At 61.5% G+C, this 55,337-nt stretch carries 58 protein-coding genes; 18 read left to right on the top strand and 40 right to left on the bottom strand.

Translation table 11 applies throughout. The annotated features are described in order from the left end of the window. Nucleotides 1-97: 97 nt before the first annotated feature. From NKI97_RS07210 to NKI97_RS07190, 5 genes are all read left to right on the top strand, one after another. Nucleotides 98-817: a FadR/GntR family transcriptional regulator gene (locus tag NKI97_RS07210; protein WP_352833282.1), complete on the top strand. Its 720-nt coding sequence runs from the start codon at nt 98-100 to the stop codon at nt 815-817. A gap of 14 nt (nt 818-831) precedes the next feature. Beyond that, nucleotides 832-2,037 carry a mandelate racemase/muconate lactonizing enzyme family protein gene (locus NKI97_RS07205; protein WP_352746547.1) on the top strand — a complete coding sequence of 402 codons (1,206 nt, stop codon included), beginning with the start codon at nt 832-834 and terminating at the stop codon, nt 2,035-2,037. Between the two features lie 39 nt (nt 2,038-2,076). Beyond that, entirely contained in the window at nt 2,077-3,060 is a 984-nt protein-coding gene (locus NKI97_RS07200) for a sugar ABC transporter substrate-binding protein (RefSeq protein ID WP_502895713.1), read from the top strand. A 202-nt stretch (nt 3,061-3,262) separates the two neighbouring features. Beyond that, a complete protein-coding gene (locus NKI97_RS07195; RefSeq protein WP_352833443.1) occupies nt 3,263-4,243 on the top strand; it encodes an ABC transporter permease in 981 nt (326 codons plus the stop codon). Nucleotides 4,244-4,245: 2 nt separating this feature from the next. Next, nucleotides 4,246-4,977, top strand: a complete 732-nt coding sequence (locus NKI97_RS07190) for an ATP-binding cassette domain-containing protein (RefSeq protein ID WP_254819755.1) — start codon at nt 4,246-4,248, stop codon at nt 4,975-4,977. Nucleotides 4,978-5,029: 52 nt separating this feature from the next. On the opposite strand, the gene NKI97_RS07185 is transcribed toward NKI97_RS07190, so the two are convergent. The 10 genes from NKI97_RS07185 to NKI97_RS07140 form a co-directional block, all read right to left on the bottom strand. Further along, the gene (locus NKI97_RS07185; protein WP_352833279.1) at nt 5,030-6,091 is read right to left on the bottom strand and encodes a sugar-binding transcriptional regulator; all 1,062 of its coding nucleotides are present in this window, start codon (nt 6,089-6,091) and stop codon (nt 5,030-5,032) included. A 34-nt stretch (nt 6,092-6,125) separates the two neighbouring features. Further along, entirely contained in the window at nt 6,126-7,181 is a 1,056-nt protein-coding gene (locus NKI97_RS07180; protein ID WP_352833276.1) for a hypothetical protein, read from the bottom strand. Then, on the bottom strand, nt 7,182-8,264 hold the full coding sequence (locus NKI97_RS07175) for an ABC transporter ATP-binding protein (RefSeq protein WP_352833273.1): 1,083 nt from the start codon (nt 8,262-8,264) through the stop codon (nt 7,182-7,184). Between the two features lie 77 nt (nt 8,265-8,341). Continuing rightward, on the bottom strand, nt 8,342-9,667 hold the full coding sequence (locus tag NKI97_RS07170) for an iron-containing alcohol dehydrogenase (protein WP_352833271.1): 1,326 nt from the start codon (nt 9,665-9,667) through the stop codon (nt 8,342-8,344). Then, nucleotides 9,660-11,189, bottom strand: a complete 1,530-nt coding sequence (locus NKI97_RS07165; protein WP_352833268.1) for a xylulokinase — start codon at nt 11,187-11,189, stop codon at nt 9,660-9,662. Before NKI97_RS07165 ends, NKI97_RS07170 begins: the two co-directional genes overlap by 8 nt. Before the next feature lie 65 nt (nt 11,190-11,254). Beyond that, nucleotides 11,255-12,784, bottom strand: coding sequence for an ABC transporter substrate-binding protein (locus NKI97_RS07160; RefSeq protein WP_352833265.1), 1,530 nt, complete (start codon nt 12,782-12,784; stop codon nt 11,255-11,257). A gap of 47 nt (nt 12,785-12,831) precedes the next feature. After that, complete coding sequence (locus NKI97_RS07155) at nt 12,832-13,731, bottom strand: carbohydrate ABC transporter permease (RefSeq protein ID WP_352823088.1); 900 nt, start codon at nt 13,729-13,731, stop codon at nt 12,832-12,834. Beyond that, entirely contained in the window at nt 13,731-14,642 is a 912-nt protein-coding gene (locus NKI97_RS07150) for a carbohydrate ABC transporter permease (protein WP_352833262.1), read from the bottom strand. Before NKI97_RS07150 ends, NKI97_RS07155 begins: the two co-directional genes overlap by 1 nt. A 342-nt stretch (nt 14,643-14,984) precedes the next feature. Next, on the bottom strand, nt 14,985-16,031 hold the full coding sequence (locus tag NKI97_RS07145; RefSeq protein WP_352833259.1) for an NAD(P)-dependent alcohol dehydrogenase: 1,047 nt from the start codon (nt 16,029-16,031) through the stop codon (nt 14,985-14,987). A 661-nt stretch (nt 16,032-16,692) separates the two neighbouring features. Continuing rightward, nucleotides 16,693-17,532, bottom strand: coding sequence for a succinate dehydrogenase/fumarate reductase transmembrane subunit (locus NKI97_RS07140; protein WP_352821821.1), 840 nt, complete (start codon nt 17,530-17,532; stop codon nt 16,693-16,695). Nucleotides 17,533-18,087: 555 nt separating this feature from the next. Here NKI97_RS07140 and NKI97_RS07135 point away from each other — a divergent pair. After that, nucleotides 18,088-18,354 (top strand): AbrB/MazE/SpoVT family DNA-binding domain-containing protein, encoded by a 267-nt coding sequence (locus NKI97_RS07135; RefSeq protein WP_352503269.1) that lies wholly within the window; start codon nt 18,088-18,090, stop codon nt 18,352-18,354. Continuing rightward, nucleotides 18,351-18,590 carry a PIN domain-containing protein gene (locus tag NKI97_RS07130; protein WP_352833256.1) on the top strand — a complete coding sequence of 80 codons (240 nt, stop codon included), beginning with the start codon at nt 18,351-18,353 and terminating at the stop codon, nt 18,588-18,590. Before NKI97_RS07135 ends, NKI97_RS07130 begins: the two co-directional genes overlap by 4 nt. Nucleotides 18,591-18,767: 177 nt before the next feature. Here the strand turns inward: NKI97_RS07130 and NKI97_RS07125 are convergent, their stop codons facing one another. Together NKI97_RS07125 and NKI97_RS07120 are read right to left on the bottom strand one after the other, a co-directional pair. Beyond that, nucleotides 18,768-19,586: an IS3 family transposase gene (locus tag NKI97_RS07125; protein ID WP_352833441.1), complete on the bottom strand. Its 819-nt coding sequence runs from the start codon at nt 19,584-19,586 to the stop codon at nt 18,768-18,770. Continuing rightward, complete coding sequence (locus NKI97_RS07120) at nt 19,565-19,915, bottom strand: transposase (RefSeq protein WP_023680086.1); 351 nt, start codon at nt 19,913-19,915, stop codon at nt 19,565-19,567. Before NKI97_RS07120 ends, NKI97_RS07125 begins: the two co-directional genes overlap by 22 nt. A 94-nt stretch (nt 19,916-20,009) precedes the next feature. On the opposite strand from NKI97_RS07120, the gene NKI97_RS07115 reads away from it, so the two are divergent. The 3 genes from NKI97_RS07115 (at nt 20,010) to fghA (ending at nt 22,108) form a co-directional block, all read left to right on the top strand. Further along, complete coding sequence (locus NKI97_RS07115; RefSeq protein ID WP_352821816.1) at nt 20,010-20,330, top strand: nucleotidyltransferase domain-containing protein; 321 nt, start codon at nt 20,010-20,012, stop codon at nt 20,328-20,330. Further along, nucleotides 20,317-21,030 (top strand): HVO_A0114 family putative DNA-binding protein, encoded by a 714-nt coding sequence (locus NKI97_RS07110; protein WP_352833254.1) that lies wholly within the window; start codon nt 20,317-20,319, stop codon nt 21,028-21,030. The genes NKI97_RS07115 and NKI97_RS07110 overlap by 14 nt, the downstream gene beginning before the upstream one ends. A 226-nt stretch (nt 21,031-21,256) precedes the next feature. Beyond that, nucleotides 21,257-22,108 (top strand): S-formylglutathione hydrolase, encoded by an 852-nt coding sequence (fghA, locus tag NKI97_RS07105; protein ID WP_352821813.1) that lies wholly within the window; start codon nt 21,257-21,259, stop codon nt 22,106-22,108. 21 nt (nt 22,109-22,129) lie between these two features. Here the strand turns inward: fghA and pqqE are convergent, their stop codons facing one another. The 7 genes from pqqE to NKI97_RS07070 form a co-directional block, all read right to left on the bottom strand. Next, complete coding sequence (gene pqqE, locus NKI97_RS07100; protein ID WP_352833252.1) at nt 22,130-23,251, bottom strand: pyrroloquinoline quinone biosynthesis protein PqqE; 1,122 nt, start codon at nt 23,249-23,251, stop codon at nt 22,130-22,132. Then, the gene (gene pqqD / locus NKI97_RS07095) at nt 23,248-23,544 is read right to left on the bottom strand and encodes a pyrroloquinoline quinone biosynthesis peptide chaperone PqqD (RefSeq protein WP_352450661.1); all 297 of its coding nucleotides are present in this window, start codon (nt 23,542-23,544) and stop codon (nt 23,248-23,250) included. Before pqqD ends, pqqE begins: the two co-directional genes overlap by 4 nt. After that, nucleotides 23,541-24,299, bottom strand: coding sequence for a pyrroloquinoline-quinone synthase PqqC (gene pqqC, locus NKI97_RS07090; RefSeq protein WP_352821808.1), 759 nt, complete (start codon nt 24,297-24,299; stop codon nt 23,541-23,543). Before pqqC ends, pqqD begins: the two co-directional genes overlap by 4 nt. Then, nucleotides 24,296-25,234 carry a pyrroloquinoline quinone biosynthesis protein PqqB gene (gene pqqB / locus NKI97_RS07085; protein WP_352833249.1) on the bottom strand — a complete coding sequence of 313 codons (939 nt, stop codon included), beginning with the start codon at nt 25,232-25,234 and terminating at the stop codon, nt 24,296-24,298. The genes pqqC and pqqB overlap by 4 nt, the downstream gene beginning before the upstream one ends. A gap of 437 nt (nt 25,235-25,671) precedes the next feature. Further along, nucleotides 25,672-26,535, bottom strand: coding sequence for a substrate-binding domain-containing protein (locus tag NKI97_RS07080; protein ID WP_352833246.1), 864 nt, complete (start codon nt 26,533-26,535; stop codon nt 25,672-25,674). Nucleotide 26,536: 1 nt separating this feature from the next. Further along, nucleotides 26,537-27,061 carry a c-type cytochrome, methanol metabolism-related gene (locus NKI97_RS07075; RefSeq protein ID WP_023678824.1) on the bottom strand — a complete coding sequence of 175 codons (525 nt, stop codon included), beginning with the start codon at nt 27,059-27,061 and terminating at the stop codon, nt 26,537-26,539. 152 nt (nt 27,062-27,213) lie between these two features. Next, on the bottom strand, nt 27,214-29,115 hold the full coding sequence (locus NKI97_RS07070) for a methanol/ethanol family PQQ-dependent dehydrogenase (protein WP_023678825.1): 1,902 nt from the start codon (nt 29,113-29,115) through the stop codon (nt 27,214-27,216). 671 nt (nt 29,116-29,786) lie between these two features. Here NKI97_RS07070 and NKI97_RS07065 point away from each other — a divergent pair. Further along, a complete protein-coding gene (locus NKI97_RS07065; protein ID WP_023678826.1) occupies nt 29,787-30,140 on the top strand; it encodes a hypothetical protein in 354 nt (117 codons plus the stop codon). Nucleotides 30,141-30,241: 101 nt separating this feature from the next. Here the strand turns inward: NKI97_RS07065 and NKI97_RS07060 are convergent, their stop codons facing one another. The 4 genes from NKI97_RS07060 to NKI97_RS07045 are packed head-to-tail and all read right to left on the bottom strand — an operon-like array spanning nt 30,242 to nt 32,984. Then, a complete protein-coding gene (locus NKI97_RS07060) occupies nt 30,242-30,982 on the bottom strand; it encodes an ABC transporter ATP-binding protein (protein ID WP_352833438.1) in 741 nt (246 codons plus the stop codon). Continuing rightward, complete coding sequence (locus NKI97_RS07055) at nt 30,951-31,748, bottom strand: ABC transporter permease (RefSeq protein WP_352833243.1); 798 nt, start codon at nt 31,746-31,748, stop codon at nt 30,951-30,953. Before NKI97_RS07055 ends, NKI97_RS07060 begins: the two co-directional genes overlap by 32 nt. Continuing rightward, nucleotides 31,745-32,731, bottom strand: a complete 987-nt coding sequence (locus NKI97_RS07050; RefSeq protein ID WP_352833240.1) for an ABC transporter substrate-binding protein — start codon at nt 32,729-32,731, stop codon at nt 31,745-31,747. Before NKI97_RS07050 ends, NKI97_RS07055 begins: the two co-directional genes overlap by 4 nt. Before the next feature lie 43 nt (nt 32,732-32,774). Further along, nucleotides 32,775-32,984, bottom strand: a complete 210-nt coding sequence (locus tag NKI97_RS07045; protein WP_352833237.1) for a hypothetical protein — start codon at nt 32,982-32,984, stop codon at nt 32,775-32,777. A 364-nt stretch (nt 32,985-33,348) separates the two neighbouring features. Here NKI97_RS07045 and NKI97_RS07040 point away from each other — a divergent pair, with 364 nt between their 5' ends. Then, a complete protein-coding gene (locus NKI97_RS07040) occupies nt 33,349-33,729 on the top strand; it encodes a c-type cytochrome (RefSeq protein WP_352756982.1) in 381 nt (126 codons plus the stop codon). Nucleotides 33,730-33,786: 57 nt separating this feature from the next. Here the strand turns inward: NKI97_RS07040 and gph are convergent, their stop codons facing one another. The 10 genes from gph to NKI97_RS06990 form a co-directional block, all read right to left on the bottom strand. Continuing rightward, on the bottom strand, nt 33,787-34,488 hold the full coding sequence (gene gph, locus NKI97_RS07035) for a phosphoglycolate phosphatase (protein ID WP_352683993.1): 702 nt from the start codon (nt 34,486-34,488) through the stop codon (nt 33,787-33,789). Continuing rightward, nucleotides 34,485-35,042, bottom strand: a complete 558-nt coding sequence (locus NKI97_RS07030; RefSeq protein WP_352833234.1) for a thioredoxin family protein — start codon at nt 35,040-35,042, stop codon at nt 34,485-34,487. The genes gph and NKI97_RS07030 overlap by 4 nt, the downstream gene beginning before the upstream one ends. Nucleotides 35,043-35,079: 37 nt before the next feature. Then, nucleotides 35,080-35,766, bottom strand: a complete 687-nt coding sequence (gene rpe, locus NKI97_RS07025) for a ribulose-phosphate 3-epimerase (protein WP_352450672.1) — start codon at nt 35,764-35,766, stop codon at nt 35,080-35,082. Between the two features lie 62 nt (nt 35,767-35,828). Then, nucleotides 35,829-36,767, bottom strand: a complete 939-nt coding sequence (cbbX, locus tag NKI97_RS07020) for a CbbX protein (RefSeq protein WP_352450673.1) — start codon at nt 36,765-36,767, stop codon at nt 35,829-35,831. Between the two features lie 7 nt (nt 36,768-36,774). Then, entirely contained in the window at nt 36,775-37,209 is a 435-nt protein-coding gene (locus tag NKI97_RS07015; protein WP_023678835.1) for a ribulose bisphosphate carboxylase small subunit, read from the bottom strand. An 18-nt stretch (nt 37,210-37,227) separates the two neighbouring features. Further along, complete coding sequence (locus NKI97_RS07010) at nt 37,228-38,721, bottom strand: ribulose-bisphosphate carboxylase large subunit (RefSeq protein ID WP_084641467.1); 1,494 nt, start codon at nt 38,719-38,721, stop codon at nt 37,228-37,230. A gap of 21 nt (nt 38,722-38,742) precedes the next feature. After that, nucleotides 38,743-39,822, bottom strand: coding sequence for a class II fructose-bisphosphate aldolase (fba, locus tag NKI97_RS07005; protein WP_352507750.1), 1,080 nt, complete (start codon nt 39,820-39,822; stop codon nt 38,743-38,745). Between the two features lie 10 nt (nt 39,823-39,832). Beyond that, a complete protein-coding gene (gene tkt / locus NKI97_RS07000) occupies nt 39,833-41,854 on the bottom strand; it encodes a transketolase (RefSeq protein ID WP_352833231.1) in 2,022 nt (673 codons plus the stop codon). Nucleotides 41,855-41,864: 10 nt separating this feature from the next. Further along, on the bottom strand, nt 41,865-42,737 hold the full coding sequence (locus NKI97_RS06995; protein ID WP_023678839.1) for a phosphoribulokinase: 873 nt from the start codon (nt 42,735-42,737) through the stop codon (nt 41,865-41,867). Nucleotides 42,738-42,742: 5 nt separating this feature from the next. Continuing rightward, complete coding sequence (locus tag NKI97_RS06990; RefSeq protein ID WP_352833228.1) at nt 42,743-43,789, bottom strand: class 1 fructose-bisphosphatase; 1,047 nt, start codon at nt 43,787-43,789, stop codon at nt 42,743-42,745. A 123-nt stretch (nt 43,790-43,912) separates the two neighbouring features. Here NKI97_RS06990 and NKI97_RS06985 point away from each other — a divergent pair, with 123 nt between their 5' ends. Further along, nucleotides 43,913-44,872 carry a LysR family transcriptional regulator gene (locus NKI97_RS06985; protein ID WP_352833225.1) on the top strand — a complete coding sequence of 320 codons (960 nt, stop codon included), beginning with the start codon at nt 43,913-43,915 and terminating at the stop codon, nt 44,870-44,872. A 204-nt stretch (nt 44,873-45,076) separates the two neighbouring features. On the opposite strand, the gene NKI97_RS06980 is transcribed toward NKI97_RS06985, so the two are convergent. Next, complete coding sequence (locus NKI97_RS06980) at nt 45,077-45,535, bottom strand: nuclear transport factor 2 family protein (RefSeq protein ID WP_352578015.1); 459 nt, start codon at nt 45,533-45,535, stop codon at nt 45,077-45,079. Between the two features lie 111 nt (nt 45,536-45,646). Continuing rightward, nucleotides 45,647-46,009: a hypothetical protein gene (locus NKI97_RS06975; RefSeq protein ID WP_352833222.1), complete on the bottom strand. Its 363-nt coding sequence runs from the start codon at nt 46,007-46,009 to the stop codon at nt 45,647-45,649. 79 nt (nt 46,010-46,088) lie between these two features. Between NKI97_RS06975 and NKI97_RS06970 the strand changes: the two genes are divergently transcribed. The 4 genes from NKI97_RS06970 to NKI97_RS06955 all read left to right on the top strand — a co-directional run bounded on the left by NKI97_RS06970 (nt 46,089) and on the right by NKI97_RS06955 (nt 49,397). Continuing rightward, complete coding sequence (locus NKI97_RS06970; RefSeq protein WP_352746644.1) at nt 46,089-46,667, top strand: TetR/AcrR family transcriptional regulator; 579 nt, start codon at nt 46,089-46,091, stop codon at nt 46,665-46,667. Between the two features lie 46 nt (nt 46,668-46,713). Beyond that, entirely contained in the window at nt 46,714-48,018 is a 1,305-nt protein-coding gene (gene fabF, locus NKI97_RS06965; protein WP_352833218.1) for a beta-ketoacyl-ACP synthase II, read from the top strand. A gap of 67 nt (nt 48,019-48,085) precedes the next feature. Further along, on the top strand, nt 48,086-48,901 hold the full coding sequence (locus NKI97_RS06960) for an oxidoreductase (RefSeq protein WP_352458841.1): 816 nt from the start codon (nt 48,086-48,088) through the stop codon (nt 48,899-48,901). Between the two features lie 295 nt (nt 48,902-49,196). Continuing rightward, on the top strand, nt 49,197-49,397 hold the full coding sequence (locus NKI97_RS06955; RefSeq protein WP_023678847.1) for a hypothetical protein: 201 nt from the start codon (nt 49,197-49,199) through the stop codon (nt 49,395-49,397). A gap of 27 nt (nt 49,398-49,424) precedes the next feature. On the opposite strand, the gene NKI97_RS06950 is transcribed toward NKI97_RS06955, so the two are convergent. From NKI97_RS06950 to NKI97_RS06930, 5 genes are all read right to left on the bottom strand, one after another. Continuing rightward, nucleotides 49,425-50,048, bottom strand: coding sequence for a hypothetical protein (locus NKI97_RS06950; protein ID WP_352833215.1), 624 nt, complete (start codon nt 50,046-50,048; stop codon nt 49,425-49,427). Then, the gene (locus NKI97_RS06945; RefSeq protein ID WP_352458846.1) at nt 50,048-50,908 is read right to left on the bottom strand and encodes a lanthanide ABC transporter permease protein PedC; all 861 of its coding nucleotides are present in this window, start codon (nt 50,906-50,908) and stop codon (nt 50,048-50,050) included. Before NKI97_RS06945 ends, NKI97_RS06950 begins: the two co-directional genes overlap by 1 nt. Before the next feature lie 11 nt (nt 50,909-50,919). Then, nucleotides 50,920-51,708, bottom strand: a complete 789-nt coding sequence (locus NKI97_RS06940; RefSeq protein ID WP_352833212.1) for a lanthanide ABC transporter ATP-binding protein PedB/LutE — start codon at nt 51,706-51,708, stop codon at nt 50,920-50,922. Nucleotides 51,709-51,806: 98 nt separating this feature from the next. Further along, the gene (locus NKI97_RS06935) at nt 51,807-52,772 is read right to left on the bottom strand and encodes a YVTN family beta-propeller repeat protein (RefSeq protein ID WP_352541893.1); all 966 of its coding nucleotides are present in this window, start codon (nt 52,770-52,772) and stop codon (nt 51,807-51,809) included. A 21-nt stretch (nt 52,773-52,793) separates the two neighbouring features. Beyond that, complete coding sequence (locus NKI97_RS06930) at nt 52,794-53,969, bottom strand: lanthanide ABC transporter ABC transporter substrate-binding protein PedA1 (protein WP_352833435.1); 1,176 nt, start codon at nt 53,967-53,969, stop codon at nt 52,794-52,796. A 317-nt stretch (nt 53,970-54,286) separates the two neighbouring features. Here NKI97_RS06930 and NKI97_RS06925 point away from each other — a divergent pair. Next, nucleotides 54,287-55,337: S-(hydroxymethyl)glutathione dehydrogenase/class III alcohol dehydrogenase (locus NKI97_RS06925; RefSeq protein WP_352833210.1), on the top strand; the 1,051-nt coding region annotated here is incomplete at its 3' end.

Raw genomic sequence — 55,337 nt, 5'->3', positions numbered from 1 at the left:
CGGCGACGGCTCGATTGACATACAGCTTTCCTATGTACTATCAACATATCTGGAAAACCTGCCATACAGGTTTGCCCACTCCTGAACTGGAGATTGCGTGAGCACGGTCGTATCCGCAAAACATTCCGACGCAGCGAGTCTGGTCAGCAACACGATCGGCGAGATCACGCGCCATATCCGCGCGCATGAGCTCGGGCCCGGCGACCGGCTGCCCAGCGAGGCCGCGCTTTCGAGACAATTGAGCGTCTCGCGTACCGTGGTTCGCGAGGCCTTCAGCTCGCTCGCCGCCATGCGGCTTATCGACCTGAGGGCGGGCAGACGGGCTACCGTCGCCGAGCTGGACTATGGCGCCATGTCACTGGTGATCGAGCATGGCGTCCACACCGAGCAGATCACGGTGCAGCAAATCTACGACGTGCGCCGCACGATTGAGACCCGCACCGCCATGCTGGCGGCCTTGCGCAGAACAGCCGACGAAGTGGAAAGGATCAGGACGCACGCGCTCGCCATGCGCGAGAATTTCCAGCGGCCGGAACAGGTCATGGAGCACGATCTCGCCTTTCACCTCGAAATCGCCAAGGCTGCGAAGAATCCGGTTTTCAGCCTCATCGTCGGCGCGTTCGAGCGCGTATCGCGCCAGACCTGGCCGATCGGCTGGCGCAGCCGCCCTTCGGATGCCGAGCAGTTGGCGATGATCCAGATCCATATCGACCTCGCCGAAGCAATCGAGACCGGTGATCCCCAGTCGGCGCGTGACCTGATGGCGAGGCATTTTGACGAGAGCGTCAAGGCCCTGCTGGCGGCCGGCATCGCCTGAGGAGCCGGGGCGCAATGAAGATCACGAAACTGGAAACGCTGCGGCTCAAGGAGCGGCCGAACCTTCTCTGGGTCCTGGTTCACACGGACGAAGGCCTCGTCGGACTCGGCGAGACCTTCTTCATGGCTGAAACCGTCGAGACCTATCTGCACGAATATGTCGCGCCGTGCGTGATCGGGCGCGACCCCTTGCAGATCGACCTGCTTGCCGCCGACCTCGTCGGCTATCTCGGTTTCCGATCGACGGGCGCGGAAGTCAGGGGCAATTCCGCTTTCGACATCGCGCTTTGGGATCTGTTCGGAAAGGCGACCGGTCAGCCGATCGCACAACTCCTCGGCGGGTTCACCAGGCACGAGATCAGGACCTACAACACCTGTGCCGGAACCGAATACATCAAGAAGGCCACCGGGCAGACGACGGCCAACTACGGGCTCGATAAGCCCGGCGACGCCTATGATGATCTGAACGGCTTCCTTCACCGCGCCGACGAACTGGCGCATTCGTTATTGGAGGAAGGCATCACGGCCATGAAGATCTGGCCCTTCGACATGGCCGCCGAGAAAACGCGCGGCCAGTATATATCGCAGCCCGACTTGAATTCCGCGCTGGCGCCATTCGAGAAAATCCGCAATGCGGTCGGCGACAAGATGGACATCATGGTTGAATTCCATTCAATGTGGCAGCTGCTGCCGGCCATGCAGATCGCTCGCGAGCTTGCCCCCTACAAGACCTTCTGGCACGAAGATCCGATCAGGATGGACAGCCTGTCCAGCCTGAAACGCTATGCCGAGGCTTCGCTGGCGCCGATATCGGCTTCGGAAACGCTCGGTTCCCGGTGGGCCTTCCGCGACCTTCTCGAAACCGGAGCGGCCGGTGTCATCATGCTTGATATCAGTTGGTGCGGCGGGCTCTCGGAGGCGCGCAAGATCGCTGCCATGGCTGAAGCGTGGCATCTGCCGGTCGCGCCACACGACTGCACCGGTCCAGTGGTGCTCGGCGCATCGACCCACCTGTCGCTGAATGCGCCGAACGCGCTTGTCCAGGAGAGTGTCAGGGCCTTTTACAAGACCTGGTACCGCGACCTTGTGACCGCTTTGCCGCAGGTGAAGAACGGCATGATCACCGTGCCTCCCGGACCGGGCCTCGGCATGGAACTGAACCCGGAGATCGATCGCGCCTTCACGGCGCTTCGACGGGTGAGCGACGCATCTACTCTCTGAAAATGAACCTGAAGCAGCTTTCTACGGAGGAGGAGAACCATGAAGAAGCTACTTATCTCGGCAGCCTTGGCAGCAGTACTGGCTGGAGGCTCGGCAATCGGCTCACGCGCACAGGAGCCGATGAACATCGTCTTCACGCATCATTCGTCGGCGTCGAACCCGTTCTGGCAGGCGGTGAAGAAGGGGTTCGACGACGCCTGCGCCAAGATCCAGGCCAATTGCCAGATGGTCTTCACGCAGACCGAAGGCTCGATCGAGCAACAATCGGCCAACATGCAGGCGGCACTCGCGGCAAAACCGGACGCGCTGATCACCTCGATCGTCGACAACAATGCCTTTGACCAGATCATCGCCGACGCGCGCGCTGCCGGCGTCACGGTCATCGCGTCCAACGTCGACGACACCGAGGGTGCAGCCGGCAATGCCCGCCAGGCTTTCATCGGCCAGGGCTTCATTCCCGCCGGCTACGAACTCGGCAAGAAGATGTCCGAGTTCTTCCCCAAGGAAGGCAAGATCAGGGCGCTCGTCGGCGTCTCCGCGCCCGGTCAGAACTGGTCGGAACAGCGCGCTGCCGGCGTCATGAAGTTCCTTGAGGAATACAAGGCCGCGAATGCCGGACGCGAAGTGGTCATTGAACGGCTCGACACCGGCACAGATGGCGCCGTCGTCGCCGATCGTGTCGGCGCCTATCTGTCTGCCCACCCGGACACCACGGTGTATTTCGACACCGGCCTTTGGCATGCCTACGTGGCCCAGGTCCTGATCGATCGCGGCATCGAGCCGGGCAAGGTGCTGATGGGCGGCTTCGACATCGTCTCGGAAGTCCTGCAACAGATGGAAGCGGGTTACATCCAGGTCCAGGTCGACCAGCAGCCCTACATGCAGGGCTTCATGCCCGTGATGGAAGCCTATCTCGCCAAGAACGTCGGTCTGCTGCCGGCAGACATCGACACCGGCAAGGGCATCATCGTCAAGGAAGACGTGCCAAAGCTCAAGGAACTGGCCGCACAAGGCGTGCGGTAGGCGCGAAGCCGGCGTCCTCTCCTCGTTCTTTACGCGGAGAGGGCGAGGGCGAGGGCCAGGGCCAGGGAGCAAGGCCTCGGGCGTCGGCTCCGTCCCATCCTCCAACGGCATCTCCCTTGTCGAGGGCGGTAGAAGACAGACTGCCGCCATCCCCTTGCCGATGCGACAAGCCAGCGCAAACAATCCCAAGCCGGAGCGAATGATGAAGCGCTTGATGAAGATTTATCTGGAGAAGCCGGAGCTTGCGGCGGTCGTGTTCCTGCTCCTCCTCCTCCTCGTCTTTCAGATTCGCTCGAACGGCGTATTTCTGAACACACAGAACGTGCGCGGAATGCTTGGGCTGCTGCCTGAAATGGGGCTGGTCGCGATCGGCGTGACCCTGCTGATGATATGCGGCGAGTTTGATCTTTCCGTAGGCTCGGTATTTGCGCTGACCCCGATGACCATGGCGGTGATCCTGGCGGCAGGCGTGCCGTTCGCGCCGGCCTTTGCCGCCGGGCTCGCCATTGCCGCCCTGATTGGCTTCTTCAACGGGTTCATAACGATTCGTTTCGCGATACCAAGCTTCATCACCACGCTTGGCATGCTGTTCATCGCGCGTTCGCTGACGGTGGTAATCTCCGGTGGCTTCCCTCCTGTCATCCCGGCCAACGCTCTGCCCAAATGGCTGTTTACGATCTATGTGGGGCCGGGCGACCTCTTTCGCATGTCGTTCTTCTGGTTTCTCGCCGTGGCAATCCTGGCGACGGTGCTTCTGTCGCGCACGAATTTCGGCAACTGGGTGCGCGCCACCGGCGGCTTTCTGCCCGCCGCGCAATCGATGGGCATCCCGACGGCCCGGGTGAAGGTCGCCTGCTTCATGATCTGTTCGGTGCTCGCCGGCTTTGCCGGCACCATTCAGGTGATGCGGCTCGGCGCGCCGCTGCCCTCGATCGGCGAGGGGCTGGAGTTGCAAGCTGTGTCGGCTGCCGTCATCGGTGGCGCCTCGCTGGCTGGCGGCATCGGCACCATCTTCGGCGGCATCATCGGGGCTGCCCTGATCCGCGTCATCGACAACGGACTGGTGCTGAGCCAGGTTGACGCCAACTGGTTCAAGATGGCAATCGGCTTCCTGACTATCTTCGCGGTCGTCGTGAACGCCTGGCTTCGAAAGCGGGGCAGGGCAATGAAGGTGGAGACCTGATCATGGCGGCACCCATCATCGCGATCAAGGGACTCCAGAAATGGTATTCCGGCGTCCACGCCTTGAAGAACGTCACTCTGGACATCTACCCAGACGAGGCGCTGGGCCTCGTCGGCGACAACGGCGCCGGCAAATCGACGCTGATCAACATCCTGTCAGGCACCCAAAAGCCCGATGGCGGCGAGATCAGGATCGAAGGTGAACCGGTCCGCTTCTCGAACCCGCGCGACGCCATGGATCGCGGCATCGAGACGATCTACCAGTACAATTCGATGGTCCCGACCATGACCATCGCCCGCAACGTTTTCATCGGACGCGAGCCGGTGAAGGGCTCGGTTTTCGGCATCGGCATCCTGGACCAGAAGCGCATGCGTGACGAAAGCGTCAAGGCGATCGCCGACGTCGATCTGCATCTGAGGTCGCCCGACGCGCTGGTCGGCGAACTGTCGGGCGGCCAGCGCCAAGGTGTGGCGATCGCCCGGGCCATGCACTTCAAGTCGAAAGTCATGATCCTCGACGAGCCGACCAATCATCTCTCGGTGAAGGAGACGCGAAAGGTGATCGGCTTCGTTCGCGCCCTCAAGGCCCAGAACATCACCAGCGTCTTCATCAGCCACAACATGCATCATGTTTTCGAATGCTGTGACCGGGTCGTGGCCATGGCGCGCGGCGAGATCGTTCTCGACAAGCGGATCGGCGAGACTTCGATCGAGGAAATCCACGAGGTTCTGTGACGCGAAGAAGCGATCACTCGCGAGCCGCTCTGCTGGTAGAGGTCAGTCTGCGCTACAGCTTTTCCGCAAGGATCGCCTCAGCGGTTTTCTCGTCGGTGATCAGCACATCGACGACTCCCAGACGCAACACGGCGCGCAGCACCGGAACCTTGTCGAGGCCGCCGGAGGGCAGGATCACAGTGTCGATGTCGCGCAGATGTTCGGGGGCGAGGCCGATGACACGGCTGTTTAGCGGGTGATCGACGAGTTGTCCGTCGGCGCCGATCCAGTGGCCGCAAATATCGCCGACGGCTCCGGCTTCGCGGAGCGATCTGAGATCATCGTCTCCGACCAGTCCGATCCGAAAGATGGTGGCGTCCTTGTGCACCGCGCCCACCGAAACGAAAGCGGCGTCAACGTCGCGGGCATGGGTGAAGGCGTCTTCCAGAATGGACTGGCGCATAAGCAGATCGCGCGTGGCCTCCGTATCCGTGAATACCGGTGCTGCGATGTAGAAGCATTCCGCATCGAAAAGCGCCGCGAGCCGCGAGGCGATTTCATAGATGTTGATCGCCGATCCACGCGTGAGCCCGCCGAGCAGGGAAACGACCGACATCCCTCTGACGGGGCGTACGGTCACTGACCGCAGACTAAGCTGGAGCGTCCGTCCCCATCCCACGCCCACCGATATCCCGTCACGGATTCTGTGCGACAGGGCTTCACCGGCAGCGGCTGCGATGACCTGTGGCACTAGGGTAGGATCGGGCGGTGTCGGAACCACGATCGGGTCGGAAACGCCGTAGGCGTCCCGCAGCCGGTTCTCCAGCTCGATGCAGTTCGCCACCTTGGAATTGATGCGAATCTGAACGATCCCCCGCTGACGGGCATGCGCCAGCATCCGGTTGACGCGAAGGCGTGTCAGGCCAAGAGACTTGGCGATTTGCGCCTGGGTGAGGTCACCGACATATGCAAGCCAGGCGGCGCGCACGAGCAGCCCTTCCTCGCGATCGGACGTGACGGAACTCGTTACGGCTTGGCGGCCGTCGCGTTTCTTTCGTGCTGGTTTCTCCATCAGATCATCCTGTCCACTCCGCGGCAGCGGGTCCAGAGCGGGCTCGGCGGAGCCATGGCTCATCGATATGAGGCATCAATCGAGTTTCCCGGCTCCGCTAGCCTCGATGATAGCGGTCGAAGGACAAAACCAGCGGAGCATCATGGCAAATTGCGTCGATGATGGCGCTCGTCAGCGGCAAGCGATCGTGGGGAAGTACACCCCGGGCCATCATATTCTTCAAAGTCCGACCAAGGTCCAGCGCCAGTTGCGCGCCCTCGACCGTGTCCGAACTCATATGTTCGCGCTTCGCCACGGAATAGGGCAGGCCGCGGCCGAGCAGGCGCCCCATGCGACCGTTACGGCCCGCCTGGCAGGTCACATAAAGATCGCCGGAGCCGGCCAGCCCCAGCACTGTTTCGACCTTTCCACCCAGAGCTTCGACCAGAATCGCCATCTCGGCGAGGGACTGCGAGAATAGCGACGAGGCAAGATTGTGCATCAGTGCGCCATTGGGCGCCTTGCCGTCGCGCTCGAGCAGCCCGACGGGAGCTCCAACGGCGAGTGTGTAGAAATTCTTGAAAGCGGCGCAGATCTCGACGCCGACGAGATCGGATGACGATCGCGCATGATAGAAAGGCGCGCGCAGAATGCGGGACGCCGCGGCCACCTGGTCGGGATCGTGCCCGGCCACGATCACAGAGGTGTCGCGCTGCGCCGCCAGTTCGCCGGCAATGCACGGTCCGCCGACGGCCATCACCGGGACACGCAAGCCAGTGCGTTGCTCGATCTCGCGGGCAAGCAGATGTGGCAGGATTTCCACGCCTTCGTCGCTTGCTGCAAGTCCTTTCGTAATCATCAGTATCGGCACGGGCGACTTGATGCTTTCTGCAATGCGGTCGATCGCCCAAGGAATGCCGGCCGACGAGACGCCGAGTACAAGCAGATCGGGTCCATCGTTCATCGCCGCCCCGAATTCGGTCCAGGAACAGGCGGTTACCATATCAGGCAGAGTGATGTTGAGGCGTGGGTGATGACTTGTGCTGGCCACCGAGCCGACGATCTCCTCATCCAGATGGGTCCCGACAAGAGTGATGCGGTTACCAGCGTGAGCGGCCGGAAGCGTCATGGCAGAGCCCATGACGCCGGCGCCGAGGATGATGATCCGCGCCATTCAGCTTCTTCCCTTGTCCAGCCGCTCGCCGCTGCCCTGGTCGAACAGGTGGATTCGCTCAGGCGCCGGCTCCAGCTGGATCACAGCTCCTGGAGAGAGCTCCATGCGGTCATGCAGCACCGAGCAGATCGCGGTGTTGCCCATGCTGGCAAAGATGTGGATTTCGGGGCCAGTCGGCTCGACAACCGTAATCCTCGCCGGAATGCCGCGCCCGTCGGCCACTGGTCGAAGATGTTCGGGGCGAATGCCGTAGATCACCTTTTGGCCGGGCCGGACCGCAGCCCCTGGCGGGAGCGGGAGGGATAGCTCGTCGGTCCGCACCACCCAGGCGTCGCGCTCGGAAGCCACCTCGCCATGGAACATGTTCATTGCGGGCGAGCCGATGAAAGAGGCGACGAAGAGGTTTGCCGGGCGATCGTAGACATCGAGCGGGCGCCCGATCTGCTCGATATGGCCGTCGCGCATAATGACGATGACATCGGCCATGGTCATGGCCTCGATCTGGTCATGCGTGACATAGACGGTGGTGGTCTTCAGCCGCTGGTGGAGCTCCTTGATTTCGGTGCGCATCTGCACGCGCAGCTTGGCATCGAGATTGGACAGCGGCTCGTCGAACAGGAACACAGTTGGGTCCCGCACGATGGCGCGACCCATGGCGACGCGTTGCCGCTGGCCGCCCGAAAGCTGGCGGGGATACCGTTCCAGATAGGGTGTCAGATTGAGGATCGATGCCGCCCACCCGACCTTCTGTTTGATTTCTTCGGTTGGGCGCTTCTTCAACTGCATGGAAAAGGCCATGTTGTCGAAGACGGTCATGTGCGCGTAAAGCGCGTAATTCTGGAAGACCATCGCGATATTGCGGTCTTTGGGATGGAGCATGTTGACGACCCTGTCGCCTATGGCGATCTCACCGGACGTGATGGGCTCGAGACCGGCTATCATGCGCAACAGAGTGGACTTGCCGCAGCCGGACGGCCCCAGCAGAACGACGAACTGGCCATCCTCGATCGTGAGATCGAGTCCATCGATAATCGAGAGGGCGCCATAGTCCTTCTTTATGTTGCTGATGGTGACAGACGCCATAAATTGCTACCCTTCGATTGCCCTTGCCGGTTGGATCGCATTTTCGCCATGCGAGCGATTGGCGATCGGATGCGCTCTCACCATTCGCTCTCCAGAAACTCTTCCAAGAGTCCTGCATCGGTTGCCAGATTGACAAAGGACCATCGACCGCGGATTTCCCGCGAATAGCGAATGGCATCGTGCCAAAGCGCGCGCGGCAGGCCTAGTTCCGCGCCGGTGACCGGCCCCCCGGCAGCCTTGAGTGCTGCCTCCATGCGGGCGACCGGCATTGCCATGGGCCGAACCTCCTGGCGCAGCGCCGGCCAGATTTCCGCAAGCCTGCGGTTGAAGGTTTCCGTCTGGCTGGCGTCGAGTGCCGTCTTCCTCATCTCGGCAATGCAAAGTGGTCCAAGCTGCGCGCCATAGCGGGCCAGCATCGCCGCCTCGTCGATGGCGGTCGGCTTCACCTGCGGCGGCTCTTTCATGTCCAGCAGCCGCGCTTGCAGCCGCGCCATGACCAGCGAGGCAACCCCGACCTGCTGGCCGTGCGTGGTGCCGGGATGACGCTCTCCCGCGAACATGTCGATCCAATGGGAAATCTGGTGCTCTCCCATGGACCCGGGATGGGAAACGCCGGCAAAGCACACGCCCATCGAGCACAGCGTCAGGACGCGCTGGAGATGCCCGACAGCGGTGACGTCATGCCTGGCAAGGCCAGGTGCATGGGCCAGCATCGGCTCCTCATCGCCCGCCTGCAGCAGGTAGGGCACCTCAGAATAGTAAGTATCGAACAGCCGATGCGAAGCCCACCAGTCGATCTGGGCCGTGGAGCGGCAAAGGCTGTCGCCAAGCCCGGCGGCGCTGAGCCAGGCGGGCGCTGCAGCCGACACGCCAAGGTCCAGGAAGATGCCCCGCGGAGCATGCGAGGGCAGCGAGATCTTGAGCCCGGAGGCCAAGGTCACCGACGCTGTCGAGGCGCCGTAGCCATTCATCGAGGCTGCCGTGCCGAAGACGGCATAGGGCCGCTCGTCGAGAAAGGTTGCATGCTTGCAGCCGTCGTTGAGGACGCCCGACCCGACGGCCACGACCCCGTCGGCGTGACGCGTCTTCTCCCTGACCATCTGGATCATTGCCTCATCGCAGTCGAGGCCGTCAGGTAGCACGATTTCATCGATGTCGGCGATGGTACGCAGCGCCTTCGCGACGCGCCTGCCCATCACATCGACGGTGTTGATATTCGACACAACTGCGATGCGGCTGCCTAGCGCCAGGGGCGCAACGAGATCCGCCTCGCGGCCCTCCGTCGTCGCCAGCAGTTCGATCGTCTGGAACGGCAGGACCGCGGCCGCGCCGGTCTTGGGATCTGTCCAGCGTCCCGCGACAACGTCCTCGATCAACGCGTTCCAGTTGGTCGTTTCAGCCATGATCGGCCTCCATGAAGGCAGCGAGGCGCTGGTTCCAGGCTGAAAGCGTTGGCCAAAGATCGGCATGGATCGCAAGAAGTTCGGCGTAGAGCGCGGCCCGTTTCGTGTCCGGTTCGAAGGTTTTGGCCGGCTCGCTGGCCATTGCGAGCGACGCTTCGGCGATGGTGGAAAACCAGCCCACACCCTTTGCCGCCGCCATCGCCGCGCCAAGCGAGGAGGCTTCGACGGTCGTCGAACGCTTTATGGGACGATCGAGTGCATCCGCCAGAATTTGCATCCACAGGTCGGACTTCGCTCCTCCGCCGATCGCTATGAACTGGTCGATGGTCTGGGCGGCAGCCGCAGCCGCCCGCTGACTTGTCGCGGCCTGATGCAGCGCTATGCCTTCCAGTACGGCGCGATAGATGTCACCGCGGCGGCTGGAGCCGGAGAGCCCGGCAATAACACCACGGGCAGCACTATCCCAGTGCGGATCCATGACGCCCTGCCAGTAGGGCAGGAGCATTATGCCGCCTGCGCCGATCGGGCTGGCAGCGGCTTCGGCCTCGAGCGTCTCCAGGGCATCATTTGCGCCATGCAGATCGACGCCAAGCATTTCGCGCGCCATCCAGTCGACAAGAAAAGTGCCGGCGCGAAGGCACGTCTCGTAGATATAGCCATCATCGGCGACCGCCGTTTCGGTGCGGAAGGCCTGGTCGTGGACGTAGTCCGTGCCGAAGCTGCCGGAGACGACCGCCGTGCCGAGGTTGATGTAAGCGCATCGCGGCTGCAACACACCAGCGCCCGTGCCGGCGCATTGACCATCGCCGCCGCCGGCGACGATCGGCGTGCCCTCGCGCAGGCCCGTCGAAATGGCCGCTTCCGAAGTCAGTTGACCCAGAACGGTGCCGGGCCGCGCCAGATCCGGCATCATGCGCCGGGCGACGCCCGCTGCCTCCAGTATATCGTTCGACCAGTCCATACCTCGCATATCGAGTATGCCCGTCGGGTCCGCGGATGCGGTGGACGTCACCCACCGGCCGCTCAAGCGAAAGACCAGATAGCCGTGGACTTCGGCCATCCGCTCCACCCGGGCAAAAATCTCGGGCTCTTGCTCGCGGAACCAGATCATGCGGTAAAGGCAAGGAATAACGTCCAGTGGCTTGCCGGATATTGCGTGGACGCGTGCCGCGCCGAAACTCTCGCCGAAGCGCCGTGCTTTCCCACGGGCGCGCTCATCGAGCCAGAGCGTTGCGGGCCCGACCGCCTGGCCCTGCTCGTCGAATAGGCCGAAGCTCTCGCGTTGGTTGGCAATCGCAAGGGCGGCAATTCGTGCTGGCGAAACCGTTGCCGCGACACCACGAAGCGCCGTGACCGTCGAGGCCCACCATTCGGCCGGATCCTGCTCGAAATAGCCCGAACGCGGGTTGGACATTGCAAGGGGTGCACGACCTTCGGCCGCGGCCAGACCATTGCGGTCCCAGGCGATCGCCTTGGTTGCCGAGGTCGAGGAATCAATGCCGATGACGAGATCAGGAACCATTGCCGCCACGTTGCCAAACGGCGAGGGCGGCCGAAGCCGCCTTCGCCCAAATCACCGACTAGCCGCTAAAGACCGGCGTCCTTGACTTTGCCGTCGACAATCCCGGCAATGGCATCCAGGCACGCCTTGGCATCGCCGCCATAATCTTGGCCCGTAAGCAATTTGCCGAGTTCAACCGGAATGTCGTTGTTCGACAAATCCGCCCAGATCGGCATGTCCGGCTCCGATCCCATCTGGTTGTCGATCGTGTATTTGATCGCGTCGAAATGGCGTGTCGTTCCGGGGCCGACAACGGCCTTTGCCTTGACCCGAGGATCTGTAAAAGAGGAATTGCGCATCGGCGACGCGCCGCCGCCGAGCGTCGATACCCGCGCCATCACATCCTTCGAGCAGACCCACTGCATGAACAGCCATGCCGCTTCCTTGTTCTTGGAATATTGCGACAGCGAAATCGTCGAGCCGCCCTGGTGACCGACGGCCGGGATCTCGTTGAAGCCGCAATCGGCGGCGGCGCGACGGCCAGGAACTTCCTTGGGCGCGGGCAGGGCCTCGAACAGGCCTTTGACCTTGGAATCGTTGGCGTCGAAGCCGGGGAAATCCTCGCCCCAGGTGATTGCCATGGCGGCTTGTCCCTGTGTCAGCGCCTGTCCCTGACCGTCCCACGTCCAAGTCGTCGCCGACGGCGGCGAGTTCTTGACCAGCTCCTGATAGAATTTGAGCCCGGCCTCGCCGCGCTCGTCATTGCCGACAAACTTCTTGTCCTTGTTGAAGATAGAACCGCCATGGCCCCACAATGCGAAGGTCCAGTCGCATTCCAGCGAATAGTGGCCGGACTTCGCCTGGCACGCGGTGCCGAAGATGCCGTTGCTTTTTTCTGCCTCTGTGAGCGCCTGCACGGCCTTGAGGTAGGCGTCGAGGTCTGTCGGCAGGGCAATGTTGTGTTTGTCGAAAAGATCCTTGCGGTACATCAGGATGAAGATCGGAATATCGAATGGAATTCCGCACTGTTTGCCATTGTACATGGCGATGCCGTCGACCAGCGGCTTGGAGAAATCGTCCCAGTCGAAGTTGGGCATCGCCAGTTCTTTGTTCTGGTCATAATACTCGCGCGGATCGACGACATCCTGGGCAAACGTCGCCATCCAGGACTGGTCGAGATAGTAGACGTCGTAGGTGCCAAGCTGGCCCTGTACGTCTTGCGTCGCCTTGGCGAGAACCTGCTCCAGCGGCACGATCTCGACTTCCACCTCAATTCCGGTTGCCTTGGTGAATTCACCCGCGACAAGCTGGTTGGCAACAATCGTTGGCGGCGTCGCTTCCGAAGTGTAGCGGATTTTGGTGCCGGCATATGGTTTGCCGACGTCGGCCAGCCACTTCAGCATGTCGGCGTCCTGGGCGCGGGCTTCTTCAACGCCGAGGCCCAGCATCCCCCGATTGGTGCGGCCACCACCTAGCATGGCCGATCCGAAGGCGGAAAAGCCGATACCAGCGAGCGCCATCTTCCTCATGAAGTCGCGTTTGGTTATCCGGCGCGCCGTAAAGTCATTGCAGGTATCGGCGACGAATGTCTTCTTGTCGTGTTCACTGAAGCTCATGATCGTTCCTCCATTGAGTTTTTGTCGTCGTTCTTCTCGTCTGCGCCTCACTCCTTCAGCGATCCGAGGGTGAGGCCGCGGACCAGATGCCGTTGAACCAGCAGGATAAAGATGAAGCTGGGTATGATCGCGGACGTGCCGAGCGCTGTGATGTAGCCCCACTCGGTCGCGGTCGAGGTGACAAAGGTCGAGATCTTCACGGGCACAGTGCGGATCGACGTTGTCAGGAACAGTGAGAGCAGGAACTCGGTCCACGAAAAGATGAAACACAGCACGGCCGTCGCAGCGATGCCGCCCTTGACCATGGGAAGGACCACGCGTCGGAACGTCTGCCAGCGCGTCGCGCCGTCAATCAGCGCCGCCTCATCAACCTCGCGCGGAACATCGTCGAAGAACGACTTCAAAAGCAGAACCGCCAGCGGCAGGTTGATCAAACTGTGAACGAGGACGAGGCCCGTATAGGTATCGCGCAAGCCGAGATCTCGGAACATGAAAACGATCGGAATGACGATCGCGATTGGCGGCATGAAGCGCTGCGAGAGAATCCAGAACAGGAAGGACTGCTGGCCGCTGAACTGCATTCGCGACAGGCAATAGGCGGCCAGCGTGGCCAGCAGCAGCGTCAGCGCCGTCGATCCGACGGCTATGATGGCGCTGTCGAGCAACGACCGGCGGGAATCGTAGGAGCTGGCGCCACCCTTGATCACCCCGGCCGCCTCGCCGCCCTGTTCCATGCCGATGTCGACGCGTGAGACGCCAAGCAACGTCACGCGGTAATTGTCCGGCGTCGGTGTGAAACCGACGTAGACCGGTCCGCTGCGGTCGAAGATCGCCGAATAAGGTTTGATAGACGACAGCGCCCACCACGCGATCGGGAACATGAAGATCGCCACCACTAGCACGGCGAGCACGTCACGGGCGATCGTTTGGGCGCGCGACGACTCCATCAGAACCTCACCTTGAACAGCCTGACGAAGAGGTTCGACACGACGATCAAGACGACAAGCACGATCAGCGACAGGGTCGCGGCATAGGGGAAGTCTCCGGTGAAGTAGATACGGCCAGCGTAGAACGAAAGCGTCTCGGTGGCCGTGCCAGGCCCGCCTGCGGTGATGATGTAGACGTAGTCGTAGATGCGAAAGAGATCGACGCCGCGGATCAGCACCGCGACCGCTATCACCTTGCGCAACATGGGCAATGTGAGGCGCAAGAACGTCTGGATGCCGTTGGCGCCGTCGATCGCGGCTGCCTCGAAAGGTTCCTTCGGCAGCGCCCTGAGCCCTGCCAGGATGATGAGCACCATGAACGGCGTCCATTGCCATATGTCTGCCAGCAGGATCGCCGCCAATGCGGTGCCGGGCTGCGTCAGGATCGGCTGTGCCGGCGAGATCAGGTCGAGGGCATAGAGGTAGAACGACAGGACACCGAAAGAACCGTCCTGCATCAGCAGGAACATCATTCCGGTCACCGCCGGCGGCACCACCAGCGGCAGTGTCATCAGCGCCCGCAGCATGCCGTAACCTTTGCGATCGGTGTCAAGCAGAAGCGCGATGAGGATGCCGAGCGCAAGCTGAACCGCAAGCGCGACGAAGGTATAGATCAGCGTGGTTTCCAGCGAATGCCACATACGCGCATCCGAGAAGGCGCGCGTCCATTGGTGGAGCCCGGCGAAGTCGAGCTGCCGGGAGACGACATTGCGTTTGTGAAACGACAGCCAAACCGAATAGGCGAGGGGATAGATGCCGAAAACGAGAAGCATCACCGTGATCGGCGCGAGCCAAGGGAAAGGATGCTCGGCCGTCATGAACCGGGGCAGGGCCCATCTGGGCGTTTCGCGGGTCACGGTCACCGCGCTCACGCGCAAATCTCCGCTCGGTCACAGAGACGCATCGGCCTTCTCCCTATCGGCCAGATTGTGCCAACTTGAACTTTTGTAAGTTTGTTGTGCCTTTTGTTAAGAACGTGTCGGACGGCCGCCGAATTGTCAAGTCGGTTCCGTCAGCGCTCAAGGGATTTGCTCGTGGTCCCAGAGGATGCCGTGATCGCCGGGTATGGAGTTGTTTTTGGAGGAAACGCCGCCGGCAAATGCCGTGCACCAGCCTCAAACGCGCTCAGGGCCGCCGCCAATTTTGGCAGCCCGGAAGGCTACGAAAGCATTGAGGAGATCGGGAGGACAACCCGGGCGCTTTTGGAACTCCCCTTAATCCGGCAACAGGATCTGAAGCTTTACGTCCGCGGGCCGGGCTTCGACTGCGCGGTCAAAGGCGGTGATGGAATCTTCGAAGGGGAAGGTCCCCGAAATAAGTGGCTTTAGGTCGACCCGGCCCGACCCCATGAGCGCGATTGCCCGCTCATATTGGTGGGCATATCGGAACACAGTCTCGATGCGGACTTCCTTGGTCGAGGCGGTGGCGACATCGAATGCGATCGGCGCCACCGGCAGGCCGACCACCACTACCGCGCCACCGGGCCGCGGCAGGTCGAGCAGGGTCTCCCATGCCTTGGACGAGCCCGAGCATTCAAACACCACGTCGGCGCCCCAGCCATCGGTCAGGCGCTTTACTTCCGCCGCCAGGTTCTTGTCGCGGACGTTGATCGGGATCACGCCTTGATAGCCGCCGGCGATGTCGAGCTTGGGTTGGGCGAGATCTGCAACAACGGCGCGGGCGCAGCCGCCGGCGAGCGCTGCGATCGCCACCATCGTGCCGATCGGCCCTGCGCCAATCACCACCGCCGTGTCGCCCGGCGCGATCTTTGCTTTGGCAGCCGCCTGCATGCCGACAGCGAAGGGCTCCACCATGGCGCCTTCGGCGAAGCTGACATTGTCGGGCAGTTTGAAAGTGTAGTTGGCGGGGTGGACGACATAGGGCGTCAGCACGCCATGGATCGGCGGCGTTGCCCAGAACCTGACCGCTGGATCGATGTTGTAGAGGCCGAGCCGGCTCGCCCGCGAATTGGGATCGGGGATACCCGGCTCCATGCAGACGCGGTCGCCGACCTTCAGATGCTCGACGCCTTCCCCCGTTTCGACGACGGTGCCGGCGGCTTCATGACCCAAGACCATCGGCGCTTCGACCACGAACGGGCCGATGCGGCCATGCGTATAGTAGTGCACGTCGGAGCCGCAGATGCCCACCGTATGGATCTTGATGCGAACTTCGCCCGGGCCGACGGTCTGTGGCAGATCGATGTCACGCAGCTTGAGTTCGTGTTGGCGTTCAAGGACAAGGGCGCGCACGTTCGTCATCGACGTAGTCTCCTCTAAAGCTTATTGTAGGGGCCTTCGTGACCTTACTTGCACTCGGCGCGTTCATCATAGCCGCTCGTTCACGGCTTCAAAATCCAGCTCGGAAAACAGGGGTGTTGGCTGATTCCGACTATCCGTACCAACTTCCCGGCCAAAGGACTTTGAAGGCCGGCCATGCCGCTGCCGAATGCCCTCGGCGGAATGAAATAGTCGTTCGCCCCGAGACTCCCCACTCCCCAGCCTCCAAGCCAGCAGGCCGGCATCGGTCAGTCATCAACAGGGTCCAGCAGGTGCGCGATACCCGACACTACATGCCATGGAAGGCTTGCCCAATCCGCTTCTGGTCGATGTGGCCCACCAGGAGAATGTCCGCTATCGTTTTTTGGGCGCCAGAAGTTCCCGGTTCGCTTCCGGCCCATAATGCTGCCGGCGGCTATGCGCTTCATTAACGTCATTCTCCATTCGAAGCGCTCAGGCCGGAAGCTGCCGTGCGTAAGACGCCAGGATTGCCCGCCGGGGATAAGTTTGCAGCTGGACAATATTGGCCAGCCGGGCGATCCCGGCATTTGGCGTTGCTTCAGCGAGTCAATACTGAGGCTGCGCTTACGCGCCATCCTTCTCGACAAGACCAACGGCTGGACCCGATCGAGTGCAGACGGGTTCAGTTGGTGCTGGTTGTGGCGGTGAACCCGCACTGCTTCTGTTCCATATCGATCTGCTTCGTGATGCGGATGGCGTTCTGTGCGTAGGCCTCCGTCACGGAGCCACTATTCACAGTCTTGTCCTTCAGCGGGCTCACGCCTGCGCAGAGGTGGAAAACATGCGGCTCGGTGGATTTCGCGGCTCCGTTTTCGGGCGCGATCCAGTAGACGACATCCTGACCGGCGGGGTGGCTCGCGTCCCGCGTCGCCGCCGCCACGGCGGCGGTGTCCGTCGCGATCGCCTGCGCCTGAGCGGCGACATCGGGCGAACAGGCGGTGGTGGGCTGCCCCGACTTGATCTGGGCTGCGCATGCGTTCATATCCTGGGTGTATTGTTCGACCGACGGAGGTTTGAAACTGATCCCCATGACCGTCGCGAGCACGGCCAGCGCAGCGCCGACGCCGCCGGCAACCTTCTTGGTCCGCGGATCCATGTTTTTGTCGGTGAGGATCAGGAAAACCAGCGGGAGGAAGGCAATCAGTGTGATGATTGCGCCGAGCTGGTTTTGGAAGAAGAACCTGGCCGCGTCGGATGCACGAGCCGGATCGTGCCTGTTGGCCGCCTTCCATAGCAAGTTGCCGGCGATTGCGAAAATCGCGATGCCGACCAGAAGGCCGATGACCAGCGGCAGGTGTCCCTGGTCGAACTTGTTCTGGCGAAGCAGCATAATTCCGTAGATCTCGCCGCCAATGGCGACGATCCACGAGAGTGCGGCGAAAAGGCGAAGACGCGTGGCGGAGGACTTCTGGCCCTGCGTCGCTTGCCAATCCTTGGTAACGTCTGGCTTGTTGTCGGTCATTGACCAGATCCCCTGATATCGACACTTCTGCGGGCGGCGTTAGACCAGAAGGCCAATCCGCCCTGCGCAGCGTCATTGAACGAGCGTCACCTGCCTTAGCGACACGGCGAAAATGTGAGCGCCACGGCAGGCCTCATCTCCATTCATGATTCATATTGCGCATGAGTGAATCCGTCCATACCCACGCAGGCAGACGCCTATGCGGCGATGGCTTGTTCTTGTTAATCTCTGGTTAATCTCTGGCTCGAACTTGACGCTGTCTTCCCTCGCTTCCCGGCGGCGGTCGCGCCATTCCCGACACCAGCCGAAGCGAAGTGACGAGCCATTTTGAACGAGACATCTCTAACGAGACAAACATTGCGGCAAGATCGACGCGGATAGCGGCCGCGGTGTTGGCTTGCATGCTGACCTCCAGGTGATGTTTGGCGACTTCACTCTGGCAGAGCGCTGGTCGCGATTCAGTCGCCGCATGGACGCCAAGCTTGGCCCCGACCATCTGCATTGATAATAATGCAGATTTGCATTGTCTTATCGCGATGAACAGGAATGTTTAACATGACAACGTTGACAGTGACGACAAGGGGACAGGTGACGTTCCGCAAGGACGTGCTGCAACATCTGGGCATCAAACCGGGCGAGAAGATCGAGCTTGATCTCCTGCCCGACGGTCGGGCGGAATTGAGGGCTGCACGGGCGAAGGGGTCGTTCCGGGACCTCCACGGCTTCCTCAGAGGCAAGACGAACGGCCGGGTGCTCAGCATCGAGGAGATCAACGAGGCGATGGCGGAAGCGGGCGCTGTGGCCGGGTCCGGCGAGGAATGAGGGTTACGGCCGACACGAATGTGCTGCTGCGCGCCTATGTTGCCGATGATGAGGGGCAGGCGGCCATTGCCGTCGACCTGCTGGCCAAAGCGGACATCATGGGCGTGAGCGTGAAGGCCTTGTGCGAGTTCCCAGGGTTCTGGCCCGGCAGTACCAGACAGAGTGCGAAATTTGCCGCGGCGATCCGGGCGTTGCTGAACACCGCGAGTGGTTGTCGTCAACTGGCCGGCAGTTGAGGCAGGGCTGTCAGTCCTCGATGCCGGCGGCGATTTCGCGGACGGCGTGATCGCTTTTGACGTCGGCTGGCTTGGCAGGGATAGGCAGGTAGCCGTACAGCTTGCGGAGTTGCGACAATCTCGGATCGGGTCACAGTTGGACCAAAGGCTGGAGTGCGCCCCTCGGACCGGACAGGGTCAAGCCGCAGTTTTGACCATCTGCCGGGCGTGTTGGTCCTCGAACTGTTGCGGGCTGAGATAGCCGAGCGCTGAGTGCAATCGGCGGGTGTTGTAAACCTCATCAATGAAGCGGGGAAGGTCCTCAGCGACGTCGGCGAAGGTTTCGTAGGCCATCGGATAGACGGCTTCGACCTTCATCGTCTTCATGAAGCTTTCCGCTTTCGCATTATCGTAGGGATTGCCGCGCCGGCCCATCGATCCAATAAGATCGTGCTCGGCGAGAACGTTGCGGTAGAGGAGTGCGGCATATTGCGACCCTCGGTCCGAGTGATGAACGCAGCCCGGCCGGGGTTTTCGTCGTTCGATTGCCGCCTTCAATGCTGCAACGGTCAAGCGCGCGTCGATCGACCGACCGATGGCGTAACCAACGACCTTGCGTGACCAGGCATCCAAAATGACCGCGACGTAGACGAAGCCCGCCGCAATCGTCACGTATGTTATGTCGCTCACCCAGAGCTGGTTCGGGCCGGCCGGTGTCACGTTCTTCGCCAGGTTCGGGAAGATCGGCAACTCGTGATCGCTGTCCGTAGTGGCGATGAAGCGCCGCCTGATCCTGGGCTGCAGATCGTGCTCGCGCATCAACCGTCTGACCTTCTTGTGGTTGACGACGATGCCGCGCTGCCGCAGCGCCGCCTGCATGCGGCGATAGCCGTAAGCTTCGAAGCTGTCGGAGATCTCACCCATCGTTTCGACGAGCGCTGTGTCATCCACGGCGGTTTCGGGCTGATCGTAGTAGGTTGATCGCGCGATCCCCATCAGCCGGCATCCTTCAGCGATGGAGACACCGCCGGGCCGGTGATCACGGATGTAGTCCCGCTTCTCGGACGTGGTGCGCTTTTCAGAGCCCCCTTTAGAAACTCAATTTCCAAGGCTTGCCGGCCTACCAGCCGCTCCAGCGCTGCGATCCGCGCCTCATAGGTCTGCATCGTGTCGGCCGCCGCCACGTCTTCGTCGAAGGAGCCGGCCTCGTATTTCTGAACCCAGATGCGGATCAGGTTACGCGGCAGTTCGTGCCGCTTGGCGAGACCATGCAGCGTCTCGCCGGACAGGAACTCCTGCACTACCTGACGTTTGAACTCGATGCTGTGCGTGCGATAAGTCACCATGGGCTTCCATCCTTCGAAAGCCCGGCTTCCAAGTCAATTCTGCTTGTTCATCCTGTCCGGTCCGAGGGGCGCACTCCAGGCAACAGGCGAAAAGATGAACAAAATTGATACCTTGATCCACCGAAGAGCTGACGATCGCCGGAAGACCGCGCAAGCCTGTGTAGCGCGTATTCTCCGGAGCGCCAAAGCCCGCGGCGTCGATATCTCTGTTGTCGGATCCCTCGCGAAAAACCGTTTCCGCGTCCATTCGGACGTAGATCTGCTGGTGCACGGACGCACTGATCCCGCGCGCCGGGCCATGGTAGAGCGCTTGGTGGCAGACCAGCTTCGGGGAACGAACATTCCTTATGACCTGATCTTTGCCTCAGACGTTTCGTCCGAACGAGTGCAGGAATTGCTTAATGACAGCGTTTAAGCATCCGGCATTCGCAAAACTGTCGCCAAAAATCGATCGCGCTGCGAAGGAACTGGAGCAAATCGAGGAATATCTGGCAGCTCATCGGAGTGAGCTGTCACTCGGCGAATGGGGCGCGGTCGCAGCAGTTTCGCTGGGAGCCCACAATGTCTACAACGGCATCGAGGACACGCACGACAGTGATGGCGGCGGCGACGGCTCAGGAGGCCGGGCGTCTGGTGGTCCTGAACCAATGGCTCAGTCGTGCGCGCCGGAAGAGATTCTGCGGGCGTTGACCCCTGAGAATTGTCGGCTGGTGGCGCTGATCCATCGGTATCGACCGCAAAGCATCACGGAACTGTGCAGATTGGCGGCGCGTCCGCAACCGAACGTATCCTGCTCCTTGGCGGCCCTTGAGCGGGCGGGAATTGTCTCAATGGCGGGCTCCAGGCCGAAGAGACCCGAACTCGCCGTGCAACGAGTCACGATCGACCTCGCTGAGCTTCAGAATGGCCGATGCGAGGTCGACGATTCGTGGAGACAAATCGCCGGACCATCATCTTTGCTGCGCGATGGGGACAGGGGCAAAAGTCGATCAGTGGGTTGCGAAACCGCCGCTGACCAGGTTTGGCAAGGATTGGACGTGAAGCCGCATTTGCGCAGAGTTCGGCGTCCCGGAAGCATCGCCGATGCCTGCGCAGTGACTGCGTCCTTGTTATAGCCAGCATCGCCAACAATCGCCCAGCCTGGTCCGTATGGCTTACTGGGCAACGCTGCGCCAGCGAATGGCGCTCTCGCGCCTTGCTGCGCGAAGACGGTCGGCGAAGGCAGGCCATCCCGGCTCCGATCAAGAGCCCCGCGCGCCAGCTAGCCCACCAAGGTTGCCGCGATTACCCTTGATGTCGTAGAGCCTACGCTCGGCGGTTAAAATTGGTGGAGAAGAATATATGCCAGAGCACCCGAAACTCGTCTCTACTGCCAAGTCGCATGGCGGCGCCCAGCAAGTTTACTCTCATCTTTCGACGAGCTGCTCGTGCGAAATGACGTTTGCCATTTTTGTGCCTCCGCAGGCACGGGAAAGCCGTTGCCCCGTGGTGTGGTACCTCTCCGGACTCACCTGCACCCATGCAAATGTGATGGAAAAAGGTGAATACAGACGTATTGCCGCCGAACTTGGCTTGATCGTTGTCTGTCCCGACACCAGCCCGCGTGGTGCCGACATTCCGGATGAAAAGGACAATTGGCAGTTCGGCAGCGGCGCCGGTTTCTACCTCGACGCGACGCAAGAGCCGTATGCCAAGAACTATCGCATGTATTCCTATATCGTCGAGGAGCTGCCAGCCGTGATCGGGCGCGAATTTCCCGCCAATATGGCGCGCCAGTCGATCTTCGGCCATTCGATGGGCGGGCATGGCGCGCTGACGATCGCACTGAACAATCCCGCGCGTTTCAGAAGTTGCTCGGCCTTTGCGCCGATCGTGCAGCCAAGCACAGCCGGCTGGTCGAAGCCGGCTTTCGAAAAATATCTCGGCCTGGATGAGGCCTCGTGGCGGCGCTACGATGCCACTTCGCTCATCGAGGATGGACACCGTTTCCCGGAATTCCTGGTCGATCAGGGAACGTCAGACGGTTTCCTCCAGGAGGGCCTCAGGCCTTGGCTGCTCGAAGACGCCTGCTCCAAGGCAGGCATTCCGTTGAAATTGCGGATGCAGGACGAATACGATCACTCCTATTTTTTCATTTCGACATTCATGCATGACCATATGACGTGGCATGCCGAACGGCTTTCACGAGGGTAGGCCGTAGGAATAGGTCGGCAGTCAGGCGGGCTCGGTGACGACGCCGATACGCCGGTAGACGAACGGTTCGTCCTTCCAAGGAACCGTCGCAGCGCGCTGGGCCTCGTCGATCAGCATTGCCATGCGCGCGTGGATCGGCGATTTCGCGCAAGCCGGGTCGGTCGCGGCGGCATCGCCGGCGATTGCCATCGCCTGGCAGCGACAGCCGCCCCAGTCGATCTCGCGCCGCTCACAGTTGCGGCAGGGCTCCTGCATCCAGTCCGTGCCTCGAAAGGCATTAAATGCAGGGGAATCGGTCCAGATCGCGGCCAGGCTGCGTGTTCCAAAACGCTCGAAGCCGAGCGACGGGATGGTCTGGGCGGCATGGCATGGCAGTACGGTGCCGTCCGGCGTCACCATGAAGGCGTCGCGCGCCCAGCCGCCCATGCACGGCTTGGGATAGATGGCGAAATAATCCGGCGTGACGAAATCTATGTTCATGATGCCGGTGAGCCGTTCGCGCGCCGCCGCGACGATCTCCGCCTGGCGGTCGACGGCAGCACGCTCGGGCATCAGTTGATCGCGATTGGTCAGCGCCCAGCCGGCGTACTGCACGTTGGCGATCTCGAGACGCTCCGCACCCAGCGAAAGGGCCAGATCGATGAATTCCGGTACCTCCTCGATATTGTGGCGATGGATCGGCGCGTTGATGGTAAGCGGCAAGCCGGCCGCGCGAGCGCGGCGTGCCGTTTCCAGCTTCTTTTCGTGGCTGCCCCTGTGATTGCCGATGCGCTCGGTGGTCGCCGGCCGTGCGCCTTGAAAGCTCAGTTGCAGATGATCGAGCCCGGCTTCGGCAAATGCCTCGATGCGGCCATCCGCAATGCCGACGCCGGCGGTGATCAGGTTGGTGTAGACGCCGCGCGCCGAAAGCCCGGCGATCAATTGCTCGAGATCGCGACGCAGCGTCGGTTCACCGCCGGACAGATGCACCTGGAGAACGCCAAGGTCGGCCGCCTGCGAGAACAAGTCGAGCCAGCTCTGCGTGTCGAGTTCGCGATTAGCCTTCAGCAATTCGAGCGGATTGGAGCAATAGGGGCATTGCAGCGGGCAGCGATGCGTCAGTTCCGCAAGCATGCCGATCGGGGGGAGAGGGGGCTCGCTCATAGCTTCACCAGCAGCTTGTCAGACCATTCCTGCAGGAAGGCGATGACATCGGCTGCCACAGCCTCCTGTTCGGCATCATAATCTGCGGCAAGGCCGGCAATGATGTGGCCGACCGTGGACCGCCCATCGCAGCGGCGCAATATGTCGAGGCTGATGTCGTTTGGCCAGAACACCTTTTCGGGCGACAGCACGGCGAACGCCTGGCGCACGGGGTCATACTGTATGCGCACGTGCTTCGGCAGCGATGGAACCGACTGCAGCGACACTATGGCTCTTTCGCGCAGTGCCATCATTGGGTTGCCTCCGGGCGGAAGGCGCCGGGCGGGATATTGCCCGGCTCGCCATAGGCGTGTTGAAGCGCGTCGAGCATGGCCCAGAGTATATCGCATTTGAACACCAGTGCATCGATCGCCTGCTGCTGGCGTTCTGCCGTGTCGGCATGTTCGAGCACATAGGCGAGGGCGAAGTCGGCGTCGCGCGAGGCCTGTTCGGGCCGTCGGGTGAAATAGGCCAGCGTGTCCTCGGTGATATAATCGTATCTGGCCAGCATCGCGGGTACCCGCTCGCCGATGATGAGCGGCGAGAACATCTCGGTCAGCGACGACGCGACCGCCTCCAGCAGGGTCCGGTTCGTGCAAAAGGAGAGGTAAGCGCCAACCGCAAAACGTGTCGCCGGCAGGGCCAGCCTCTCGCTCTTCACCGCGTCGGCATCGAGACCGAGCGAGGTCGCCAGGTGCAACCAGCGCGCAATACCGCCGCTCCAGCCGTCCTCGCCGTCATGATCCTCGATGCGTTTGCGCCAGGCGGCGCGAAACGCCGGATCCTCGGCATGAGCGAGGATCATGGCGTCCTTGCGCGGAATGACAGCCTGATAGCAATAGCGGTTCAGCGCCCAGGCCTGCATCTCGGTCCTCGACAGCGCACCGCTGGTCATCCTGTGATGGAAAGGATGGCGGTTGTGATAGCGCTCGGCACCGACCTGCCGCAGCACGGCTTCGAGCTCGCTTGAGGACAGGCCGTTGCTGGCTGCGTCGTGGAAATCACTCAAAGGTCCATCTCCATCCCGTCGCGGGCCACTTCCCAGCCAGCCGCTTCGACTGCTGCATGCTCGGCAGAATTCTCGTCCAGAACAGGATTGGTGTTGTTGATGTGGACGAAGACACGGCGGCCAATCCTCACATCGGCCAAGCCGGCGATCGACCCCGCGTCTCCCGACATTGCCAGATGCCCCATGCGCGCACCGGTCTTTTGGCCGACGCCGGCAGCAATCATCTCGTCGTCGGTGAAGACCGTGCCGTCGAACAGAAGGCATGCGGCATCGGCTAGACGCGTGCGCAGGGTCGCATCGATGCGGGCGCAGCCGGGGATGTAGAAGACGGAGCCGCGACTGCCGGCACCGGCGATACGGACGCCGATCGTGTCGCCGGCATCGGAGCTGAAATTGGCATCCGGCTGGCCACTTTCTTCGAGATAGAGGGCTATCTTCCCGGGCACGGGAAAGCTCTCGACAGCCACCCCGGTGTCGTGGCCGTCCGCGTCGCAGATCGACAGTTCTTGCGCCGGCGGCAAGATGCGTCGCGGCACGAGCGCCGGATCGAGGACATTGAAAATCGAATTCGCCTCCAGCGTCGCCAGAACCTGTGTCGTTGCATAGATAGCGAAAGGCTGCCGCTCACGCAGGCTGAGCAGGCCGGCGACATGATCGACATCGGCATTGGTCAGCACCACCGCGCGAATAGGTGTCGAGCGCAGCGGCGCATCGTGCGCGGGCTGCAATTCAGGCGTTGCCGCGATCTGCTGGCGAATGTCCGGTGACGCGTTGAACAGAACCCAGCCGAGCCCATCCGCCGACGCGGCGACACTTGATTGGGTTCGTGAATGCACGCCAGCCATCCCGGTGCGAGCCGCACGGCTCAGACGATAATTGCAGTTCCATTGCGGAAAGCCGCCGCCGGCCGCCGATCCGATGATTCTCAAGCGCATGAAAACGCCAGCCCCGCGGCTTCTCTGACCAGCAGCCAATTTGCAGCCGCAAAAAACGGCCCGCCCGCTTTGCGCGTCTCAAACTCTTTCACAAAAATCCCATACGGCAAGGGGATGCGTGCCCCTGTTGCCAGGGACACGCACCTCTGCGGCCTACTTCTTGGGAGTAATTTCAGCAGGCAGATACCGCGAAATTTCAAAGCCCGCAGCAACCTGACACATGGTCGGTTTTGTCCAGCTCTTCTTCATAACATTTCTCCTCTTCTACCAGCCCGAAGGGGCCGATCCGGTGGTTAGCCAACCATTGCAGGGCACCGAAGCAATGGCTCGTCCATCACGTTCTCAAAATGGACAAATGAACACAAGTTTTGAAAGACCGAAAAACAAAACTATCGAAAGTAGCTGTAGTCTTCTCTCCTCCTCCTGACCCATCTCAACTATTGCGTAATCGGATTGTCGTGCTCGTCGATCAGCGGCACATTGTAACCCAGCAGGAGCTTGGTGATCTCCGCCTGGTTTTCCCTGATCACCCGGTTGAGCGTCCGTTTCCATTCCTGGTCGGACGGACGTACGCCCATGGTGATGCGATAAGACATGCGCGAGCCGGTTTTTTCCTTCAGCAGCGGAACAATGGTGACGTCGGCTCCGAGTTCCCTGGCATAGTAACCCGCCATCGGCCCCCACAGGACCGCCGCGTCGATCTTGCCGGCGAGCATGTCCTTGATCATGACCTCCCCCATGGAAGGGGTGACGCGCGTATCCACCGCCAGCGGGTAGATCTTGGCGGTCCGCAGAAGCTTGTTGGCGGCCATGTTGGCGGTTGGCGGCGTGCTTTCGACGACGCCGATTCTCTTGCCGGAAAGTTTCGGGTCTTCGATCGTCTCGATGCCTTCCATGCCGTTGCCTTTGGGGTATACGAGCACATAGGCGGAGCGGTAGTAGGCGTTGGTGTTCTGCACCAGTTCATCGCCTTGGGCGTAGCCCATGATGATGTCGCATCGATTGGCCCCCAGCGTGTTGCGCACAAAGCCGGTGACAATGGGAAACCACGTGTAAGCGACTGATTTCCGCCCCGTCTTCTTGGCAACCAGTTCAGCCAGCTTGTTTTCGAAGCCTTGGCCGTTCTTGTCGGTAAAGGGCATGTTCGAGGGATCGGCGCAGACGCGCAGAATGTCGGGATCGACCAGTTCGCCCGCAGCGCCAAGCCCGGCATTTTGCGCCAGAACATTCGACGGCAGCAAGGCGAGCGCGCCGAGGATCGGCAGAACGACGCGCAGCTTCGATGCAGTGCAGCCGGTCATATCATCCACCCATGCAGGATGCTTCGGCATCCTTGGCTGCCTGAGCCTTGTTTTCGTGCTTGGGCGGCCTGCCGCGGGGTGCCGCGCCATCGGCGCGCGCGCGCAGATAGACGTAGAGATCGTCAAGGTAACAATAGACGTTCTTGTTGTCGCCAAAGGCAGGCATGACGTTTTCCTTGCCGCCGCCGACATTCTTGCGGCCCTCGGCGACGATCGACAGGAACGTGGCGTAATCCATGTTCTTCAGGCTATTAGCTAGGGCAGGCGCATAGCTCGAACCTGTGGCGTCCTGTCCGTGACAGACATGGCAATCTGAGTGATACCGGCGGTACCCGCTGAAGGTGTACCAATCGACGGTTCCGTTTTCGATCTTGTAGGTCGGATTTCCGTCCGCATCTAAATATTTGCCTCCTTCTTGCTTCACCGCCTTGGCTTTCTCCATGCTGTCTTCGGCCCGTACCAGACTTGAGCTGGCCAGAGGCAGCAGGACCAGGGCGAGAGCGGAAACTGCAATGCGAACGATCATTCAGACTCTTCCTTCATTTGCCAGGGACACTGGCTGCCGTCGTGCTCGGCATTAATCGGTGTTGGGTGGGCGCGCAATCGAGAGCCCGGTTCCCGGCTTCGGGTGACCCGGGCTCTCGTTTTCGAACCTAGTCGTAAGGCTCTTCCCGGTTATCAGTCCGGGAGGCCGAAGACGGTGAGCTGGCCGCCCAGCGTCGTATAGTCGGCAAGTGCCGCGTAACCGCCGACGGCACCCAGACCAGCGGTTCCAACGACCGCGGTCTCGTCGCCCTGCGCACGGCCCTGATCGACGGCGCCATGCCAGGCAGCGGCGTTATCGGGCGAAAGCAGCCCCCCTGCCAGACCGATACCCGCCCATCCACCGACGCCGGACAGAACGGCGACGTACTGCTTGCCGTCATGCTCATAGGTCGTGATGTTGCCGATGATGCCGGACGGGGTCTTGAACTTGTAAAGTTCCTTGCCGTCCTTATCGACCGCCTTGATGTAGCCTTCGAGGGTACCGTAGAAGACGACGTCGCCATCTGTCGCCAATGCGCCCGACCACACCGAGAACTGCTCGGGCTTCGACCAGACGATCTCACCCTTGGCTGCATCCCAGGCAATGAAGTTGCCCATGTTGCCGTCACCGCCGGGCGCCGCATACATCGACACGGTGGCGCCCACATAGGGCTGACCGGCGGTGTAGCTCACTTTGTAAGGCTCATAGTCCATGCAGACATGGTTGGTCGGCACGTAGAACAACCCGGTCTTCGGCGAGTAGGCAGCCGGCTGCTGGTCCTTGGTTCCAAGCGCGGCCGGGCAGATACCGGTCGAGTTGGTGTCTTCGCCGTTCTGCTGGGTCGAATACTTGGCGACGACCTGCGGGCGGCCATACTGGTCGCTCTTGGGATCCATGTTGACTTCCGTCGCCCAGTTCACTGCCGGATCGTATTTCTTGGCGACGAGAAGTTCGCCGGTGGCTCGATCCATTGTGTAGGCAAAGCCGTTGCGGTCGAAATGCACCAGCACGTCATGCTTGGCGCCGTTGACCTCCATGCCATCGACGAGAATCATCTCGTTGATGCCGTCATAGTCCCACTCATCATGCGGGGTCATTTGGTAGAGCCATTTGGCAACACCGGTATCCGCATCGCGAGCCATGATTGTCATGGACCAGCGATTGTCGCCTGGGCGCTGGACCGGGTTCCACGTCGAGGGATTGCCGGTGCCGTAATAGACCAGGTTCAGCTTGGGATCATAGGAATACCATCCCCATGTCGTGCCGCCGCCCGTCTTCCACTGTTCGCCTTCCCAGGTGTTCGTGCCGGAATCTTTTCCGACAGGCTTGCCGAGATGGGTGGTCTTCTCGGGATCGAGAAGGGTGTCTGCATCAGGACCTTCCGAATAGGCTTTCCAGGCGAGCTTGCCGTCTTTCAGATTGTAGGCGGCCAGCCAGCCGCGAACACCGAATTCAGCACCGGAGACGCCCACGAGCACCTTGTCCTTGATGACTACGGGTGCCGACGTGCCGGATTCGCCCTTTCCGCCGTCGGTCTGGTCTCCGTTCTTGACAGACCAGACGACCTTGCCGGTCTTGGCATCGAGCGCGACGACGGTGGTGTCGGCCTGGTTGAGAATGATCTTGCCGTCGCCATAGGCAACACCGCGATTGACCGTGTCGCAGCACATGATCGGAATGACGTTCGTGTCCTGCTTGGGCTCGTATTTCCACAGGATCTTGCCGTCATTCTTGAGGTCCAGAGCATAGACGTTGTTTGGGAAAGGCGTGTGGACATACATCACGTCGCCGATGACCAGCGGCCCGCCTTCGTGACCGCGCAGCACGCCGGTGGAAAAGCTCCATTTGACCTGCAGGTTCTTCACATTGTCGGCAGTGATCTGGTTGAGTTTGGAATAGCGGGTGTTGGCGTAGTCACCCGTCTGCATCGCCCAGTTCTTCGCATCCGATGCGAGCTTTGCAAGGTCTTCATTGGCCGAAGCCGTATAGGCAGCGCCGAGCGATAAAAACGCCGCGGTCGTCAGAATGTAGGTAGTTTTCGCAAGTACACGCATCCAAAATCCTCCCGGGTTCGCAGTGAAGAATCGACCGTCAAGCCCCACAAGGGCTTGCCCAAGCAATTCATGTTGGGAAGTTATTTTCCGGCAGCTGTCACGACCTACCCCGAAGCAGAGGGCACCGTTACCGCCCGCCCCCCTTGGTCTTCGAAAGACTGCCGCCGCTCCCTGATGACGGTGGCGCTCTTGAAGCCGGAAACAGGAAAAAGCTATGTCATCGTAAAAGGTCAGGCAAGCAAAAACCTACGATGGGTCGTTGCGCTGCAATATCGATTATGGTGCAATGCAATATTTAGAAACAATTAAAATAAGCACCGTGTGAAAAACTAATAAGAGGACGATCGCCAGCCGCGATGTATATAGCAACGATATTGTTCCCGTATTCTCGAGGTGATACACATTTAACTTTATTTCGATATATTCTGCGGGCCACCTCCGAGTAAGTATGCGTGCGTCTCGCTGGCTGCCGATAGTGAGCGACGCATGAAATGAACGCGTGAAGGAGGGTGCGCAGGGGGTCATGAAGCTGGCTCTTGTCGGTCGATAGGGCATTCCTCCTTTGGTCCTATACGCAGGCCATGGGAGCTTGACTGGCTTTGCGGCACGTCGCCAATTGGAGCGATGATCCCGTCTGGATGCATGGTGTCCAGGCCAACTGGAGGTTCCTCATGATAAGGTCTGTTGGATCTCTCACCTTGCCGGTGGCCTTTGCGGCGACGCTGGCTTTTGCGAACTTGGCCAACGCCGCGGGAGACTACCCGACGGCAACGATTGCCGACTACGTGCTCGGCTGCATGCAAACAAATGGCCAGACACGTCAGGCGCTTGAAAGCTGTTCCTGCTCGATCGATGTTATCGCCTCGATCCTTCCTTACGATCACTATGAGAGGGCGGAGACCTTCAAAAGCATGTCGCTGACGACAGGGGAGGCCGCAGGGTTGTTTCGCGAAAGCGCGCCAGCGAAGGCGGCGCGCACGGAACTGAAACGCGCGCAGGCTGAAGCCGACGTACGTTGCTTTTAATCAGGCGAAACAGGCGCGCGTGGCGGTGCCTCACAGTCTCGCCGTTTTATTGGCCATTGGCTGCGAAATACCTTCCAATCCGCATTCGAGCCGTAAGGCGATCAGGCCACACCCGGAAATTTTTGCTGGAATGACCGCAAAAGGTCGCTCATCACCTGTGGATTGCGATGTTGTCGCGGCAGTCTTACGTCGAACATGCCGAGCACGTGGGCTGGGCGCTGCTCAAGCACGATGATGCGGTCCGACAGCATTAGTGCCTCGCGCAGATTGTGCGTTACCATCAAGGCGGTCGTAGGCCGCGCTGACCAGACGGTCAAAAGCAATTGCCGAAGCCGCTCGGCGGTCTGTTCGTCGAGGGAGGCAAAGGGTTCGTCCAGGAAAAGTACCGCCGGTTCGGTGGCGAAGGCCCTGGCAAGCGCTGCCCTGCGCGCAAGGCCGAGCGAAAGCTCCGCCGGATAGAGCGAGCGCATGCCGGCGAGGCCGAGAGTGTCAAACAGCTCGTCGAGACTCTTCGCTCTTAGGCTTTTCGGCAGCGCCAGCCTGACATTCTGCTCCACCGTCCGCCATGGCAGCAAAGTAGGCTCCTGGAACACGGCGGCGATGCGGTTCGAGCCGCCTTGCGGCAGTTGGAAAGAGCCGGAAAAGTCTCTGTCCAGTCCAAGCAGGATGCGCAACGTCGTGGTCTTGCCGCAGCCCGACGGCCCAAGCAGGCAAGCGAATTCGCCCTGCCGGACCTCGAAGGACAGACCCTGAAGCGCCGTGATCGACACGCCTTGCGCGGACCTGAAGGTCTTTTCGGCGATGTCGACCCTAAGCGGGACGGCGGCGCCAACGGGTTGCATGTCGTTCAATGGGCTGCACCAGGAGAAGTTCGATGACAAGCATCACCGCCACGAAAGCCAGCGTGTACGCAAGAATGGCGCCGACGTCGAAGAGCTGGAAATAGAGATAGATCTGGAAACCGACGCCATTGGAGCGGCCGAGCAGTTCGACCACCAGGACGATCTTCCATATGAGGGCGATGCCGGACCGCGAGGCCGCGGCAAAATAGGGCTGCAGTTGCGGCAGCAGGACATGGCGGATGCGCTCGAGTGGGGCGAAGCGGTAGACGGCGGCCATTTCGGCATAACGCGGATCAAACGCCCTGGCGCCTTCGCGCATCGTCACCACGACATTCGGGATCTTGTTCACGGCAACTGCGCCAATCGCCGCCGCCTCGTTGAGGCCGAACCAGATATAGGCGAGCACGATGACCACCAGCGCGGGAATGTTGAGAAACAGGACCACCCATGGACTGAAGAACCGGTCCGCACCGCGGTAGCTGCCGAGGATGACGCCAATGACCGAGCCGATAATCATTGCGACGACGTACGCCGCAGCAACCCGTCCGAGCGTCGCGCCAAGGTGATAAAAAAGGTCGCCGCTCGCCGCTTCCCTGAGCAGCACCTGCCAGACCTGCCCTGGTGAGGGGAAAGCGCGGCTTTGCCACAGATTGGCCGCGAGGCTCCACAGCAGGCAAAGTCCCAGCAGGGAAACCGTTACCGTCAGCGCTGGCGTCAGCGGCGTCGCAAAGCCGGATCGACGCGACTTGCCTTCCTTTGCGGTCATTTCGCGAGTTCCGGCCAGAATGTGCCGGGCGCCATCTCGGGCGCCCTGCCAACCAGCTTCTCGCCGCCTATCGCGGCCAGCACGTGATAGAGTTTGCCCGCATCGACCGCTTCTTCGGCGACCGGCCGTCTGGGGATGCCCTGGCGATAGCGGTCGCGCAGTTTTTCCAGCTCCTTGCCTTCTGCGCGAATGAGCGGCGCCAGGCGCAGCCATTCATCATCGGATCTGGCCAGCAAGTCCTTGGCCTGCTTGGATGCCTTCAAAAAGCCCCGGGCGGCATCCGGATCGTCGCTCGCCCATTGGTCGTGGAAGACGTAGCCGAGTGCCGACACGGGGCCCGAGGCACCAAGCGCTTTCGTCGCGTCATCCGCACCGATCAACCGACGAAAGCCATTGGCCTCGAGCCGGGCGCAGAAATGCCAGAAATTGAGCACGGCATCGAGTTCGCCTTGCATCGCCTTTTCAGAAATCAGCGGCGGCGCGCCAAAGACGACCTCACAGGCTGTCGGCAGGTCGAGGCCGTGCTCGCGTCTGGCCAGCGCCTGGACCAGTAGCCAGCTCTTGTCGAGCGGGCCGCCGGCGACACCGATTTTCTTTCCCTTGAGGTCGGCGAGCGTCCGGATCGGCGATTCCTCCTTCACCATGATTGCCCCCACGGCGGTCGAATAAGGGGCCAATGTAAGGTCGCCGCCCTCGGAGCGCTGGCGCGAGACCCACAGCCAGTCGGTCACGATCATGTCGATCGCGCCGGCCAGCAGCGCGACGTTGGTCGCATCCTCCCCGGCGAAGTAGACAATCTCCAGATCGACCCTGTTGGCCTCGTCGAGCTTGTGGCGTTTCAGCGTATCGAGTTCCCAGCTCACGGTGCCGAACTTCAGGACACCAATTCGGACCTTAGCGGCCGCAAAGACGGCAACCGGCTTTGAGGCGAGGATGGCCCCCAGAGCCGCCAAGCGCAGCGTCGTACGCCGCGAAATCATCATGGCGTCTCCTCTTTCAGGGCCGTCGACGAACCAGGAATGTCGATCAAATCGCTCGTTCCTTGCTCGGAACGGCACATTTCCAGCGCACGACCTTGAGACTCGGATGTTCCTGAGACCATTTTGCGATCTCGGCGGGCGCCAGGAACATGCATTGGAACAGAGAGCCGCGGCTCTCGACATAGAGATGTTCATCTCGGCAATTGCCCGGATTGGCGCTAAGGCACACCGTTAATATGAGATCGACCATGTCCATTTGGCACTTATCATCGCCTGCGCGGCGAACTCTCCAGAGTTCGTGCTTTGGAGTTGCGCGGATTCCTGAAGGTGCCCAAACAGCAAACCGGTTGGAGTGAGGCTACGCGTTCGGCCAACAGGCGTCAATGATGTGGACCGCGTGTCGCTACACACTTCCCGTCGCGCAGTCGGGAAACGAAACAGGACCTTTGTACGATTGACTTCCCTCATCGGCAGTCTAGCTTTTCGAGGCGTGCAGGTGCTGCCAGTCCGGGGAGGAAGGACGAATGGTTCGCTCTCCCGCTTTAAAACGAATGCCGGCGATCAAGGCATCGACACGCGTAAAGTGTCCCGGGCACTCACACGATCAATGAGGAAATGCCATGCGCGCAGTCGCATTTTTCGCCGCCGTGTCCGTCGCCACCTTTGTCACTACCCAGTCTCAGGCACAGGATGCCGCGGCGGGTGAGAAGGTCTTCGCCAAATGCAAGGTCTGCCACGTCGCAGACAAGGACCAGAACAAGGTCGGCCCGTCCTTGAACGGCGTTATCGGCCGAACGGCCGGGACGCATCCGGGGTTCAGCTATTCCAAGGCCATGGCCGAGGCCGGCAAGTCCGGCGTTAAATGGGATGAGGCCACGCTGACGACCTACCTTCGCGATCCCAGGGCGATGGTCAAAGGAACCAAGATGGCGTTTGTCGGCCTCAAGAAAGACGAGGACATCGCCAACGTCATTGCTTATCTGAAACAATTCTCAAAATAACGCGGTACCGCCGGCCGTTGGACTGCGCTCGGCGTTGGCTCGGCTTTGCGCATGGGGTCACGCAGCGTCTTGCAGCCTCTGCATCGCTGACGGCAGATCGAACAGGCTGTCGCAAACGAGGTCGGCGCCAAGCTCTTCAACGGGAATTTGGCTGTAACCGCCACGCAGCAGAATGACTGCCATGCCGGCGGCGCGGGCGGCGGCCACGTCGGCGCTGCTGTCTCCGACCATCAGCGTGTCACGAGGTTCGACCTGAAGCAGGTCGAGCGCCAGCAACAGCGCGTCTGGCGCCGGTTTCAATGATGTCACCGCGTCTCCGCCGACGATCGCGCCGAGATATTCCGTCAGCCGAAAATGCAGCAGGATTTCGCGCGCCGCCAACTGCGGCTTGTTGGTCACCACGGCCATGGCTATTCCGCTCAAATGCAAGTGCGTGAGAACCTCCCTGACGCCAGGCATCAGCCTCGTGCGGCCGGTCAGATGCCTGCGATAGATCGGCGCCATGACGCGGTTGGCCTCATCGAGCGCGCTGCCGAGGAGCGGCGTGCCGGAAGCCGCGAAGGCGCGTTCGACCAGTTTCCTGATGCCGCCGCCGATCATGGCCTTGACCTGATCCAGCCGCAGCGGCGGCAGATCGTGGCCGGCCAGCAATTCGTTGACGGCGGCCGCTATATCAGGTGCCGAATCGACCAGTGTGCCGTCGAGGTCGAACAGGATCGCCTTGGGCGAGCGAAACGGCCTGCCTGCGCCGACGTTCATGCAGCATCCTTCCACTTGATCGAACAGCCGATCGAAGCGATCTGGTCAAGCGGTCCGTCGCCGGTTCGGGCAACCTGCTTCATCGCCTCGAACAGGTCGCGCCTCAGCCCGGGCAAGTCGGCGTCGCGTCGCGACGCGTCCAGCCGGCCGCGATATTGCAGCGTCAACTCGCTGTTGAGCCCGAAGAAATCCGGGGTGCAAACGGCTCCGTAGGCACGCGCCACCGTCTGGTGCTCGTCATGGAGATAGGGGAAAGTGAAGCCGTTCGTCCTGGCAAAGAGCTTCATGTTGTCGAAGGAATCATCTGGATAGGCGTCGCTATCGTTGGAGTTGATCGCGACAAAGCCGATGCCTTCGGTCTTGAGGTCGTTGGCATCGCGCACGATGCGTGAAATCACCGCCTTCACATAGGGGCAGTGATTGCAGATGAAGGCCACCACCAGCCCGTTCGGACCGGCGTGGCTGAAGATCGAATGCGATTTGCCGTCGACGCCGGGCAAAACGGCATCGATGGCTTGCCAGCCGAAGTCGCAGACAGGTGGGATTGCCGCCAAGATTTCCTCCGATGAAAATGCTTGCCGATGAAGCGGTTTACGCGGCTTTCCGGATCGCCCCGTCGGCCGCCTGCCTGATGGTGCCGATATTGGCGCGATAGGCCGCCTCGGTGCCGCCCTTAAAGATGGCCGAGCCGGCGACCAGCACATTGGCACCGGCCGCGGTGACAAGCGGAGCGGTTTCGGGCGTGACGCCGCCGTCGATCTCGATGTCGATCGGACGATGGCCGACCAGCGCCTTGACCCGCCTGACCTTGTCGACGACCGCCGCAATGAAGGCCTGGCCGCCGAAGCCCGGATTGACCGTCATCAGAAGCACCAGATCGAGCCGGTCAAGTACATATTCGATGACGCTTTCCGGCGTTGACGGATTCAGCGACACGCCGGCCTTCTTGCCGAGATTTCTGATTGCCTGCAGCGAACGGTCGAGATGCGGTCCGGCCTCGGCATGCACCGTAATGATGTCGCAGCCGGCATCGGCGAAGGCGCCGAGATAGGCGTCGACCGGCGCGATCATCAGGTGGCAGTCGAAGATCTTGTCCGTTCGATTACGGATCGCCTTGACCACCGGCGGACCGAAGGTGATGTTGGGCACGAAATGGCCATCCATCACATCGAGATGGATCCAATCGGCACCCGCCCGGACGACCGCTTCGACCTCGTCGCCGAGCCGCGAGAAGTCCGCGGAAAGCACCGAGGGCGCGATGATTGTCTTGGTATCCATGGTCGTCGGCTCCCATTCTGTCGTCCGTTTCCGGTCGCTGCACACCAACCGCAGTCATCTTGTCAGCGCGCCTTCGTCTCCGGTTCGCCTTCGAGCTTACCTTCCGCGAACACGCGGCTGCCGCGAATATCGGATTCCTCGATGGTGATAAGATCGATTTTCGTCAACGCCCGGTCGCGCCATGCGAAAAGCCGGCTGGCCTGGCGAAGCCGCGCCCGGTCGAGGCTATTGCGAACGGAGCGGGCGTTGGAGAAATGCGGCAGCCGCATGCGGATCGGGAGATACTCTTCGAGCGCCTTGGCCGCTGCTTCGCTGAGACGGTAATTCTGTTCCGCCAGCATGATCTCGGCGATTGATTTGAGTTCGCTGACGCCGTAGTCCGGAAAATCGAGGTGATGGGCGATGCGCGAGCGCATGCCGGGATTGCTGTCGAAGAAGCGGTCCATCTTGTCCTTATAGCCGGCAAGGATCACAACCAGATCGTCACGGTTGTTTTCCATGCATTGCAGCAGGATTTCGATCGATTCCTGGCCGTAGTCGCGTTCGTTCTCGGGCTTGTAGAGATAGTAGGCCTCGTCGATGAAAAGCACCCCGCCCATGGCGCGCTTGATCACTTCGCGGGTTTTGGGCGCGGTGTGGCCCACATACTGGCCGACGAGATCGTCGCGCGTCACCGCGACCATGTGCCCTTCGCGGACATAGCCGAGACGATGCAGGATTTCGGCCATTCTGAGCGCCACGGTGGTCTTTCCGGTACCGGGATTCCCCGTAAAGTTCATGTGCAGCGTCGGCGCGCCAGAGGTCAGCCCGAACTTGCGGCGAAGCCGGTCGACCAGAAGCAGCGCCGCGATCTCGCGGATGCGGGTCTTGATGGGCTTCAGGCCGACGAGTTCGCGGTCGAGCTTGTCCATCACCTCGTCGATGTTGGACGCCTCGAACTCGGCCTGTAGATCAACCGATTCGCCCTGCGCGGCAGCGCTCTTAGCTATCGCGTCCAGCATGGTTCGCCTAGCTCCGTTCGCCTTCGGGCCTGTCGGTCGCATAAGGCACGATCGAATAGCCCTGACTGCGGCCGTCACGCTCTTGGCGCAGCAGCCGGAACCCGGGTTCATTGGGTGGCCGGTTGACGATGAATGACATGCGCGGTGCTTCCCAGCCCTTGGTCGAATCGAAGGCGGTGACCCGGACATACATGTTGGGCATGGCTTTCCGGCAATTGTTGACTTCAAGCAGGATGCCCGCCGGGTCCCGCAGGTCGAACATCGGGTTGCCGTACATTTCCCAATAGGTGTTTCGCGGATGTGGATCGTCCGTGTACTCGACGCTGACCGCCCAGTGGTTTTTCAGTGCGTATTTGATCTGCGCCGAAATCTGCTCATCGGTTAGCTCGGGCAGGAACGAAAACTGTCCCTGCGTGACCTTGTTTCCGGGATTGGTCATCATGGCGACGGTTCCTTTCGTCTAGAAGCTCGGCGTTGCGGTTGGCACAAAGTCGGCCGTGTCGGTCGATTCGTAGTTGAAGGTGACGTCCTTCCACGTCTCCAGGGCCGCCTTGAGCGGCGTGCACCATCTGGCCGCCTGTTCGAGGATTTTGGTCCCTTCGCGCAGATAGTCGCGGCCCTCGTTGCGGGCGAGGATCATCGCCTCCAACGCGACGCGATTGGCCGTCGCGCCGGCCTGGATGCCGTCCGGATGGCCGATCGTGCCGCCGCCGAACTGCAGGATGACGTCCTCGCCGAGATAATGGATCAACTGGTGCATCTGGCCGGCATGGATGCCACCGGAGGCGACGGGCATCACCTTGTTGAGCGAGGCCCAGTCCTGATCGAAGAACAGCCCGGTTTCGAGGTTCTGCGGCGTGCGCTCCTCGCGCAGCGTGTCATAAAACCCCTTGATCATAAGCGGGTCGCCTTCCAGCTTGCCGACCACCGTGCCGGCATGGATGTGATCGACGCCGGCCATCCGCATCCATTTGCAGATGACGCGAAAATTCATGCCGTGGTTCTTCTGGCGCGAATAGGTCGAGTTGCCGGCCCGGTGGAGGTGCAGGATCATGTCGTTGCGGCGTGCCCACTTGGCCATCGACTGGATCGCCGTGTAGCCAATGACGAGGTCGATCATGACGATGCAGGAGCCAAGCTGTTTTGCAAATTCGGCGCGCTCGTACATGTCCTCCATCGTGCCGGCGGTGACGTTGAGATAATGGCCCTTGACTTCGCCGGTGGCGGCCGACGCCTTGTTCACAGCCTCCATGCAGTAGAGGAAGCGGTCGCGCCAATGCATGAAGGGCTGTGAGTTGATGTTCTCGTCGTCCTTCACGAAGTCGAGGCCACCCTTCAGCGCCTCGTAGACGACGCGGCCGTAGTTGCGGCCGGACAGGCCAAGCTTCGGCTTCGTCGTCGCGCCGAGCAGCGGCCGGCCGAACTTGTCGAGCCGCTCGCGTTCCACCACGATGCCGGTCGCCGGGCCCTGGAAGGTCTTGAGGTAAGCCACCGGGATGCGCATGTCCTCGAGCCGCAAGGCCTTGACGGCCTTGAAGCCGAACACGTTGCCGATGATCGATGCAGTCAGGTTGGCGATGGAGCCGGGCTCGAACAGGTCGAGGTCGTAGGCGATATAGGCGAAGTACTGTTGCTCGATCCTGGTGCCTGGACCTGTGTTCGGCACCGGCTCGGATTTGAATGCCTTGGCGCGGTAGAGCTCGCAGGCGGTCAGCCTGTCGGTCCACACCACGGTCCATGTCGCGGTAGAGGATTCACCGGCGATGGCGGCGGCCGCCTCCTCGTGGTCGACGCCGGGCTGCGGCGTGATCCGAAACATGGCGATCAGGTCGGTCTCCTTGGGCCGGTAGTCCGGCTCCCAGTAGCCCATCTTCTTGTAGGGGATGACGCCCGACCTGTAGCGTTCCTTGCCTTCCTTGAGCGTGCCTGCTGAGGGCATGTCGATCTTGTTCATGGCAGGTCTCCTGTTTGCCGCTCAGGCGGCTTTCGCGGTTGCGATATGGGGGTCGAGCTTTCCTGCGGCGTAACGTTTCGCCATCTCATCCATGGCGATCACCCTGATCTTCGACGCGTGGCCTGCGGTGCCGAAGCGTTCGAAGCGATCGCGGCAAAGGTCGCGCAGCGCGTCCATGGCGGGTTTCAGGAATTTACGCGGATCGAATTCGCGCGGGTCCTCCGTCGCAACGCGGCGGAACTGCCCGGCCATGGCCATTCGGCAATCGGTGTCGATGTTGACCTTGCGCACGCCGTAGCGGATGCCGCGCTCGATTTCCTCGACCGGGACGCCAAAGGTCTGGGGCATCTCGCCGCCATAGTTGTTGATGATATCCTGCAGTTCCTGCGGCACGGAGGAAGACCCGTGCATGACCAGATGCGTGTTGGGCAGCTTTTCGTGAATCGCCTCGATCACCTGCATGGCCAGGATGCCGCCGTCGGGCTTGCGGCTGAATTTATAGGCGCCGTGGGAGGTACCGCAGGCGATCGCCAGCGCGTCGACCCGGGTGGCGGTCACGAAGTCGACCGCCTGGTCGGGATCGGTCAAAAGCTGGTCATGGGAAAGTGCACCTTCAGCGCCGTGCCCGTCCTCGGCCTCGCCCTGGCCGGTCTCCAGCGAGCCGAGCACGCCGAGCTCGCCTTCGACCGAAGCACCGACCCAATGCGCCATGCGTGCGACACGTTCGGTGATGGCGACGTTGTAATCGTAGCTCGCCGGTGTCTTGGCATCCGCCATCAATGACCCGTCCATCATCACCGAGGTGAAGCCGTGGCGGATCGCCGACAGGCAGGTGGCTTCGTTGTTGCCGTGATCCTGATGGATGCAGAGCGGAATGGCCGGATGGATTTCGGTCAACGCCTCCATCATCTTGGCCAGCATGATGTCATTGGCATAGGAACGGGCGCCGCGTGAGGCCTGGATGATAACCGGCGCATCGCAGGCCCTGGCGGCCTCCATGATGGCGAGGCCCTGCTCCATGTTGTTGATGTTGAATGCCGGCACCCCGTAGCCGTGCTCGGCGGCATGGTCGAGAAGCTGGCGAAGGGTGATGCGGGCCATGGTCGTCCTCCTAGATGATGAGCTTCAGCGCCGCTGCCGCGACGGCTTCGGGCGTGATGTCGAAATGCCGGTAAAGGTCCGGGGCAGGGGCGCTGGCGCCGAAACCGGCCATGCCGACGAAAGTGCCGGTGTCGCCGATCCAGCGGTCCCAGCCGAGCCGTGCTGCGGCTTCGATGGCAATGCGCGGCGCCGAGCCGAGGACGGCCTTGCGGGTGCCGGCGTCCTGCTCCTCGAAAAGCTCCCAGCACGGCATCGAGACAACCGCGGCGGCGACGCCGTGCTCGGACTCCAGCCGTAGGGCGGCGGCAACCGCGATTTCGACCTCCGAGCCGGTGGCGATCAGCGTCACCGCGCGGTGCCCGGCTGGCTCGCGCAGGATGTAGGCGCCCCGGCTCGACCGGTTCTCGTCGCTGTGTGGCTCGCCGCTAGGTGCTTGGCGCAGCATCGGCAGGTTCTGGCGCGAGAGCACCAGCACGCTCGGCCGCTTCTCGCTTCTCAGCGCCAGTTCCCAGCACTCCGCTGTTTCGATGATGTCGGCCGGACGGAAGACGTTGAGGTTTGGCGTCGCCCGCAGCATCGCCAGGTGCTCGACCGGCTGGTGGGTCGGGCCGTCCTCGCCGAGACCAATGGAATCATGCGTCATCACATAGATGACGCGCTGGCCCATGAGCGCCGAGAGCCGCATCGCGCCGCGCGCGTAGTCGGCGAAGCACAGGAACGTGCCGCCATAAGGCACGAAGCCGCCATGCAGTGCGATGCCGTTCATGGCTGCGGCCATGCCGTGCTCGCGGATTCCATAGTGGATGTAGCGGCCTGCGTAGTCGCCCGGCGCGATGCGGCTCATACCCTTGGTGATCGTCAGGTTCGAATGCGTCAGATCGGCGGAGCCGCCGACGGTCAGTTCGGTTGCGCCATTGATCGCAGCGAGGGCCATTTCCGAGGCTTTTCGCGTTGCAACCTTGGTCGCCTTCCCGACATGCTCCTTGCGGAAAGCGTCGAGTGCTTCGAAGACCGCGTCGGGCAGGGCGCCGGCGACCGCGCTCTCGAAGGCCTGCCGCCGTGGTGAGGCGGCAAGCCGCTGCTCCCAGGCGCGGCGTGCCGCTTGACCGCGGCCGGCAATCTCGCGCCAGGCGAAAAGGATATCGTCCGGCACCTCGAACGGCGCGAAGGCCCAGCCGATGTTTTCGCGCGTCGCGGCGATCTCCGCATCGCCCAGCGGCGCGCCATGCGTCTTTTCCGAACCGCCCAGATTGGGCGCTCCCTTGCCGATCACCGTGCGGCAGGCGATCAGAGACGGCTGGTCCGATTGCTGCGCCGCTTCGATTGCCGCCGCAACGGTTTCGGTGTCGTGGCCGTTCACCGACTGGACATGCCATCCAGCGGCTTTGAACCGCGCCGGCTGGTCCATCGATGTCGACAGGGAAGTGGGCCCGTCGATCGAGATCGCATTGTCGTCCCAAAAGACGATCAGCCGGGAGAGCTTCAGGTGACCGGCAAGATCGATCGCCTCGTGGCTGATGCCTTCCTGCAGGCAGCCGTCGCCGGCGATCGCGTAGGTGAAATGGTCGACGAGATCGGCGCCGTGGCGGGCCGCCAGCATGCGCTCCGCCAGCGCCATGCCGACAGCGGTCGAAATGCCTTGTCCAAGCGGGCCGGTCGTCGTCTCGATGCCAAGCGCATGGCCATATTCCGGATGTCCGGCGGTGCGGCTGCCCAGCTGGCGAAACCGCTGCAATTCTTCGATCGGCATGTCTTCAAAGCCTAGCAGGTAATGCAGCGCATACTGCAGCATCGAGCCGTGCCCGGCCGACAGCACGAAGCGGTCGCGATCGGGCCAGTTGGGGGCCGACGGATCGATGTTGATAAAACGGCTGAACAGCACCGTTGCGACATCGGCCATGCCCATCGGCATGCCCGGATGACCGGAATTGGCCTTTTGGACGCTGTCCATCGCCAGTGCGCGAATGGCGTTGGCCATGTCGCGCTCCGAGACGGCGGCGACGGGCTTCAGTGCTGCTGCTTGGCTGTTCATGGCGTCCTCCTCACGACACACGGTTCTTGCGTTCGATCAATTGCAGGATGAGCGGCGTCAGGATCAGCTGCATGGCAAGGTCGAGCTTGTTGCCGGGCACCACTATGGAATTCGGCCGCGACATGAACGAGTCGTGGATCATCGAAAGCAGGTAGGGGAAATCGATGCCGCGGGGATTGGCGAAGCGGATAACCAGCATCGATTCGTCGGGCGTCGGAATCCAGCGCGCGATGAATGGATTGGACGTGTCGACGATCGGCACGCGCTGGAAGTTGATGGCGGTCTGCGAAAACTGCGGGACGATGTAGCGGACATAGTCCGGCATACGGCGCAGGATCACGTCCATCACCGCCTCGGTGGAATAGCCGCGCGTTGCGCGGTCGCGATGGATCTTCTGGATCCATTCGAGATTTATGACCGGCACCACGCCGATCTTGAGGTCCGCGTGCCTGGCCAGGTTGATCTTGTCGGTGACGACGCAGCCATGCAGGCCCTCGTAGAAGAGCAGGTCGCTCGGAGGAAATTCGCGCCATTCGGTGAAATGTCCCGGCGGCGTGCCGTACTGCTTCTCCTCGTCCTCGTCATGGATGTAGGTGCGGGTCTTTCCGGTTCCCCGGCGGCCATATTCCTCGAATACCTCTTCGAGGATTGCCAATTCATTGGCCTCGGCGTGGAAGTGGGTGAAGTTCGGATTGCCCGCCTTTTCCTCCTCGGCCACCTTCGCCTTCATCGTGGCGCGGTCGTAGCGATGGAAAGCATCGCCTTCGATGAAGGCGGCCCCGATGTTCTCGCGCCGGAAGATCAACTCGAAGATGCGCTTGACAGAGGTAGTGCCTGCGCCCGACGACCCGGTGATGGTGATGATGGGGTGCTTTGCCGACATGGTCTTCAGGCCCTGAAAAGGCCGCGGCGGCTGAAAAGCGGCGCGCGTTCGCCGATGGCGCTCGGTTCGGTGTGGTAGCGGGTGATGCGCGCGACTTCGCGCGCCGATCCGAAAACCATGGGCACGCGCTGGTGAAGGTTCTCTGGTTCGATTTCGAGGATGCGGGCGATCGTATCGGTAGCGGCACCGCCCGCCTGTTCGACGAGATAGGCGATCGGGTTTGCCTCATAGACGAGGCGAAGTCGCCCCTGCCTGTAGCCCTTGCGCTTGTCGCCTGGATACAGGAATACGCCGCCGCGCATCAATATGCGGTAGCAGTCCGCGACCAGGGAGGCGATCCAGCGCATGTTGAAGTCCTTCTCGCGTGGGCCTTCGGTGCCTTCAAGGCAGTCGTCGATGTAGAGCCGCACCGCCTCGTCCCAATGCCGGTAGTTGGCGGCGTTGATGGCGAACTCCTGGGTTCGCTGTGGGATGATCCGGCTCTCGTAGGCCTGGACGAAGGTGCCGAGCCGGGTCGAGAGAACGAAGACATGGGTGCCGCTGCCGAGCGACAGAACCAGCGCCAGCTGCGGGCCGTAGATGAAGAAACCGGCGCCCAGTTGGTTCACGCCTGCCTGCAAAAACGAGGCGGCCGGATTCGCATCCGGCGCACCAATTGCAGGGAGGAGCGAGAAGACCGTTCCAATCGACACGTTGGTGTCGATGTTGGATGAGCCATCGAGCGGGTCGATGGCGATGGCAAGAGCCGCTTGCCTGTCGAGCAGCACCGGCTGCTCCAGTTCCTCGGAAGCGTAGAGCGCGACCGGAGCGTGGCGCATGGCGTCGAGGAAGATGTCATCGGCGAAGACATCGAGATCCTTCTGGATGTCGCCGTCAGCATTGGCGCCGCGGGTTCCCGCAAAGGCCGTGCCGAGCACCCCTTGATTGATGGTGTTGCGGATCGTGGTGGCCGCCTGCGTCAGCTGACGGATGGTCGCTACGACGGCGGAGCGCAGTTCGTCCGGCTCGCCAAGATAGGAGTTCAGAAAAGCGTCGAGCGTTGCCGCTGGCATCGTAACCTCCCGATCCAGCCGCCTCTCCTCGGATCGGCCGGATTGGGAAAGGAGAACAAACGACGCTGGATAAGTAAAATTCAATAACTTTACTCAGACAATAAAAAAATTTTAGTATGCCCTATGAGAAACCTCACGCTCAAGCAGTTCAAGACCGTTCAGGCAATCATGAGCCACGGAAAAATCGTCAGCGCGGCCAAGGTCTTAGGCCTGTCTCCTCCAGCGGTAACGATCCAGTTGCGGCAGGTGGAGGAGGAGTTCCAACTGGCCTTGTTCGACCGGACGTCGGACGGCATGCGTCCCACTGCCGCAGGTCTGGCCTTCGTCGAGACGGCACAGGCCATCGAGGAGCGGCTTCGTCTGCTCGAAGACAAGATGGATGCGATCAAGGGCGTGCGCGCCGGCAGCTTGCGGCTCGGCGTCGTTTCCACGGCCAAATATTTCGCACCGCGGCTGATGGCCGCCTTCATGAAGGAACATCCCGATATCGACATGCGCCTTGCCATCGGCAACCGCGCCGAGACGATCGACAATCTGAAGAATCACGACATCGACATCGCGCTGATGGGACGCCCGGCGAAAGAAGTCCCGGTGCGTGCCTCGGTCTTCGGCGATCATCCGCTGGTCATCATCGCACCGCCCGACCACCCGCTGGCGTCGGCACGCGACATTTCCAAGGAGCGGATCGCCGAGGAGCATTTCCTCATTCGCGAGCCCGGCTCCGGAACGCGCATCTCACTGGAAATATTCCTGAGCGACGTCCCCGGCCGCATCGACGATCTCGGCGTCGAGATGGACTCGAACGAGACCATCAAGCAGGCGGTGATGGCCGGGCTCGGCATCGCGTTCATCTCTGCCCACACCATCGCTGCCGAAACCGAAGCCGGCCGGCTGGTTATCCTCGACGTTGTCGGCATGCCGATCCGCCGGCAATGGTTTTCGGTGATGCGCAGCGATCACGCGATCTCGCCGGCGATGGCGACCTTCCACGATTTTCTGATGCGCAAGGGCGCGATGTACCTGCCACTGTTCGGCAAGCTCTATCCGCACGAGGAACTGAACAGTAGAGGTCGCGCGAGTTAGGGCGCGCGGTCCAGGCAAACGCTTCAGACAAACGATGGTGTGTATCAGCGGCTGATCGGCTGTGACCTCCTGACCGATGTTCACGAGCCGAGGCATCGCTGGTGGCACGCATTTGCGGAGCCGAGGCGACCGCCCTCCAAGCGCTGGCCCACGCGGTAGCGCCCCCCGCGTTCACGGAACGGGTGGGCTTTGACTGAGCGTCTGCTAGCCTACAATTGGTTCGGCGACAGCTTCTTCGAGGCCAGCTGCCGCTTGGGCGGCAAGACCGCGGGCCGCTGCTTGTGAATCGTAAAATTCCTCAAGTGCATAGACTCTGCCCCACCGCAGGGTGAACACGTGGAGACCACGGTTGACGTACGACGCGTCGCCATTGAGCAGCGTTGCGGTGCCGTCCCATTGGGCAAACACGGTAGTATGCCACGGCCAGCCCTTCACCCAGATGTGGTTGACCGTGAGATGGAGATTGGGCAGGACGCGGCCGAGGCGCTCAAACCAGCGGCGCATGGCTTCTTTGTCGTGGCGCTCACCACCAAGCGCGTGGGCGCCGGAAACGCGGTGATGGACATGCAGCGCGAGTGCCTTCACCGCCTCATCCCAGCGATGGTTGTTGACGTGGTCGAAGCTCTCTCGGATCGATTTCTCGACAAAATAACTGTATAGCATTTGAGCTCTCCCCGAACTTATTCGATGGCGTGATCGAGGCACCGTGTGGCGAGCCGAGCGGACGCGAGAGCCCACGGCCAGCAGCACGCCGGCTGCGGTCTGAACTTCGGCTCAGCGTATTGTCGCGTCGGCTCGCAGATGCATGTCAGTCTCGGTCGAGACCGTCACCTCATCCCCGGACCTTGAGAACGCGTAGAGCGAGTCCTGGTGGCCCGGCATGGAAAATGCCACGGAGTCGTCCTCGGCGAGGCCCATGACGACGCGCAGCGGATCGCCCCCGGTCTTCGGCGCGAAGGTGGCGGTGACCTCCAGGAGGCCGCCGTCGACCGGGACGTAGTAGACAACCATGTCAAGGTGTCCCTCGTGCAGGCTGCCGCCCTCGATCGGGCGTCCGATGGTGGCTTCCTCGGCAAAAGCCGGGGTCGCAAGAAACAGCGCGGCCAGGAGCGATGCGCTCAGGGTTTTGCGGATCATTTCGCATCTCCTTTTTAGATTGCGTTCGAACTCTATATAGGCTATAGATTACGAACGCAATCTAAAAAAGAGATCAACAATGCGCGTAAGTCGTACCCAGGCCGCGGAAAACCGAGAAACCGTAATCAACGTGGCAAGCCGCCTTTTTCGGGAGCGCGGCTTTGATGGTATCGGCCTTAAGGATCTGATGAAGGGTGCCGGACTGACCCAAGGCGCGTTTTACAAGCAGTTCGCATCCAAGGACGACCTGGCGGCGCAGGCGTCCAGGCGGGCGATGGAGAGCGCCACCCGTCGATGGTCGGCCGCGACTGCGGCAAACCCTGATGATCCGCTTGGCGCGGTGATCGCGTTCTACCTCAGTATGGACCATCGCGGAGAAAAGATGGACGGCTGCCCGATCGTGGCGCTCGGCTCGGATGCCGCCAGACAGGGCAAGGACGTGAAAGCGCCATTCGAAGCCGGGATCAAGGAGCATCTCGAGATCCTCGGCCGTTTCATTGCTGAGACCGGTGGCGGGGAGTTCGATACCAGGGCCATGGCCATTCTCTCGACGATGGTGGGTGCGCTGATGTTATCGCGCGTCATCAACGATCCTGACCTCGCGCAGGCCTTTCTGGATGCGGCGGCCAATCAGGTTCGTGAATCAGCCGGCGCTTGAACGGCGTCGCGGCGCCTGCGGCGCGCCCAAACTGACAGGAAAATAGATGCGACGGATTGTTGTTACGGGCATGGGAGCGGTTACGCCCCTTGCTGCCGATGGTGAAACGTCCTGGTCGCGTCTCCTGGCCGGCCGCTCGGGCATCCGGAGGCTTGCGGATGATGTGGTGGGCGACCTGCCAGCGAAGGTCGGCGGGGTGGTGCCCTCCACAGAAGAAGATCCGGACGCTGGTTTCGATCCGGAAGCCATCCTTCCGCCGAAGGATCAGCGCAAGGTAGACCGGTTCATTCTCTTTGCGCTGGCCGCGGCACAAGAGGCGCTCGCCCAAGCAAGATGGGCCCCCGTCTCGGAAGCGGATCGCTTGCGCACGGCCACGATCATCGCCTCGGGCGTCGGCGGGTTCCCGGCCATAACCGAGGCGGTGCGCACGGTCGACCGGCGCGGCGTCCGCCGTCTATCACCTTTTACGGTGCCGTCCTTCCTGGTGAACCTCGCGGCAGGCCACGTCTCGATCCGCTATGGCTTCAAAGGTCCGCTCGGTGCACCCGTGACGGCGTGCGCGGCCGGCATTCAGGCGATCGGCGATGCGGCTCGCCTAATCCGCGCCAACGAGGCCGATATTGCCGTGTGCGGCGGGACGGAAGCATGCATGAATCTTGTCAGCCTCGGTGGGTTTGCTGCGGCACGCTCTCTTTCGACGTCCTTTAATCACCGTCCTGATGAGGCCTCCCGACCGTTCGACAAGTCGCGGGACGGCTTCGTCATGGGCGAAGGAGCCGGCATGCTGGTCATCGAGGAATTGAGCCACGCGCTGGCGCGCGGCGCAAGACCGCTGGCCGAGCTTGTCGGCTACGGCACGACGGCGGATGCTCATCACGTCACCTCCGGTCCCGAGGACGGCGACGGTGCGCGCCGGGCCATGGAGATCGCAATCGCCCAAGCAGGGATTTCGCCCCGCGAGGTTCGTCATCTCAATGCCCATGCGACCTCCACGCCGGTGGGCGACCTGGGTGAGATCGAAGCGATCAAGAGCGTGTTCGGGCGCGATTTCGCGATAGCTGTCAGTGCATCGAAATCGGCGACCGGACACCTGCTCGGAGCCGCCGGCGGGCTTGGAGCAATCTTCGCAATCCTGGCGCTCAGGGATCAGATGGCACCGCCGACCCTCAATCTGGGCGCTCCCGATCCGGCCGGCGACGGGATCGACTTCGTCGCAAACCGGGCCCGGCCGATGGCGATGGGCTATGCAATCTCCAATGGCTTCGGCTTCGGAGGCGTTAATGCCAGCGCGCTGTTCCGGCGCTGGACGGATGATCTGGCCGGCGCGAGTACCGGAGGCGCTCATGATTGACGCCTTTCGCTCCGACCTGTCGTGCTTCTCCCACGCCAATCCAAAACGAAGAAAGAAGTGACCCTCCATGAACAAGACCAATCTAGGCGTCGCCCTGGTGACGGGGGCATCCAGCGGTATCGGGCACACAACGGCCAAAGCCCTGCAGAACGCCGGCTTTCGCGTGTTCGGAACCAGCCGTCGCGCGGTCGTCGACCGATCCGATGGCGTTACCATGCTGGCCTGTGACGTGACCGATGACACGTCCGTGGCGAAACTTGTCCAGGACGTGCTGGCCGAGACCGGGCGCATTGACCTGCTTGTCAATAATGCCGGCGTTGGCCTGCTTGGTGGCGCGGAGGAGTCCTCGATGGCCCAGGCCAAGTCGTTGTTTGACGTGAACGTCTTTGGCGTTATGCGAGTAACCAAAGCGGTGTTGCCGACAATGCGCCGCCAAGGCAAGGGCAGAATCGTCAATTTGAGCTCGGTGCAGGGGTTCATTCCAGCTCCCTATTTCGCGCTTTATTCGTCGACCAAGCATGCCGTTGAGGGCTACTCCGAATCGCTCGACCACGAACTGCGTACTTTCGGAATTCGCGTCGTGTTGGTGGAGCCCGCCTATACCCGCACCTCATTTGAAGAAAATCTCGCCAGGCCGGATCAGTTGCTTGACATCTATGACTCTGCGCGCGCCGGCATGAATGCAGCTGTGCGGAAAGCGATGGAAAAAGGCGATGCGCCGGAAGTGGTGGCCAGGACCGTTTTGGCGGCTGCGACCGATCCCGCTCCGAAGGGGCGCTATGCGGCTGGAAAAATGGCGCGCCAGGTCAGTTTCCTGCGCCGTTTCGTCCCCGCATCCGCTTTCGACAAGAGCCTGCGAAAGCAGAACGGACTGCCGGTCTGAGGTCGACAACAATGATATTCCTGTTTCGGTCGAGCCCATGCGAGAGCGCGTTCCAGGAGTTCACATTTTTTGGCACTGGCACAGCCGGACGCGCATCTTCGATGCGCGCGCGTCCGCGACCGAGCCCTGCGGTCGTTGGCGTTAGATTAGCGCCATGTTATATTGCGGCGCGAAAGAGCGGGGGCCACGTTCCTTTCACACCCGTAAGTGATCCGTATGTGCGATCCCTGCAGACTGGTCGGTATCACGGAAACTCCCGGGCATGGGGTTCGGGAATCGAAGGGGACAAGGGGTAATGCTCTACACGCTCGTTATGATGGTCTGCCTGACGGATGTGCCGCAGACCTGTGAACAACGCGAACAGATGGTGGACGGCCTGGCGATGAATCCCGGGACCGCCTTCATGCAGGCGCAATCGCTGGTAGCCCAGTGGATCGAGACGCATCCCGGTTATTTCGTTCAGCGCTGGCGCGTGCTGCCCGGCCGTGGATCGTGATATCCGCCGCGAAGATCGAATGAGGTTCTATTTCTTCGCGGCGAGCGTTTCCGAGACGGCCTTGGACAATTGATAAAGCCGCTGCTCGATTATCGTCGGCACTTCACAGACGTAGGTCAGTGATTGGACGCGTTCATTGAAAATTCGCGTTGCGAATTTCAGCTGTTCGGTTCGCCGATCGATCTCTTCGGGATCTGCATCCGGCTTTGCCCGCAATGCATCGACATCGGACGCTTCCTTGCGCAACGCGGCGGCCATTTCGAGCTGCTTGTGGGCGTAGCGGGAAATGCCGGAGATCACCTGCGAGCGCTCGGCGTCCAGGTGGTCGAACATGCCTTGCACCATCATCGCCATTTTGGGTGCACGTTGCTCGGCCGGCAAGGAGGCCGCGAAATCCCTGATCTTCTTTTGAGCTTCCGCAATCGGCATCCGGCGAGCTGACACTTCCTCGATCAGGGCGGAGATGGTGGGGTCCTTCGACCAGTCCTTCGCGGCTGAAGGAAGGTCCGGTCCGCTCCAGATCTGGCCGAGCGAGAGTTGCGGCACCTTGCGCTGCATGCAGGGCCAGTCTGGATCGGGGTTGGCTGCCATGGCGTTGACGCCCGGCGCGAGCATGGCGACCAGAGCCAGACCGCGAACATGGATCGCCATCAGGCATTTCCTCCCGTGTCCTGTTTGCGGGTCATCAGGCCGCGCGAAGGGTCGTAGGCGATGATGGCGGCGGCAAGGAACAGCAGCGTGCAGCCGGCAACGACGCCCAGCGACAGCCAGTCAACCTGGCCGTAGAAGGCGAAGCGGATCAGTTCGACGGCGTAAGTAAATGGATTGGCGAGGCAGATTTTGTAGAGCAGGGGGCTAGCCTCCTGGATACGCCACAAGGGATAGAGTGCCGGAGAAGCGAAATAGCCGGGAAAGATGACGAAGTTCATGATGCCAGCGAAGTTTTCGAGCTGCTTGATCATTGAGGACAGAAGCATGCCGAGCGCGCACAGCATCATGCCTGACAGGAACAGCGCCGGCAGCACGGTGAGATAGCCAAGCGGCGGCGCCTTGACGCCCCAGAACCAGGCAACGATCAGGAACGCGTAAACCTGCGCGATCGACACGGCGACACCGGCGAGCATCTTCGAGATCAGTAAAAACCATCGCGGGAAGGGGCTGACCAGCAGGGTGCGCATGTTGCCCATTTCGCGATCATAGACCATCGACAGCGAAGACTGCATGCCCGAAAACAGCAGAATCATGCCGCACAGGCCCGGCGTGATGTAGACCTCGTAGAGCACGTAGGTCTTGTAGGGCGGGATGATCGATACGCCGAGCACCTGCCGGAATCCGGCGGCAAAAATGAACAGCCAGACGAGCGGCCGAACCAGCGAGGATATAAAGCGCTCGCGCTGATGCAGGAAGCGCAGGCACTCCCGCACGACGATCCCTTTGAGGCAAACGAGGTAGTGGTGGAGCCCAAACTGTTCGAACTTCACCGGCGTGAGGGCGGCGACTTTTGCGGGCATTGCGGGAGCGCTCATGGCGACATCTCCGCGATGCCGCTTGTTTCGTTGCGGTTGAGCCTGGAAAAGGCGTCGCGGATCGAACTGGCACCGCTCGTCGCAACGACATCGGCCACCTTACCCTTGGCAACCAGGTCGCCCTGCCGCAGCACGACGACATGGTCGCCGTCTTCGACCTCATCGATCAGATGCGTCGCCCACAGCACACCGATGCCCTCGGTTTCGACGAGTTTGCGGATGGTGGCCAAAATGCCCGCACGCGACTGGATGTCGAGACCGACCGTCGGCTCGTCGAGCAGCAGCAGGGAAGGGCGGTGGAGCAGCGCCCGCGCGATCTCGATGCGCCGCATTTGGCCGCCGGAAAGACTGCGTGCCTTGTCATGCTGACGGCCCTGCATGTTGACTGTATCGAGCAGCGCGGCGATGCGCTGTCGGGCTTGGTGTCCATCAATGCCATGCAGCGAGGCGTGGTAGGAGAGGTTCTGGTGGACGCTGAGGTCGAGGTCGAGCGTACGTGCTTGGAATACGATGCCGACACGCCTGAGCGCTTCGCCCGAAGCGCGGCTGACGTCATGTCCGAAGATGCGGATCGATCCGCGGCGGGTGCCGTAAAGATGGCTGATCAGTGAGAACAAAGTTGTCTTGCCGGCCCCATTGAGGCCGAGCAGAACGGTGAAAGTTCCCGGCGCGATCGAGAATGAGACGTCGTGGAGCGCTCGCTTCGGACCATAGGAATGGCTGATGCCGGCAACATCGAGCGCTGCCACCTCCTCTCCAGCTCCGCTTGTCCTCACATGCTGCATGCCGCTGGCTCCTTCGGGGCGCGCTGGTTATCTAGTGCACTTGCAACATCCCCGCGGCAAATATTCATCACGTCGGCCTCCCTGATCATTGCTGCGGTCTAGTGGGGCGATATTGCCACGCCCCAAGGCTGCTGGCCCACCGTAACCGATTGAACCGGCTCGTCCGTCGCCGTGTCGATGAAGGTGATGTCGTTGGAATTGCCGTTGGTGGTGATCAGCGTCTTCTGATCGGGGGTGAAGTCGAGATGCCAGACGCGCTGGCCGACCAGGATGTATTTTTCCACCTCGTAGGTCTCGGTGTTGATGACTGCGACATGGTTCGCTGGGCCGAGAGCGACATAGGCTTTCTTGCCGTCGGCGCTGATCGCGATGCCGACCGGCTGGATGGTTTCGGGCCGCAATCCCGCAATCGCGAACTGGATCTTCTTCACCACCTCGCGTTTGAGACTGTCGATGACGCTGACGGTACCGCCGATTTCGGCACTGACCCAGATCTGTGATCCGTCGGGCTTGAATTGCGCAAAGCGCGGACGCGTGTCGACCAGGACGTTGTCGGTCACCTCATGGCTGTCGGTGTCGATGAAATGCGCCATGCTGGTGGTTTCGGAGGTGTTGACCATGGTTTTGCCATCGGGACTGACGGCCATGCCTTCAGGCTCCACCCCAACGGGAATCTCGGTCATGACCTGCTTGCTCTCGACGTTGATCGCGGTGACGAGATTGTCGTCCTCGTTGGCGACGTAGAGCGTCTTGCCGTCGGGCGAAAGCACGAACAGTTCGGGATCGGGGCCTGATGGCAGCGTGCCAACGATCTGCAGCGTCGCGGTATCGATGATTTCGATCGTATCGTCATCGCTGGCGCACAAATAGATGAACTTGCCGTCATGCGAGATGGTGATACCGCGCGGCCTCTGGCCGACTTCGACGGTCTTCACCACTTGCATCGTCGCCGTGTCGACGACCGTTATCGTATTGTCTTTCTCGTTGGAGACATAAACGGTGTAAGCCCACGCCGGATTGGCCATGAAGCCGAGAATGGCGAGTGCGCAAGCTCGTCTCTGCACGAAAATTCCTCCCGATTGGTTCTACTTAAGGACGCATTTCGTTTCCGGCTGATCGACGCCGAGCGTATCGAGCTCGGAGATCTGGTGGAGATAACCCTCCTGTGGCGATGTCGAGACCACGGATTTGGTGTCGCCGAGCAGGATTGGCTGGCGAAGCTGATGGTTCCACTTGCGGAAGGTCAGCTTCTGTCCCTTGAAGGCGGCGACCGAGAAATCGTCCGAGCGGATGTAGTCGCTGATCTTCTTCGGATCGTCGCCATTGGTCCGTGTGCTGGCTTCGCCCACCGCCCGCACCGCCGTCCAGGCCGACATATCCTTGGACAGCATTCGCCGGCCGGTCGTCCTCAGGAAACGGCTTTGCATTTGAATGCCACCCCATTGCTCGCTCGCGGGATGCCAGGACGATGCGACAAGACCGGCCGTGCCGGCGACCAGCCGCGGTGTCCAGGTGCGGTAGGGCACATAGGTTCCGAACACCTCGCTCTCATCGGCGACAAGCACCACGTCATGCTCCGGCAGATCCTGCGTGAACACGGAAATCTGCTGCTGTATCTGCGTGGCGCCGGTGTCGGTGCGGCGCGCCGTGCCGGTGTCTTTGAACTCCTTCTCGGCGACGATCTGACCGCCGAAGCGAGCCGCCGCGCGGCGCAACGCGGCCGCATAGAGATGATCCCGCTCATGCGAACCATAGAGCAGCACCCAATTCGGCCATTTCTTTATCACGAGATACTGCGCCAGCGCGTCAGCCAGCATGCTTCGTGTCGGCGCCACATGGAAAATGTTTATGCGGCAGTCTTCCTCGCGCAGGCTGTCGTCTGTGGCACCGACATTGAAGACCAGAACGCCCTTGTCGCGGGCGATGTCGGCGATCGACAGCAATTGCCTGGCCGAGAGGTCAGCGACAATATAGCGGTCACCTTTGGCAATCAGATCGTTGAACGCCTGAACCGCGTCGGCGTCCGGCTTGACCTCGGCTATGTCGAGGCTGAATTTCTGGCTGAGGAACTTTCCTGTCGTGTTGTTGTCGCCGATCGCCACATTGGCGCCGGCGACACCTTCGTCGCGTGGCGGCAGGTCCAGCAGGGAAAGCGCCAGTTGCGGCGCGTAGGCCCGCAAATAACCTATTCTGATTTCGGCTATCTTTCTTTCCGGCCTGTCGGCAGCGAGCGGTTGCTTGCCCGTCACTTCCTGGGCCATCACGCCTGTAACGTTGGCGGTCTGGAAAAAAAAGCACAAAAAGGCCGCGAGAGTGCCTGGCACCGCGCTCGTCATCGATAAAACTGCCCATTCTTGCACTAAAGTCCGATTGTTCCCGGACCAGCGCGAATTCAAGGTGCCCACAATGAGCTTAGCGGACGCCACAAGATTTATCAAAGCCCCGCAAGTGGACTTACGTGTCTGCTTTAGTCCTATTCCTTTTCGCGGGGATACGGCGATGAATGAGCGTATTGCGGTCTCATCCGCAGCAATGGCGGAATGAGAAACTCTATGGGTCGTCATGGGAGGATTGCCTGATGAAAACGCGCGCCGCTGTCGCCGTTGCCGCCGGAAAGCCGCTGCAGATCATGGAGGTCGACCTCGAAGGTCCGCGTGATGGCGAGGTGCTGGTCGAGATCAAGGCAACCGGCATCTGCCACACCGACGAGTTCACGCTGTCGGGCGCCGACCCGGAAGGCCTGTTTCCGGCGATCCTCGGCCATGAGGGCGCCGGCATCGTCGTCGACGTCGGCAAGGGCGTCACCTCGGTCAGGAAGGGTGACCATGTCATCCCGCTCTATACGCCGGAATGCCGGCAGTGCCCGTCCTGCCTGTCGCGCAAGACCAATCTGTGCACCGCCATCCGCGCCACGCAGGGACAGGGCTTGATGCCCGATGGCACCTCGCGCTTCTCGATCGGCAAGGACAAGCTGTTCCACTACATGGGCTGCTCGACCTTCTCCAACTTCACCGTGCTGCCCGAGATCGCGGTGGCCAAGGTCAATGCCGACGCCCCGTTCGACAAGATCTGCTACATCGGCTGCGGCGTCACCACCGGCATCGGCGCTGTGATCAACACGGCCAAGGTCGAGCAAGGCGCGACGGCGGTCGTGTTCGGCCTCGGCGGCATCGGCCTCAACGTTATCCAGGGCCTGCGCCTTGCCGGCGCCGACATGATCATCGGCGTCGACCTGAACAACGACAAGAAGGAATGGGGCGAGAAATTCGGCATGACGCATTTCGTCAATCCGAAGGAGATCGACGGCGATGTCGTGGCTCATCTCGTCAACATGACCAAGCGCGGCGCCGACCAGATCGGCGGCGCCGACTACACGTTCGACTGCACCGGCAACACCAAAGTCATGCGGCAGGCGCTGGAAGCGTCGCATCGCGGCTGGGGCAAGTCGGTCATCATCGGCGTTGCCGGCGCCGGCCAGGAGATCTCGACGCGGCCGTTCCAGCTGGTCACCGGCCGCACCTGGATGGGCACCGCCTTCGGCGGGGCGCGCGGCCGCACCGACGTGCCGAAGATCGTCGACTGGTACATGGCCGGCAAGATCGAGATCGATCCGATGATCACCCACACGC

This window comes from Mesorhizobium sp. M0296, from assembly GCF_040321675.1.
In the GTDB taxonomy this organism is placed as follows: Bacteria; Pseudomonadota; Alphaproteobacteria; order Rhizobiales; family Rhizobiaceae; genus Mesorhizobium.
The sequence above is the reverse complement of the archived record's forward strand: the minus strand, read 5'-3'. Positions and strand labels throughout refer to the sequence as shown.

Bases quoted from the DNA above. Each gene is read 5' to 3' on its own strand.
- NKI97_RS07205 (WP_352746547.1), top strand. From the start codon at position 832: ATGAAGATCACGAAACTGGAAACGCTGCGGCTCAAGGAGCGGCCGAAC.
- NKI97_RS07200 (WP_502895713.1), top strand. From the start codon at position 2,077: ATGAAGAAGCTACTTATCTCGGCAGCCTTGGCAGCAGTACTGGCTGGA.
- NKI97_RS07195 (WP_352833443.1), top strand. From the start codon at position 3,263: ATGAAGCGCTTGATGAAGATTTATCTGGAGAAGCCGGAGCTTGCGGCG.
- NKI97_RS07190 (WP_254819755.1), top strand. From the start codon at position 4,246: ATGGCGGCACCCATCATCGCGATCAAGGGACTCCAGAAATGGTATTCC.
- NKI97_RS07185 (WP_352833279.1), bottom strand. From the start codon at position 6,091: ATGAGCCATGGCTCCGCCGAGCCCGCTCTGGACCCGCTGCCGCGGAGT.
- NKI97_RS07180 (WP_352833276.1), bottom strand. From the start codon at position 7,181: ATGGCGCGGATCATCATCCTCGGCGCCGGCGTCATGGGCTCTGCCATG.
- NKI97_RS07175 (WP_352833273.1), bottom strand. From the start codon at position 8,264: ATGGCGTCTGTCACCATCAGCAACATAAAGAAGGACTATGGCGCCCTC.
- NKI97_RS07170 (WP_352833271.1), bottom strand. From the start codon at position 9,667: ATGGCTGAAACGACCAACTGGAACGCGTTGATCGAGGACGTTGTCGCG.
- NKI97_RS07165 (WP_352833268.1), bottom strand. From the start codon at position 11,189: ATGGTTCCTGATCTCGTCATCGGCATTGATTCCTCGACCTCGGCAACC.
- NKI97_RS07160 (WP_352833265.1), bottom strand. From the start codon at position 12,784: ATGAGCTTCAGTGAACACGACAAGAAGACATTCGTCGCCGATACCTGC.
- NKI97_RS07155 (WP_352823088.1), bottom strand. From the start codon at position 13,731: ATGGAGTCGTCGCGCGCCCAAACGATCGCCCGTGACGTGCTCGCCGTG.
- NKI97_RS07145 (WP_352833259.1), bottom strand. From the start codon at position 16,031: ATGACGAACGTGCGCGCCCTTGTCCTTGAACGCCAACACGAACTCAAG.
- NKI97_RS07140 (WP_352821821.1), bottom strand. From the start codon at position 17,532: ATGACCGACAACAAGCCAGACGTTACCAAGGATTGGCAAGCGACGCAG.
- NKI97_RS07135 (WP_352503269.1), top strand. From the start codon at position 18,088: ATGACAACGTTGACAGTGACGACAAGGGGACAGGTGACGTTCCGCAAG.
- NKI97_RS07130 (WP_352833256.1), top strand. From the start codon at position 18,351: ATGAGGGTTACGGCCGACACGAATGTGCTGCTGCGCGCCTATGTTGCC.
- NKI97_RS07120 (WP_023680086.1), bottom strand. From the start codon at position 19,915: ATGGTGACTTATCGCACGCACAGCATCGAGTTCAAACGTCAGGTAGTG.
- NKI97_RS07115 (WP_352821816.1), top strand. From the start codon at position 20,010: ATGAACAAAATTGATACCTTGATCCACCGAAGAGCTGACGATCGCCGG.
- NKI97_RS07110 (WP_352833254.1), top strand. From the start codon at position 20,317: ATGACAGCGTTTAAGCATCCGGCATTCGCAAAACTGTCGCCAAAAATC.
- fghA (WP_352821813.1), top strand. From the start codon at position 21,257: ATGCCAGAGCACCCGAAACTCGTCTCTACTGCCAAGTCGCATGGCGGC.
- pqqE (WP_352833252.1), bottom strand. From the start codon at position 23,251: ATGAGCGAGCCCCCTCTCCCCCCGATCGGCATGCTTGCGGAACTGACG.
- pqqD (WP_352450661.1), bottom strand. From the start codon at position 23,544: ATGATGGCACTGCGCGAAAGAGCCATAGTGTCGCTGCAGTCGGTTCCA.
- pqqB (WP_352833249.1), bottom strand. From the start codon at position 25,234: ATGCGCTTGAGAATCATCGGATCGGCGGCCGGCGGCGGCTTTCCGCAA.
- NKI97_RS07080 (WP_352833246.1), bottom strand. From the start codon at position 26,535: ATGACCGGCTGCACTGCATCGAAGCTGCGCGTCGTTCTGCCGATCCTC.
- NKI97_RS07075 (WP_023678824.1), bottom strand. From the start codon at position 27,061: ATGATCGTTCGCATTGCAGTTTCCGCTCTCGCCCTGGTCCTGCTGCCT.
- NKI97_RS07070 (WP_023678825.1), bottom strand. From the start codon at position 29,115: ATGCGTGTACTTGCGAAAACTACCTACATTCTGACGACCGCGGCGTTT.
- NKI97_RS07065 (WP_023678826.1), top strand. From the start codon at position 29,787: ATGATAAGGTCTGTTGGATCTCTCACCTTGCCGGTGGCCTTTGCGGCG.
- NKI97_RS07060 (WP_352833438.1), bottom strand. From the start codon at position 30,982: ATGCAACCCGTTGGCGCCGCCGTCCCGCTTAGGGTCGACATCGCCGAA.
- NKI97_RS07055 (WP_352833243.1), bottom strand. From the start codon at position 31,748: ATGACCGCAAAGGAAGGCAAGTCGCGTCGATCCGGCTTTGCGACGCCG.
- NKI97_RS07050 (WP_352833240.1), bottom strand. From the start codon at position 32,731: ATGATGATTTCGCGGCGTACGACGCTGCGCTTGGCGGCTCTGGGGGCC.
- NKI97_RS07045 (WP_352833237.1), bottom strand. From the start codon at position 32,984: ATGGACATGGTCGATCTCATATTAACGGTGTGCCTTAGCGCCAATCCG.
- NKI97_RS07040 (WP_352756982.1), top strand. From the start codon at position 33,349: ATGCGCGCAGTCGCATTTTTCGCCGCCGTGTCCGTCGCCACCTTTGTC.
- gph (WP_352683993.1), bottom strand. From the start codon at position 34,488: ATGAACGTCGGCGCAGGCAGGCCGTTTCGCTCGCCCAAGGCGATCCTG.
- rpe (WP_352450672.1), bottom strand. From the start codon at position 35,766: ATGGATACCAAGACAATCATCGCGCCCTCGGTGCTTTCCGCGGACTTC.
- cbbX (WP_352450673.1), bottom strand. From the start codon at position 36,767: ATGCTGGACGCGATAGCTAAGAGCGCTGCCGCGCAGGGCGAATCGGTT.
- NKI97_RS07015 (WP_023678835.1), bottom strand. From the start codon at position 37,209: ATGATGACCAATCCCGGAAACAAGGTCACGCAGGGACAGTTTTCGTTC.
- NKI97_RS07010 (WP_084641467.1), bottom strand. From the start codon at position 38,721: ATGAACAAGATCGACATGCCCTCAGCAGGCACGCTCAAGGAAGGCAAG.
- fba (WP_352507750.1), bottom strand. From the start codon at position 39,822: ATGGCCCGCATCACCCTTCGCCAGCTTCTCGACCATGCCGCCGAGCAC.
- tkt (WP_352833231.1), bottom strand. From the start codon at position 41,854: ATGAACAGCCAAGCAGCAGCACTGAAGCCCGTCGCCGCCGTCTCGGAG.
- NKI97_RS06995 (WP_023678839.1), bottom strand. From the start codon at position 42,737: ATGTCGGCAAAGCACCCCATCATCACCATCACCGGGTCGTCGGGCGCA.
- NKI97_RS06990 (WP_352833228.1), bottom strand. From the start codon at position 43,789: ATGCCAGCGGCAACGCTCGACGCTTTTCTGAACTCCTATCTTGGCGAG.
- NKI97_RS06985 (WP_352833225.1), top strand. From the start codon at position 43,913: ATGAGAAACCTCACGCTCAAGCAGTTCAAGACCGTTCAGGCAATCATG.
- NKI97_RS06980 (WP_352578015.1), bottom strand. From the start codon at position 45,535: ATGCTATACAGTTATTTTGTCGAGAAATCGATCCGAGAGAGCTTCGAC.
- NKI97_RS06975 (WP_352833222.1), bottom strand. From the start codon at position 46,009: ATGATCCGCAAAACCCTGAGCGCATCGCTCCTGGCCGCGCTGTTTCTT.
- NKI97_RS06970 (WP_352746644.1), top strand. From the start codon at position 46,089: ATGCGCGTAAGTCGTACCCAGGCCGCGGAAAACCGAGAAACCGTAATC.
- fabF (WP_352833218.1), top strand. From the start codon at position 46,714: ATGCGACGGATTGTTGTTACGGGCATGGGAGCGGTTACGCCCCTTGCT.
- NKI97_RS06960 (WP_352458841.1), top strand. From the start codon at position 48,086: ATGAACAAGACCAATCTAGGCGTCGCCCTGGTGACGGGGGCATCCAGC.
- NKI97_RS06955 (WP_023678847.1), top strand. From the start codon at position 49,197: ATGCTCTACACGCTCGTTATGATGGTCTGCCTGACGGATGTGCCGCAG.
- NKI97_RS06950 (WP_352833215.1), bottom strand. From the start codon at position 50,048: ATGGCGATCCATGTTCGCGGTCTGGCTCTGGTCGCCATGCTCGCGCCG.
- NKI97_RS06945 (WP_352458846.1), bottom strand. From the start codon at position 50,908: ATGCCCGCAAAAGTCGCCGCCCTCACGCCGGTGAAGTTCGAACAGTTT.
- NKI97_RS06940 (WP_352833212.1), bottom strand. From the start codon at position 51,708: ATGCAGCATGTGAGGACAAGCGGAGCTGGAGAGGAGGTGGCAGCGCTC.
- NKI97_RS06930 (WP_352833435.1), bottom strand. From the start codon at position 53,969: ATGGCCCAGGAAGTGACGGGCAAGCAACCGCTCGCTGCCGACAGGCCG.